This is a genomic window from Gemmatimonadota bacterium, from assembly GCA_016712265.1.
In the GTDB taxonomy this organism is placed as follows: Bacteria; Gemmatimonadota; Gemmatimonadetes; order Gemmatimonadales; family Gemmatimonadaceae; genus RBC101.
On record JADJRJ010000028.1, the window covers coordinates 461,373 to 517,005 of the forward strand.

General features: G+C 66.8%; 66 protein-coding genes and 2 pseudogenes (2 of these 68 only partly in view). 8 read left to right on the forward strand and 60 right to left on the reverse strand.

Translation table 11 applies throughout. The annotated features are described in order from the left end of the window. The 16 genes from IPK85_08845 to IPK85_08920 all read right to left on the reverse strand — a co-directional run. Positions 1 to 824 carry the 5' portion of a serine/threonine protein kinase gene (locus IPK85_08845; protein MBK8247487.1) on the reverse strand. 220 nt of this gene lie to the left of the window's left edge, so 824 of the gene's 1,044 nt are visible here — the first part of the coding sequence; the start codon lies at positions 822 to 824; its stop codon lies beyond the left edge, outside the window. After that, complete coding sequence (locus tag IPK85_08850) at positions 821 to 1,396, reverse strand: sigma-70 family RNA polymerase sigma factor (protein ID MBK8247488.1); 576 nt, start codon at positions 1,394 to 1,396, stop codon at positions 821 to 823. The genes IPK85_08845 and IPK85_08850 overlap by 4 nt, the downstream gene beginning before the upstream one ends. A 50-nt stretch (positions 1,397 to 1,446) precedes the next feature. Further along, positions 1,447 to 2,412, reverse strand: a complete 966-nt coding sequence (locus IPK85_08855; protein MBK8247489.1) for an SDR family NAD(P)-dependent oxidoreductase — start codon at positions 2,410 to 2,412, stop codon at positions 1,447 to 1,449. Positions 2,413 to 2,450: 38 nt separating this feature from the next. Next, positions 2,451 to 4,265: a response regulator gene (locus IPK85_08860; GenBank protein MBK8247490.1), complete on the reverse strand. Its 1,815-nt coding sequence runs from the start codon at positions 4,263 to 4,265 to the stop codon at positions 2,451 to 2,453. 160 nt (positions 4,266 to 4,425) lie between these two features. Then, a complete protein-coding gene (locus IPK85_08865; protein ID MBK8247491.1) occupies positions 4,426 to 5,568 on the reverse strand; it encodes a hypothetical protein in 1,143 nt (380 codons plus the stop codon). 77 nt (positions 5,569 to 5,645) lie between these two features. Next, positions 5,646 to 6,380, reverse strand: a complete 735-nt coding sequence (locus IPK85_08870; GenBank protein ID MBK8247492.1) for an NAD(P)H-binding protein — start codon at positions 6,378 to 6,380, stop codon at positions 5,646 to 5,648. Continuing rightward, positions 6,377 to 8,026 (reverse strand): ABC-F family ATP-binding cassette domain-containing protein, encoded by a 1,650-nt coding sequence (locus tag IPK85_08875; GenBank protein ID MBK8247493.1) that lies wholly within the window; start codon positions 8,024 to 8,026, stop codon positions 6,377 to 6,379. The genes IPK85_08870 and IPK85_08875 overlap by 4 nt, the downstream gene beginning before the upstream one ends. Positions 8,027 to 8,177: 151 nt before the next feature. Further along, positions 8,178 to 8,759: a DUF3365 domain-containing protein gene (locus tag IPK85_08880; GenBank protein MBK8247494.1), complete on the reverse strand. Its 582-nt coding sequence runs from the start codon at positions 8,757 to 8,759 to the stop codon at positions 8,178 to 8,180. Between the two features lie 49 nt (positions 8,760 to 8,808). Then, on the reverse strand, positions 8,809 to 8,955 hold the full coding sequence (locus IPK85_08885; protein ID MBK8247495.1) for a hypothetical protein: 147 nt from the start codon (positions 8,953 to 8,955) through the stop codon (positions 8,809 to 8,811). A gap of 5 nt (positions 8,956 to 8,960) precedes the next feature. Beyond that, entirely contained in the window at positions 8,961 to 10,412 is a 1,452-nt protein-coding gene (locus IPK85_08890) for an NAD(P)/FAD-dependent oxidoreductase (protein MBK8247496.1), read from the reverse strand. A 147-nt stretch (positions 10,413 to 10,559) separates the two neighbouring features. Next, the gene (locus tag IPK85_08895; protein MBK8247497.1) at positions 10,560 to 10,970 is read right to left on the reverse strand and encodes a DUF1801 domain-containing protein; all 411 of its coding nucleotides are present in this window, start codon (positions 10,968 to 10,970) and stop codon (positions 10,560 to 10,562) included. An 84-nt stretch (positions 10,971 to 11,054) separates the two neighbouring features. Continuing rightward, the gene (locus IPK85_08900; protein ID MBK8247498.1) at positions 11,055 to 11,636 is read right to left on the reverse strand and encodes an SCO family protein; all 582 of its coding nucleotides are present in this window, start codon (positions 11,634 to 11,636) and stop codon (positions 11,055 to 11,057) included. Then, a complete protein-coding gene (locus IPK85_08905) occupies positions 11,633 to 12,094 on the reverse strand; it encodes a copper chaperone PCu(A)C (GenBank protein ID MBK8247499.1) in 462 nt (153 codons plus the stop codon). Before IPK85_08905 ends, IPK85_08900 begins: the two co-directional genes overlap by 4 nt. After that, positions 12,091 to 12,882, reverse strand: coding sequence for a copper chaperone PCu(A)C (locus IPK85_08910; protein ID MBK8247500.1), 792 nt, complete (start codon positions 12,880 to 12,882; stop codon positions 12,091 to 12,093). Before IPK85_08910 ends, IPK85_08905 begins: the two co-directional genes overlap by 4 nt. 149 nt (positions 12,883 to 13,031) lie before the next feature. Continuing rightward, positions 13,032 to 13,406 (reverse strand): hypothetical protein, encoded by a 375-nt coding sequence (locus tag IPK85_08915; GenBank protein MBK8247501.1) that lies wholly within the window; start codon positions 13,404 to 13,406, stop codon positions 13,032 to 13,034. 172 nt (positions 13,407 to 13,578) lie between these two features. Further along, a complete protein-coding gene (locus IPK85_08920; protein MBK8247502.1) occupies positions 13,579 to 14,325 on the reverse strand; it encodes a nucleotidyltransferase domain-containing protein in 747 nt (248 codons plus the stop codon). 335 nt (positions 14,326 to 14,660) lie between these two features. On the opposite strand from IPK85_08920, the gene IPK85_08925 reads away from it, so the two are divergent. Then, a complete protein-coding gene (locus tag IPK85_08925; protein MBK8247503.1) occupies positions 14,661 to 15,026 on the forward strand; it encodes an IS110 family transposase in 366 nt (121 codons plus the stop codon). 112 nt (positions 15,027 to 15,138) lie between these two features. Here IPK85_08925 and IPK85_08930 read toward each other — a convergent pair whose 3' ends face one another. Further along, complete coding sequence (locus tag IPK85_08930; protein MBK8247504.1) at positions 15,139 to 15,477, reverse strand: type II toxin-antitoxin system PemK/MazF family toxin; 339 nt, start codon at positions 15,475 to 15,477, stop codon at positions 15,139 to 15,141. Between the two features lie 2 nt (positions 15,478 to 15,479). After that, the gene (locus IPK85_08935; protein ID MBK8247505.1) at positions 15,480 to 15,716 is read right to left on the reverse strand and encodes a hypothetical protein; all 237 of its coding nucleotides are present in this window, start codon (positions 15,714 to 15,716) and stop codon (positions 15,480 to 15,482) included. Between the two features lie 268 nt (positions 15,717 to 15,984). On the opposite strand from IPK85_08935, the gene IPK85_08940 reads away from it, so the two are divergent. Together IPK85_08940 and IPK85_08945 are read left to right on the forward strand one after the other, a co-directional pair. Then, entirely contained in the window at positions 15,985 to 16,332 is a 348-nt protein-coding gene (locus IPK85_08940; protein MBK8247506.1) for a type II toxin-antitoxin system RelE/ParE family toxin, read from the forward strand. Positions 16,333 to 16,339: 7 nt separating this feature from the next. Next, positions 16,340 to 16,660, forward strand: coding sequence for a helix-turn-helix transcriptional regulator (locus IPK85_08945; protein MBK8247507.1), 321 nt, complete (start codon positions 16,340 to 16,342; stop codon positions 16,658 to 16,660). Positions 16,661 to 16,813: 153 nt separating this feature from the next. Here the strand turns inward: IPK85_08945 and IPK85_08950 are convergent, their stop codons facing one another. From IPK85_08950 to IPK85_08970, 5 genes are all read right to left on the reverse strand, one after another. Then, positions 16,814 to 17,893: a hypothetical protein gene (locus IPK85_08950; protein ID MBK8247508.1), complete on the reverse strand. Its 1,080-nt coding sequence runs from the start codon at positions 17,891 to 17,893 to the stop codon at positions 16,814 to 16,816. Between the two features lie 234 nt (positions 17,894 to 18,127). Then, the gene (locus tag IPK85_08955) at positions 18,128 to 18,811 is read right to left on the reverse strand and encodes an HAD family hydrolase (protein MBK8247509.1); all 684 of its coding nucleotides are present in this window, start codon (positions 18,809 to 18,811) and stop codon (positions 18,128 to 18,130) included. 190 nt (positions 18,812 to 19,001) lie between these two features. Continuing rightward, entirely contained in the window at positions 19,002 to 19,442 is a 441-nt protein-coding gene (locus IPK85_08960; protein ID MBK8247510.1) for a hypothetical protein, read from the reverse strand. Between the two features lie 278 nt (positions 19,443 to 19,720). Beyond that, entirely contained in the window at positions 19,721 to 20,368 is a 648-nt protein-coding gene (locus tag IPK85_08965; protein ID MBK8247511.1) for a type II toxin-antitoxin system RelE/ParE family toxin, read from the reverse strand. 276 nt (positions 20,369 to 20,644) lie between these two features. Then, positions 20,645 to 20,887, reverse strand: a complete 243-nt coding sequence (locus IPK85_08970; protein MBK8247512.1) for a hypothetical protein — start codon at positions 20,885 to 20,887, stop codon at positions 20,645 to 20,647. 310 nt (positions 20,888 to 21,197) lie between these two features. Here IPK85_08970 and IPK85_08975 point away from each other — a divergent pair, with 310 nt between their 5' ends. After that, positions 21,198 to 21,458, forward strand: coding sequence for a hypothetical protein (locus tag IPK85_08975; GenBank protein MBK8247513.1), 261 nt, complete (start codon positions 21,198 to 21,200; stop codon positions 21,456 to 21,458). Positions 21,459 to 21,805: 347 nt separating this feature from the next. Here the strand turns inward: IPK85_08975 and IPK85_08980 are convergent, their stop codons facing one another. The 26 genes and pseudogenes from IPK85_08980 to IPK85_09105 form a co-directional block, all read right to left on the reverse strand. Further along, positions 21,806 to 22,711 carry a flippase-like domain-containing protein gene (locus IPK85_08980; protein ID MBK8247514.1) on the reverse strand — a complete coding sequence of 302 codons (906 nt, stop codon included), beginning with the start codon at positions 22,709 to 22,711 and terminating at the stop codon, positions 21,806 to 21,808. A 279-nt stretch (positions 22,712 to 22,990) separates the two neighbouring features. Then, positions 22,991 to 23,704, reverse strand: coding sequence for a hypothetical protein (locus tag IPK85_08985; protein ID MBK8247515.1), 714 nt, complete (start codon positions 23,702 to 23,704; stop codon positions 22,991 to 22,993). A 206-nt stretch (positions 23,705 to 23,910) separates the two neighbouring features. Further along, entirely contained in the window at positions 23,911 to 24,492 is a 582-nt protein-coding gene (locus IPK85_08990) for a hypothetical protein (protein ID MBK8247516.1), read from the reverse strand. An 878-nt stretch (positions 24,493 to 25,370) separates the two neighbouring features. Next, positions 25,371 to 25,988: a hypothetical protein gene (locus IPK85_08995; protein MBK8247517.1), complete on the reverse strand. Its 618-nt coding sequence runs from the start codon at positions 25,986 to 25,988 to the stop codon at positions 25,371 to 25,373. A gap of 1,926 nt (positions 25,989 to 27,914) precedes the next feature. Next, a complete protein-coding gene (locus tag IPK85_09000) occupies positions 27,915 to 28,451 on the reverse strand; it encodes a thioredoxin domain-containing protein (GenBank protein ID MBK8247518.1) in 537 nt (178 codons plus the stop codon). Positions 28,452 to 28,913: 462 nt separating this feature from the next. After that, a complete protein-coding gene (locus IPK85_09005; protein MBK8247519.1) occupies positions 28,914 to 29,129 on the reverse strand; it encodes a hypothetical protein in 216 nt (71 codons plus the stop codon). Between the two features lie 1,353 nt (positions 29,130 to 30,482). Next, positions 30,483 to 30,872 (reverse strand): hypothetical protein, encoded by a 390-nt coding sequence (locus IPK85_09010; protein ID MBK8247520.1) that lies wholly within the window; start codon positions 30,870 to 30,872, stop codon positions 30,483 to 30,485. Between the two features lie 185 nt (positions 30,873 to 31,057). Then, a complete protein-coding gene (locus tag IPK85_09015) occupies positions 31,058 to 31,441 on the reverse strand; it encodes a helix-turn-helix domain-containing protein (GenBank protein ID MBK8247521.1) in 384 nt (127 codons plus the stop codon). Further along, positions 31,438 to 31,755, reverse strand: coding sequence for a hypothetical protein (locus IPK85_09020; GenBank protein MBK8247522.1), 318 nt, complete (start codon positions 31,753 to 31,755; stop codon positions 31,438 to 31,440). The genes IPK85_09015 and IPK85_09020 overlap by 4 nt, the downstream gene beginning before the upstream one ends. 290 nt (positions 31,756 to 32,045) lie before the next feature. Continuing rightward, positions 32,046 to 32,675 carry a dihydrofolate reductase family protein gene (locus IPK85_09025; protein MBK8247523.1) on the reverse strand — a complete coding sequence of 210 codons (630 nt, stop codon included), beginning with the start codon at positions 32,673 to 32,675 and terminating at the stop codon, positions 32,046 to 32,048. Positions 32,676 to 33,634: 959 nt separating this feature from the next. Then, positions 33,635 to 34,051 carry a putative toxin-antitoxin system toxin component, PIN family gene (locus IPK85_09030; GenBank protein MBK8247524.1) on the reverse strand — a complete coding sequence of 139 codons (417 nt, stop codon included), beginning with the start codon at positions 34,049 to 34,051 and terminating at the stop codon, positions 33,635 to 33,637. A 19-nt stretch (positions 34,052 to 34,070) separates the two neighbouring features. After that, a complete protein-coding gene (locus IPK85_09035) occupies positions 34,071 to 34,310 on the reverse strand; it encodes an AbrB/MazE/SpoVT family DNA-binding domain-containing protein (protein MBK8247525.1) in 240 nt (79 codons plus the stop codon). A gap of 204 nt (positions 34,311 to 34,514) precedes the next feature. Further along, positions 34,515 to 34,946 carry a DUF2442 domain-containing protein gene (locus IPK85_09040; GenBank protein MBK8247526.1) on the reverse strand — a complete coding sequence of 144 codons (432 nt, stop codon included), beginning with the start codon at positions 34,944 to 34,946 and terminating at the stop codon, positions 34,515 to 34,517. After that, a complete protein-coding gene (locus IPK85_09045) occupies positions 34,939 to 35,187 on the reverse strand; it encodes a DUF4160 domain-containing protein (protein ID MBK8247527.1) in 249 nt (82 codons plus the stop codon). The genes IPK85_09040 and IPK85_09045 overlap by 8 nt, the downstream gene beginning before the upstream one ends. Before the next feature lie 250 nt (positions 35,188 to 35,437). Further along, entirely contained in the window at positions 35,438 to 35,995 is a 558-nt protein-coding gene (locus tag IPK85_09050; protein ID MBK8247528.1) for a hypothetical protein, read from the reverse strand. A 115-nt stretch (positions 35,996 to 36,110) separates the two neighbouring features. Then, the gene (locus tag IPK85_09055; protein ID MBK8247529.1) at positions 36,111 to 36,395 is read right to left on the reverse strand and encodes a helix-turn-helix domain-containing protein; all 285 of its coding nucleotides are present in this window, start codon (positions 36,393 to 36,395) and stop codon (positions 36,111 to 36,113) included. A gap of 22 nt (positions 36,396 to 36,417) precedes the next feature. Next, a pseudogene (locus IPK85_09060) lies at positions 36,418 to 36,734 on the reverse strand (hypothetical protein). Between the two features lie 232 nt (positions 36,735 to 36,966). Continuing rightward, positions 36,967 to 37,824, reverse strand: coding sequence for a hypothetical protein (locus IPK85_09065; protein MBK8247530.1), 858 nt, complete (start codon positions 37,822 to 37,824; stop codon positions 36,967 to 36,969). A gap of 157 nt (positions 37,825 to 37,981) precedes the next feature. Continuing rightward, positions 37,982 to 38,398 carry a putative toxin-antitoxin system toxin component, PIN family gene (locus IPK85_09070; GenBank protein MBK8247531.1) on the reverse strand — a complete coding sequence of 139 codons (417 nt, stop codon included), beginning with the start codon at positions 38,396 to 38,398 and terminating at the stop codon, positions 37,982 to 37,984. Beyond that, positions 38,395 to 38,658 carry an AbrB/MazE/SpoVT family DNA-binding domain-containing protein gene (locus tag IPK85_09075; GenBank protein ID MBK8247532.1) on the reverse strand — a complete coding sequence of 88 codons (264 nt, stop codon included), beginning with the start codon at positions 38,656 to 38,658 and terminating at the stop codon, positions 38,395 to 38,397. Before IPK85_09075 ends, IPK85_09070 begins: the two co-directional genes overlap by 4 nt. 637 nt (positions 38,659 to 39,295) lie before the next feature. Next, positions 39,296 to 39,580, reverse strand: coding sequence for a hypothetical protein (locus IPK85_09080; GenBank protein ID MBK8247533.1), 285 nt, complete (start codon positions 39,578 to 39,580; stop codon positions 39,296 to 39,298). 147 nt (positions 39,581 to 39,727) lie between these two features. Then, positions 39,728 to 40,027 carry an XRE family transcriptional regulator gene (locus IPK85_09085; protein MBK8247534.1) on the reverse strand — a complete coding sequence of 100 codons (300 nt, stop codon included), beginning with the start codon at positions 40,025 to 40,027 and terminating at the stop codon, positions 39,728 to 39,730. Between the two features lie 2 nt (positions 40,028 to 40,029). Beyond that, positions 40,030 to 40,373 (reverse strand): annotated as a pseudogene (locus IPK85_09090) (type II toxin-antitoxin system RelE/ParE family toxin). A 424-nt stretch (positions 40,374 to 40,797) separates the two neighbouring features. Next, positions 40,798 to 41,031 (reverse strand): hypothetical protein, encoded by a 234-nt coding sequence (locus tag IPK85_09095; GenBank protein MBK8247535.1) that lies wholly within the window; start codon positions 41,029 to 41,031, stop codon positions 40,798 to 40,800. Positions 41,032 to 41,759: 728 nt separating this feature from the next. Beyond that, a complete protein-coding gene (locus IPK85_09100) occupies positions 41,760 to 42,074 on the reverse strand; it encodes a hypothetical protein (GenBank protein MBK8247536.1) in 315 nt (104 codons plus the stop codon). Positions 42,075 to 42,230: 156 nt separating this feature from the next. Continuing rightward, positions 42,231 to 42,956 carry a hypothetical protein gene (locus IPK85_09105; protein MBK8247537.1) on the reverse strand — a complete coding sequence of 242 codons (726 nt, stop codon included), beginning with the start codon at positions 42,954 to 42,956 and terminating at the stop codon, positions 42,231 to 42,233. A gap of 413 nt (positions 42,957 to 43,369) precedes the next feature. Here IPK85_09105 and IPK85_09110 point away from each other — a divergent pair, with 413 nt between their 5' ends. Next, entirely contained in the window at positions 43,370 to 43,714 is a 345-nt protein-coding gene (locus tag IPK85_09110) for a hypothetical protein (protein ID MBK8247538.1), read from the forward strand. Continuing rightward, positions 43,711 to 43,872, forward strand: a complete 162-nt coding sequence (locus tag IPK85_09115; GenBank protein MBK8247539.1) for a hypothetical protein — start codon at positions 43,711 to 43,713, stop codon at positions 43,870 to 43,872. The genes IPK85_09110 and IPK85_09115 overlap by 4 nt, the downstream gene beginning before the upstream one ends. 97 nt (positions 43,873 to 43,969) lie before the next feature. On the opposite strand, the gene IPK85_09120 is transcribed toward IPK85_09115, so the two are convergent. The 9 genes from IPK85_09120 to IPK85_09160 form a co-directional block, all read right to left on the reverse strand. Then, entirely contained in the window at positions 43,970 to 44,659 is a 690-nt protein-coding gene (locus tag IPK85_09120; GenBank protein MBK8247540.1) for a hypothetical protein, read from the reverse strand. A gap of 236 nt (positions 44,660 to 44,895) precedes the next feature. Continuing rightward, a complete protein-coding gene (locus IPK85_09125; protein ID MBK8247541.1) occupies positions 44,896 to 45,054 on the reverse strand; it encodes a DUF5615 family PIN-like protein in 159 nt (52 codons plus the stop codon). A 121-nt stretch (positions 45,055 to 45,175) separates the two neighbouring features. Next, positions 45,176 to 45,403 carry a DUF433 domain-containing protein gene (locus IPK85_09130; protein MBK8247542.1) on the reverse strand — a complete coding sequence of 76 codons (228 nt, stop codon included), beginning with the start codon at positions 45,401 to 45,403 and terminating at the stop codon, positions 45,176 to 45,178. Between the two features lie 310 nt (positions 45,404 to 45,713). Next, positions 45,714 to 46,175 carry a hypothetical protein gene (locus IPK85_09135; protein MBK8247543.1) on the reverse strand — a complete coding sequence of 154 codons (462 nt, stop codon included), beginning with the start codon at positions 46,173 to 46,175 and terminating at the stop codon, positions 45,714 to 45,716. Positions 46,176 to 46,208: 33 nt separating this feature from the next. Then, positions 46,209 to 46,484, reverse strand: coding sequence for a hypothetical protein (locus tag IPK85_09140; protein MBK8247544.1), 276 nt, complete (start codon positions 46,482 to 46,484; stop codon positions 46,209 to 46,211). Between the two features lie 903 nt (positions 46,485 to 47,387). Then, entirely contained in the window at positions 47,388 to 47,861 is a 474-nt protein-coding gene (locus tag IPK85_09145) for a hypothetical protein (GenBank protein MBK8247545.1), read from the reverse strand. A gap of 502 nt (positions 47,862 to 48,363) precedes the next feature. Continuing rightward, a complete protein-coding gene (locus IPK85_09150) occupies positions 48,364 to 48,579 on the reverse strand; it encodes a hypothetical protein (protein MBK8247546.1) in 216 nt (71 codons plus the stop codon). Between the two features lie 999 nt (positions 48,580 to 49,578). Then, positions 49,579 to 50,589: an integron integrase gene (locus tag IPK85_09155; GenBank protein MBK8247547.1), complete on the reverse strand. Its 1,011-nt coding sequence runs from the start codon at positions 50,587 to 50,589 to the stop codon at positions 49,579 to 49,581. A 215-nt stretch (positions 50,590 to 50,804) separates the two neighbouring features. Further along, positions 50,805 to 51,515 carry a hypothetical protein gene (locus IPK85_09160; protein ID MBK8247548.1) on the reverse strand — a complete coding sequence of 237 codons (711 nt, stop codon included), beginning with the start codon at positions 51,513 to 51,515 and terminating at the stop codon, positions 50,805 to 50,807. Positions 51,516 to 51,975: 460 nt separating this feature from the next. Here IPK85_09160 and IPK85_09165 point away from each other — a divergent pair, with 460 nt between their 5' ends. Together IPK85_09165 and IPK85_09170 are read left to right on the forward strand one after the other, a co-directional pair. Next, a complete protein-coding gene (locus IPK85_09165) occupies positions 51,976 to 52,362 on the forward strand; it encodes a hypothetical protein (GenBank protein MBK8247549.1) in 387 nt (128 codons plus the stop codon). Positions 52,363 to 52,713: 351 nt separating this feature from the next. Further along, a complete protein-coding gene (locus tag IPK85_09170; protein MBK8247550.1) occupies positions 52,714 to 53,436 on the forward strand; it encodes a response regulator transcription factor in 723 nt (240 codons plus the stop codon). Here IPK85_09170 and IPK85_09175 read toward each other — a convergent pair. Together IPK85_09175 and IPK85_09180 are read right to left on the reverse strand one after the other, a co-directional pair. After that, positions 53,405 to 54,532, reverse strand: coding sequence for a PepSY domain-containing protein (locus IPK85_09175; GenBank protein MBK8247551.1), 1,128 nt, complete (start codon positions 54,530 to 54,532; stop codon positions 53,405 to 53,407). The genes IPK85_09170 and IPK85_09175 overlap by 32 nt on opposite strands. 95 nt (positions 54,533 to 54,627) lie before the next feature. Then, positions 54,628 to 55,633 carry the end of a serine/threonine protein kinase gene (locus tag IPK85_09180; GenBank protein ID MBK8247552.1) on the reverse strand. 1,670 nt of this gene lie beyond the right edge of the window, so 1,006 of the gene's 2,676 nt are visible here — the last part of the coding sequence; the start codon falls outside the window, past its right edge; it ends in the stop codon at positions 54,628 to 54,630.

A 55,633-nucleotide genomic window follows, 5' to 3' on the forward strand; every position in this document is an offset into this window, starting at 1 on the left:
ACGTCCGCGGCCGCCGTCAGGGGGCGGCCCGCGAGGTGCTCGGGGCTCGCGAAACTCAGGGACATGGGACGAAAGCCGGCGCGCGTGAGTGTGCCCGGGGCGTCGTCGTCGAGTGTACGTGCGATTCCGAAGTCCACGAGGACCGTCTGCCCGGTCGCGGTCACGAGGATGTTGGACGGCTTGATGTCCCGGTGCAGCACCTGGCGCTCGTGGGCGTGCTGCACCGCGTGGCAGGTGTCGCGCACCAGTCGCGCGCATCCCGCGGGCGGCACCCCCTGCGTGGTGCACCACTGGTCGAGAGGAACGCCATCCACATACGCCATCGCAAACCACGGGCGCTTCCCGCTTGTCCAGCCGGAGTCGACAAAGCGTGCTATGCCGGGATGATCCAGCTGCTGCAGGAGCCGTTGTTCAGACACAAAGCGCCGAGCGAAGACGGTCTCGGCGCGGGTTGGCGGCAAGACCTTGATGGCCACGCGGGCGATCCCCGTGTCCTCGACGCGCACGCCTTCGTACACGATCCCCATGCCACCGCGGCCCACCTCCCGCACGACTTCGAACGCTCCCACCCGCGTACCCGTCGCGGGCAGCAATCCCTCGGGCAGTTCGCGCTTGAGGCTGGGCAGGAGTCCGGCCGCCCCCTGGTCGAGCCGTAGGTGGTCGCGCGTGGCGTGCTGCAGCATGCGGCCGATGGCCTCCCGCGCCTCGGCGTCGCCGGCCGTGCGCGCGAGGAGGGCGGCCCCCCGTTCGGCATCTGGCAGTTGGGTGAGGTCGTGAAAGATCGCCTTGACGTCCGCCCACCGCTCGGGCGACCAGCGCGTCACGCGACGTCGCGCTGCAGCTCGGCTTCGAGCCAGGCGCGGGCCGTGGCCCACTCCCGCTTGATCGTCGCGCTGGACAGCTGCATCACCTCCGCGACTTCTTCGACGGTGAGCCCTGCGTAAAAGCGCAGCTCAACAACCCGGGCCGCCCGCGGGTCCATCTCGCCCAGGGCGGTCAGGGCCTCGTCGATGCCCAGGAGCGTCTCAGGTTCATCCGTGGGAACGTCCATCCCTTCATCCAGGGAGACCAGGCGGCCGCTGCCTCGCTTCGCCGTCGCCACGCGCCGCGCGTAGTCCACCAGGATGCGTCGCATCAGCTGCGCGGCCACCGCAAAGAAATGGGCGCGATTCTGCCAGTTTACGTGCCGCTGGTCGACGAGGCGCAGAAACGCCTCGTGCACGAGCGCGGTGGCCTGGAGCGTGTGGTCCATCCGCTCGCCACGCAGGTGTTTCGCCGCGACCTGCCGCAGGTCGTTGTAGACCAGCGGCAGGAGCTGGTCGAGCGCCCCCTCCTCGCCGTGTCGCACGGCCTGGAGGAGCAAAGTGACGTCGGGCGGAGGAGAGGCTTCAGGCACTGGGACAGGGTATACGACGGGGGGATGCTACCCCTCGTGCCGCCGGCGCGCTACCGGGGCGCCAGCAGCTGTTCGCTCACTTCACGGAGCTTCTGTCGTGCCGCAGCGTCATATGCCTGCGCGTTCGCCTTCCACGGCTTGAGCTGGTTGAAGAAGGTCCCGGTCGGTTCGGTGGTCGTCATGGCATTCACCACCGATTCCACCCCCTCGGCGATGGTACTCCGCGGGGTGACGTTCAGCGCGCGGGCCATGGTCGTCGCCATCGTCGTCGCCGGATGCAGCGAGTAGGTCAGCACCCCCTGACGCTCGAGGTCGGGCGCCATGTCGATCGTCATCAACACCTGGGCCAGCTTGCTCTGCGCGTACCCTCGCGCGCCCGTGTAGCCCTTGCTCATCATCACGTCATCGAAGTCGATGGGGGTCTGCGATCCCGACGACACGTTGATGATGCGCGCTGGTGCGCTGGCGACGATGCGCGGCAACAGACGCTGTGTGAGCAGGTAATGCGCGAGGTAGTTCACGGCGAAATGCATCTCGTACCCCTCGGCGCTGAACAGGCGCGTGGAGTCAAAGACGAAGCCGACGCCGGCATTGTTGATCAGTACGTCGAGTCGCTGGTGGTCCCGGAGCACCGCGTCGGCGAGTCGGTGAACGTCCGCGAGCGACGCGAGGTCGGCGCGATAGAACCGCGCGCGCCCCCGGCCCGTGCGCCGGATCTCGTCCACCAGGGAGTCACCGCGTGCCGCGCTGCGTCCCGTGATGAGCACCGTTGCCCCTGCCGCTGCCACGCGTCGCGCCACGTCCCGACCGAGTCCATCGGTGGATCCGGTGATCAGCACTACCTTGCCGGTGAGGTCCGGGAGCGGAGGCGCCTTGGCGAAGGTGGTCGAAGGCTGCGCGGCCAGGGGAAGCGCGCACGCCACGAGGGTGGCTGCGGCGAAGAGGTGTGTCAGCACGGTGGTGTCCCGAGGGCGAAAGGTGTTCGTGATGGAAGCATACCCGCCGTCCCGGCGCATGGCGATGCGTGCCGGGCGTGTGCCCCACCGGCTACGTACTACGAAGCGGTCTCGACGCCCAGGTGGCGCATGAGGGTGTCGGCCAGGGCGGCACCCGTCATTGGCTTGGCGAGGTAGTCGTTCATGCCGGCGTCAGCGCACCGCTGCCGGTCTTCGGCGAGGGCGCTCGCGGTGAGCGCGATGATCGGAATGCGCGCGACGGGTGCGCCGCAAGCACGGATCCGTCGGGTGGCTTCGTACCCATCCATCACGGGCATCTGGCAATCCATGAGGACCGCGTCAAACGACTCGGACTGCACCATCGACACGGCTTCAGCCCCATCCTTGGCCATTGCCACCGTCATCCCAAGCCGTTCCAACATCGCGCGGACCACCGCCTGATTGACGCGGTTATCCTCGGCCACGAGCACGCGCGCCTTCCTCGGCAGGGGAGCGGGGGGGCTGGGTGCCGCGACGTCGACGACCGGGGCCGGAGCAAGCGCCGCTAACAGTGGAATGTCGAACCAGAACGTGCTCCCCTGGCTGGGCGTGCTCTCCACATGAATGGAGCCGCCCATCAGTTCAACGAGGTGCTTGCAGATGACGAGGCCAAGTCCCGACCCCCCGAACCGCCTCGTGGTGGAGGCATCAGCCTGGCTGAAGCGTTGGAACAGCTGCGCGACCTGGTCCGGCGACATCCCGATGCCGGTGTCCTGCACCTTCACCTGGATCCAGGAACGGTCGTCACCGTGGGGGGCCTCCACCGGCCTCGCGCTCAGCGTCACGGTGCCTGCCTCGGTGAACTTCAGCGCGTTGCCCAGCAGGTTGCTCACAACCTGGCGGATGCGTGTGGGGTCGCCGCTCACCAGGGGCAAGATGGCGAGGTCGATGTCGGTGACCACGACCGTGCTACGCGGTGCGCCGAGTGCGAGGTACATCTCGGACGTCGCGCGCAGGAGCTGGCCCGGATCGAAATCGACACGCTCAAGCGACACCTTGCCCTCCTCGATCTTGGACAGGTCGAGGATGTCACCGAGCAGTTCGTGCAGCGCGCGCGCCGCCGTGGAGATGCCCTCGGCGTACCGCGCCTGATCCGCGTCGAGCCGGGTGTGCTGCAGCAACTCCGCCATGCCGAGGATGCCGTTCATCGGCGTCCTGATCTCGTGGCTCATGTTGGCCAGGAACCGGCTCTTGGCCAGGTTGGCTTCGACGGCGACACGTCGTGCCTGCTCGCGCTCAGCGGCAACCGAGTCGCTTTCGAGCCGCAAACGCGTCATCACCGTCCAGTCCTTGTTCGCGCGCCAGCTCTCCTGGGTCAATACCACGCCGTAAATGAGGGTGCTGCTCAACACGACGAGGGTATCATCATGGGCATCCCAGAGGGCGCGGCCCATCACCGGGAGCAGCATCGAGATGAAGTTCAGTACGGCGGTCCGGAAGCTGCTGTTGAGGACGAAGACGCCGACGGCCATGATGCACAGGACGCTGGCAAAGAGCAGTGCGCCCAACCACGTATTCTGGGTCGCGGGGACGAAAACGACCGAGATCACGCTCCAGCACAGGTTGTCCACGACGATGAGGCCCTCGAATCGGGCCTGCCAGGTGTCGATGTGGAGCGCGCGTTGCGGGTCGCGTTCGAACCGGCGCGTTTCCCAGGTGCGCACGGCGCTGATGGTCAGGCGCGACACGAGCCATCCCACGACCCACGCCGGGGATACACGTCCCCACATGGCGAAGGCGACGACGATGGAGAAGGCGACCGCACCGACCTGTGGCATGGGCGCCAGTCGGTAGATCGTGCTGATCCGCTCGAACTCGATCTGCGCCTGAATATCCCGACGGGAGTCCTGCGTCGAGGCGGATGTGAGCGACATCAGGCGGAGAAAAGCGGAGGCCAGGGCCGGGACGGTGATCCTGAGCCGCAATGTAGCTCGCGGCACGTGGAGTCCCAGTGAGTATCGGCTGGCATCACCCGATCCGTCCAGCGGTCCGCGCGCGTGAGGGACCGCCGCGTCGGCCGGGCTGCGGATGGTCCTAAGGTTCGAATCGCACCAGCCGAACGCCACCGGTCTCCCGATCTTCCACGGCCGCCACGATGTGGCGCACGGTGAGCGTGGGGGTCGGGGCATCAAGGATCACCGCCGGCAAGATGATTGTGCGCTCGAGCCGGCCGTTCGCGTCAAAAACGTCGAACACCGTGGTCCCGCGCTGCGCCGCTCCGGCCCATCGTCGGACCCAGGTGGTGCCATCGGTGGCGGCGAACAGCGACTGGATCGCCGGGTAGTGGGTGGGGAGCCGGCGTGCCTTCACGTCGTCGGACATTCCCTCGACCTTGCTGAGCGGAACGGGGATCGAGTCGATCCGGCGGTTCATCGCCGCCAGGCTCTCGGCCCGTTCGGCCGCCACGATCGGCACGACGGTGGAGGTGTGGGTGATCGTGCGCAAGGTGCGTCCCCTCGCGTCGCTTTCGCGAATCTCGTAGCGATCACCGCCGGTGCTGATGATCGTGCCACGTGGCGTGACGTCCCACGATGGGATCGCGGTGAATGGCGGCACGTCGAGTCCGCGCAGCATGCGTCCGCCATTGGCGCTGACCTGGAAGCGCGCGTATCCCTGGGTCTCGTTCGGCCAGCGGGGGACCATCAGGGAATCCGTCACCTGTCCGCGGGCGCCGTACCGGAGCACGCGCTTCTGCGCCCCGACGGCAGAACTTGGTGCTGTGTGCAGGTAGTCGCCGTTGTCGTGGATACGTGATGCGCGTGCGTTGTACCAGTCCGAGTAGAGGGGCTGCTGGTACGCGGTGTCGTACCTGGCGATCAGTCCCGTGCGCGCGTCGCGGGTGAAACGCGTGATGCGTTCGGTATCGCGCACCCAGAGGCGCTGTTGTCCATCGATGACGATGCCGGTCGGGGCCTGGAATTCGCCAGGACCGCGTCCCTTGCGTCCGACCTGCCCGCGAAACCGACCGTCCGGGCCAAACACGACGATGAAGCCGTTGTCGATGTCGGCGGCGTAGATGTTCCCTGTGTTGTCGACGGCGAGGCCAAACACCTTGCCGAGTTCAGCCGCCCGCGGGTCCGTTTCGTCGGTGATGGCAAGCGTGGTGCGCCAGCGGACCGTTGGCTGGGCCTGCGCGGCGAACTGACTCGCGAGAAGCAGGACAAGGAACCGGTGCACGGGAGTGAGGGCTGGGGTTCACGGCCTTGGACACACGGCGCCGTTCAAGCGTTCACTGCGGGCGGTGCCTCGTCCGTTCAGGCGGGAGACCCTCGAGTCAGTTCCACCATCTCCGGATAATGGTACACCGCGCTCCCGGCGGGATGGCGGGTCGCCGTGGCCACCATCGCTTGCGCGATCTGTGTTGCCCGGATCGACGTGAACCTGGCCGGCGTCACGAAGGCGAGCAGCGGGAGGAACGTCTCGAGCAGCCACGGGGTGTGCTTGGACCCGATGATCATCGCGGGGCGAAACACGCTCACGATCGCGGGTCCGCTCGCCCGTACGGCGTCCTCGGCCTCACCCTTCACACGGTTGTACCGTGACATGCCCGCGCCACCACCGCCACCGGCTTTCGCCGTGGGGTCGGCGCCCACAGCGCTCATGAAGGCGAGGTGCCGGACCTTGCCGGAATCCCGGAGGCCGCGGGCAAACGCTTCGTTGAGCGCGACGTCCACCGCGCGATGTTGTTCGATGGTGAGCTTCGCCGTGCCGGCCCCGATACCGAGCACGCTGAATCCCTCCACCTCACCGTCGAAGTCACGCACCGCTTCCATCGTCGTGGCCGCGAGGGCTGCCGGCGTCATCTCCGGAACGAGCGCCTCGACGAGCCGGCGACCCGCCGCCTGTGCCATCGCCACGGCCTCCGGGAGCGATCGACGCGAGAGGGTCACGACAGGATCGAACGCCCCGTCGCGGAACAGCTCGGCGAGGAGCGCGCTCCCTACCGATCCGGAGCCGCCCAGGACGATCGCTGGGCGCGAGAGGGTCATGGGCGTGATCCGCGTGTGGCGTCCGCGGTGCCTTTGGCCGAGCGCCGGGCGCGATCCTCCTCCCACTCGACAAACGGGCCATCGAAATCCACGAGTCGTGTGCCGTCAAAAGCCCAGACGCGGGTCGCCACCTCGCGCAGGAAGGCGCGGTCGTGGCTCACCAGCAGCACGGAGCCTTCGTAGTCCTCGAGGGCATCCTCGAGGGCTTCGATGTTTTCGACGTCCAGGTGGTTCGTCGGTTCGTCGAGGATCAGGAGGTTGGCGTGCGAGAGCGTCATCAGCGCCAGGGCCATGCGCGCGCGCTCGCCGCCGCTCAACGTGCCGATCTCCCGAAAGACCTCGTCGCCACTGAACCCGAAGGAACCGAGGCAATTCTGGATCTGGCCGCGGTTCCAGAGGGGGCGCTGGTCCTGGATCGCATCGGCCAACGACTTGTTGAGCGGGAGGTCCCCGAGGTCCTGCCGAAACCACGCGGGAACGATCGAACCGCCGATCCGCGCCTCGCCACCTGCTGCGGCGAGTTGGCCAATAATGGTCGCAATGAACGACGACTTGCCGGCGCCGTTCGGCCCCACCAGGGCCACAAAGTCATTCCGCCGAAGCACCGCCGTGAACTCCTCCACGAGCACGCGCCCCGGGACCTCCACGCGCAGGTCCTTCACGGAGATCACCTGGTCGCCTCCGCGTTCGGTGACGTCGAACTGTAGGGACATCGCGGCCGGGTCGCCTGGCGGCGGGGCCAGGCGTGGCAGGCGCTCGAGTCGCTTGCGTTTGCCCTTGGCCTGGAAGGAGTTCACCCCGGCGAGGTTTCGCCGGATGTACTCCTCTTCCTTCTTCACGTAGGCCCGCTGCCGCTCCAGCTCCCGTTCGCGCGTGAGGCGACGCTCTGCACGCTGCGGGACAAACTGGCTGTAGTTCCCCTTGTACCACTCGCTGGTGCGCCCTTCCACGTGCAGGATGTGCGTGCAGACGGCGTCCATGAACGCGCGGTCGTGCGACACCACGATGACCGTCTCGTTCGCGTCGCGGAGCCACTCCTGGAGCCAGGTGGTGGTGTCCAGGTCCAGGTGGTTGGTGGGTTCGTCGAGGAGGAGGAGATCCGCCGGGGCAATGAGCTGCGCCGCCAGCCCCACACGACCTCGTTCCCCGCCTGACAGCGTGGAGACCGGACGCGTCTTCGACTCCTCGGCGTCGAACCCCAATCCCTGCAGCACCGCGTCGACGCGCGCGTGGTAGATGTAGCCGCCCAGGTCGCCGAAGCGCTCCTGATCGTTCCCGAACCGCTCGAGAAACTCGTCGGTCACCCGATCGCCCAACTCCCCCAGCTCGATGGCGAGGTCGGCGAGGCGTTTCTCCAGTGCGATGACCTCACTCCAGGCGGCCGCTCCGGCTTCCCAAACCGTCGTGGCGCCCTCGAAGGCGCGATGCTGGTCCAGCAGGGCATGACGCAACCCGGGCTTGCGGGCCACGCTGCCCACCGTCGGCTTCAGTTCCCCGGTGATGAGCTTGAAGATCGAGGACTTGCCGGCGCCATTACGCCCGATGATTCCCCACCGCTCGCCATCGGCGACGGTGCAGGAGACGTTCTTGAAGAGTTCAGTCGCGCCAAAAGAGACGCCGACGTTGGCGAGCGAAAGCAGGGTCACGCGGAGTGGGGAAGGTCAGACGGTATCGGCGCGACGCTCGCCGAGCGGCGAGGTGCGCCGGGGGAAAGGTAAGCGGCACGACCACCGCACCAACGGCGGGCCACACACCTTCCGGTCGGATGGACCGACCGCCCTCGCTCTCCGGGAGGCGCTACAGCGGGCGCTTGATCGAGATGATCCCGCGCACCATCCCCACTCGGTATCCGATCGCCTTGTCCTGTGGATAGTCGGCAGCAAGGCGCGCCTTGACGCTTGCGGGAATGTCATCGGCGTTGCCGTGGCAGAGCAGGCACATGGGCTGTGTCGGGAGCGCCTTCGCATAGCGGAACTGCTTCCCCCCTGCGGCGCTCACCACCTCCCACGTATCCAGCGATTCCGGCTTTTCGCCAGCAGCGAGGCGCTCTTCCAGTTGTGACTGCGCCTGGGCCTCCCACGCGTCGGGCACGCCGGCCGGGTTGCGGTTCTTCGGGCTCACCCGCGTGATCTCCATCCCATGCTGCCGCGAGAGCGCGGCGGCCGACTCCGGCGCCCGCACCTTGCACACGCCGATCGCCCCGTCCGGACCCTGCTCGGCGATCGCGGCCTTCAACTCGGCGCCAAGTCCTGTGGCAAGACGGGCAGCCGCTTCGCGCGCGCTGGCGACCAAGGCCGCCTGTTCGGTAGCGTCAGGGCCTCGGGCGCACCCTGCGAGCCCAAGCATGAACGAGACGGCAAGACACGCGGTGGTTTTCATGAGAATGCCGGTGGCAGGGACGCAGGATGCGCAGCCAGTCGTGTGTCGGCTATTTGTGGCTCGAGAAGATGATCCCGATCATCCGCAGGTTGATCACGACAAACCGCCACAGCTGCCACGGGATGAACGTGCGCAGGAACAGCGTACGCTTCGTGGCCGTCGCCACGTGCGGTGGAGGGGCTGAGGCTGGCGGCATCGTCATCACTCCGGGATCAGGGCCCACCCTGGTCGCAGCTGGGCCTTGTAAAGGAAGAGGTGGTGCAGGATGAGCTTGATCCAGTGGCCGGCGAGCCCGACCTCCCCAAAGGTGCGCTTCAGGTCGCGGCCGTAGTCGGGATACCGGTCGAAATCCGGGATGATGGGGAAGACCGTCATTGCGGCTGCCGACCCGCGAAGCATGGACGCGCCCGTCGACGCCACACACGCCGCCCCCATCTCCGCCATCGAGGCCGTGTGCGTCGGACCATCCGCCCCACGAATCATGTCCACGATGCTGTGGGCGACCGCCTTGCCGATCATGGCCGACGGCATCCCGGTCCGCGGAGGCGCAGGGGCCACGGGCGCGCCGCTCGGCGTGGTGTACGGCTTCGAGATGGCGTGTGGCGGCGCGAAGGCGATTCCTGCGGCGAACACGTTCCGGTACGCCGGGGACTGGTAGGTCCTCGGCCAGTCCTTCGCGCGCCACGCGTCATAAGTCTTTGCCGTGTAGTCGGCGTCCACCGTCATGAAGCCGTTGGGCTGGAACAGCCGCGCGGTGATGTCGGCGCCGCTGCGATCCATGGCCTTCAGGCCAACGCCGGAGAACGGCGGGAGCAACATCGCGAAGTCGAAGGGAAGGGTGTCCGCGTGCCCCTCCACCGTGTCGTACTGGACGCGATCCCGCTCCACCTGCAGGGGATGGGCGCGCGTGATCCATCGAATGCCGCGTTCGGCAAACAGCGACGCATTGAACGCACTCGACGGCTGTACGTATCCCCCGGTGCGGAAGTGCATGCCTCCCATTCCGAAGTCACCGAGCTCGTATTCGTTGGTGAGCCAGGTGATCTCGGCCTTGTCGCGGACGCCGCGTGCGCGCAGCTCGAACTCGAGGTTGACGATGTACTCGAATGCCGCGCCCTCGCAGGTGCAGGCCCCGTGGCCGACCCCAACGACGAACTGCTGCCGCTCCCCGCGCCGCATCCGTTCCACCGATTCATCGAGGGCGCGTGACGCCTCGACGGCATGCCCATCGGTGCACACGGAGTGTGAGTGCCCTCCATCCGGCCCTAATCCCGGTGTGCGGTCGAAGCGCAACTGGGGACCCGTCGCATTGACCAGGTAGTCGTAGTGCACCTTGTCACGGGTGCCCGGCCGCGCGCTGGGCTCGACGAGCACGTACGGTCGTCCGTCGGCCGCGTCGCCCTCGGGGTAGAGTTCGCGGGCCGACGCCTGGAGGAAGTCGATGCCGGCCCGCTCGTAGATGGGACGGAGGGGAACCCGGACCTGCTCCGGCCGCATCTGGCCCACGCCCACCCAGATGTTGGATGGAATCCAGTTGTAGGTGTCCTTGGGCGACACCACCGTCACCGCGTGCTCCTTTCCGAGCCATCGGCGCAGGAAGGCCGCAGCGGTGTGGCCGGAGATCCCGGCACCGAGCACCACGACGTGACTCATGGCATCACTCCCAGTGAACAAGGACCGATGATCATGTCGGCCGCGCCTGCGAACAGTCAGGAAATGCCCGACCGCCGGGAGGGAGCTCTTCTGGAACACACGCGATGTGAACGGTCGGCGGTACCTGCCGCCGCACGCCGGACCGGTTCAGGGTGCGGGCTGCTCCAGCTGCACCCGTTGCTTCATGTCGACGTACGCGGCGCGAATCAGAGCCAGCAGCGCGTCGCAGCCGCGGTCGTCATCGGGCCGCACCTTCACGTGACGCATGCGCTTGCCGGTGCCAACCAGCACGCGGTGCGGATCGGGCAGCTCGGCACCCTGGAAGAAGCCGACATTCACATGGGCCCGAAAGACGTCGACGTAGGCGAAGGCCGCGTCCTCCACGCACGCCGTGGGGTGACCGTCGTGGAGGAGCTCCCGCACGTCGGGCCCGCACGCACGCAGGGCACCAAACCAGCGGGCGGCGATCGCACCGAGGTCATCCGGTCTGGCTTCAAGCCAGCGATCGATCTCCGGGTCGCGGTTGACCGCGGTCGGGAAACGGAAGAGGGCACTCATCTTCCCCGCAATCTGGCGGCGGCGCCGAGGGCGTCCACCCCTGGCTCCGCGGGCAGTCCATGTGCGGGACTGCCCGGCGGGTCCTCAGGAGTTGGGTGTGGCTCCGGTCAATACGGCTTGCACCCCGGCGGTGACCTCGTCCACCGTGGCCTCATACGGAAAGGTCTGTCGCAGCCGTCCCTCCTGGTCCAGCAGGTAGAGCGTGGTCGAATGCGAGACGGAGTACTTCGCCGCGGATTGGGGCGTCGGGACAATCTCGTACGTCGCCCCGAACTGCTTCGCCACCGCATCCACCTCGGCCCGCGTCCCGGTCAGCCCCACGGCGTCGAGCGTGAAGAGCGAGAGGTCGGCCTTGAGCACCTCGGGAGTGTCGCGCTCGGGATCGACCGTGATGTAGAGCGTGCGCACGCCGCCGGCCTTGTCGCCCAGCCGCCGCGTCACCGTGGCAAGCTTCGACAGGGTCGTCGGGCAAACGTCGGGACACATCGTGTACCCAAAGAAGACCAGCAGAGCCTTACCGCGCTGCGATTGCAACGTGAAGGGCGCCCCGTTGTGGTCCGTGAGGGCGAAGTCCATGCCTGGGGACTCCGTGCGCGCACATCCCGCGGCCCCGGTGACCAGGACTGCGAGCGTCGCCGCCCGCAGGATCGCAGGTCGCGACCTCACGGCATCCTCATGGCGCGCACCGGGGCGACGAGTCGCACTTCGCTTCCGTCATCGAGGGTCAACGTGGCGCGGACCGTATCGCCGACGGCGAGCGGCTTCTTGAGGCCGAACAGCATGAGGTGAAAGCCGCCGGGCCGCAGGTCGACTTCACCGTTGGCCGGTACGACGATCGCTGGCACCGGGGACATGCGCATCATCCCGTTGTCGCGCTTCATCTCGTGCAGCTCAAGGGTATCCCCCACATCGGCCTTGCCGCTCAATACCCGGCGTTCGGTGGGACCCGCATTCTTGAGGAGGACGAACATACCCGTGGTGGCGCGGCCCGCGGGGACTTCGCGCACCCAGGGGTCGCTGGCAGTGACGGTGGTCGTCTGGGCCGCGAGCGGGGCGGCGGCGAGGGCCATAATGAAAGCTGCAGCGATGCCGGGCAGCGCACGGCGTGAGCGGAGGGAGGTCATGGACGTGGTGGGGTGGGTGCGGTGTGGAGTGAGGTGACGAAACGCGCGAGCGAGCGACGCTCGCGATCCAGCAGGTGACCGTACAGCGGCATCGCGCCGCCATTGGGGATCCCCGTCGCCAGCGTCTGCGCGATGGCCTCCTCGGTGATCCCGTTCTTGAAGGACGCCGCGTCGCGGAAGTCGCGCGGCGGCGGGTTGAGCGTCCGGGCGAGCGGGCCGTCGCCATGGCCGGCGGGGCCGTGGCATCCCGCGCAGCCATCCGACGCGAACAGGGCGCGCCCCTCGTCGAGCGATGGCTCCGTGACGGCGCCCGCCGTGCTCTCGGGCCGCGGGGCCAGCAGTGTGTCCAGGTCGGCGAATGGTACGACGCGCGCCATCGTCGTGGCCGGGCCGGCACCGGCGAACCGCAGCGTTATCCGGAGGGAGTCGCCCGGAACCAGGGAACGCGCCACGCCGTCCAACACGATGGAGTATCCGCCAGGGGCGAACCGCAGCGAGGCGCGGGCGGCGATCGGGATGGCGTCAACCGGCGAAAGCAGGGCGGTGTCCCCGAGCGCGGCGTCGGTCCGTCCGAGGCGATGTGCCGTGGCGGTGCGGATGCCGGCGGTGGCCGCACCCTCGACCGACGCACCAGTGATCGAGACGGCGCGGGCCCCCTGATTGCGGACGGTGAGGTATACCATGGGCTGGACCCCCGGTACCGCCGCAATCGCCGCTCGCTCCAGCTGGATGGCCGTCGTGCTCCCACCGCAGGCGACGGCGAGCCACATCGCGCTCAGCGATGCCACAACGCGCCGCCTGCGCCCCATAGCGCACGCGGACGCACGAAACGCCCCGGATCCTCCTGAGATCGACATCCTCGCTGCCCCTGGTTGGTGCCGGGCATGTAAGAGATGCCGGCACGCCGTGCGTCAGTCCGTGGTTGGACTGCGCGGGGTCAGGCGGGGGGACCTTGGGCGAAGGGCAGGAGGTGCGGCCGGGTGACGGCGTGGGCCACGACCGCCCGTTGGGTCATCACCGGCACTCGCGCGGGCGACGGTTGCTGGGGCGGCACGGGCGCGACGAGCGCGTCGGTGGTCGGCGCATTGCCGCACCAGTTCGCGCAGTCGCAGGGATCGAGTGGTGCCCCGCTATCCGCCGGGACTCCGTGCCCTGCGTGCTCCTGGTGCTGACCGACAGGCGCCGTGCGGTCTGCTTTCGCCGCATGTCCCATCGGGCAAGTGGTCGCACTCGGCGCGACAGCGGCGACCAGGGTCAGCCAGAGGCTGCTGATCGTCGCGAACCACCGGAAGTGCCGCGAGCGCCGGAGCATGGCTCAAGCTAATTCGCGGGCCGTGGCGCGGGTGTCGGGCGTCCGCCCCCCCTCCCCCCCGCCGCGTGGATCGCGGCCGGAGACCACGACGGCGGTGTGGGCGGCGCAGGAGGATCCCCCTGCGGGGAGGTGGCTCATCGCGTGTGCAGCCTCTGTCGGGGCCGCCGGTCCGCTAGCCGGCAGAATCCGTCGGGAGTCTCCACTCCGGCGGAGCGGGCAGGCGGTATCCCTCCATCAGCCATCCGCCATCCTCGGCCAGGACGTACTCCGCAAGAGTGATGACTTGAGCGGGCTCTCCACGCTCGAGCAACGCGTTGAAGGACGCCGAGAATGTTTCCGAGAACACGGCATCAATCTTTCGAAGTTGGCGCGGGATGGTCTTGCCCTTGGCGGACCACGCGCCACGCCTTCTCAGGAAGTGATTCGACAACGCCGCGTGCAGCGCTGCGGCCGTTGCGACTTGCTCAGCCCGTGAACGTGGTTCGCGCAAATCGTCAACCAGCCCAGTGATCGCATACCGTGAACTGTCGATGTCCGCGCGTGTCCATGCCGGCGGACCTTCAGCTATAAGGGCAGTCGCGGCCGCCTTGAGCGCGCGCGACAACGCGCTGGATCGCGGAATCTCGATGCCCTCGCTCACCATCGCGGGAAGTGATGGGATGCCCGATGGTCTATCGACCTTGTGGAAGAAGTACGCCAGCGTTTGCGGGTCATGGACGAATGCCTCGACCGGCCAGCCACCGAAGCGGTACGACTCCCGATACGCCTGTGGCAAGGTCCTGAAGACAACGACGAGGTCAAGGTCGGATGTGGACGTTCCTTCGCCGCGAACCAGCGACCCGGCAAGGAAAACGACTTCCGCATCCGCGTACCGCTCGCTGTGGACGGCCTTTGCCGCGGCGATCAGGTCGTCACGCACCCTAACCTTCGGTTAGCCCCGTTTTCGACGGACAGCCCGCGCCTCTCGGGGCGCAGACGACTCGGTCGCTTCGTGGAAGCCATCGTGCGTCTCGGCTGGTGTGCGGATAAGTATCGCCATCTGTCGGTACACTGAGCAATGGGGAGCTGAGACGGCCTTGTATCTGGTACTTCAGGGAGTTTGGTCTGAACTGGGATCTGCGCTAGCTCGGTGCGGTCTGGGTGCTCGACACCGTACGTTAGCAGGGGCAGCGCAGAGTCCCGTCGCCCACGAGCTCGCACAGTTGCCCGAGGTGACACCTCGGATCCGCAAGATGGAGCCAGGACGGCCGCAGCGTGCCCGGCGTCGGACGGGTCGTGGCCACGACGCTCCTGGCCGAACTCCCGGAGCTCGGGCGCCTCTCGCGCAAGGAGATCGCGAAGCTCGTGGGGCTCGCCCCCATGGCCCGCGACTCCGGCACGTTCCGCGGGCGACGCTTTATCCGCGGCGGGCGCCCCGGCGTCCGCGCCGCGCTCTACATGGGCACCCTCGTCGCCACCCGATGCAATCCGACGATCCGCGCCTTCTATCACCAGTTGGTCCACCGGGGGAAGCCCAAGAAGCTCGCGCTCATCGCCTGCATGCGGAAGCTGCTGGTCACCCTGAACGCGATGGTCGCACGCCAGGTCCCTTGGGCGGAGCACTCGCTCATCGCCGCTTGACTTTTCAGACAGTTGCTAACGTGTCAGGTTCAGCAGCAGCCGCGTATCGCACCAAGCGAGCGCAGCGAGCCGTCAATGTAGCGGCTGCCTGCTGCAACCTGCTGTTCGGCGGCTACCTTCCAAGGACCACATCGATACTCGCAAGAACCTGCTCCAGTCGTTTCGGCGACAACTTGCCGATACGGCTCATGAGGAAGGCCCGATCCACGGTGACGAGCTGCGCGGCATTGGCGACGGAGTCCGTCGGGAGGCCGGTCACTTTGGCGGACAGGAGCGTGTTTCCGGGAGCCGCCTCCCACTTCAGATTGCTCGTGAGCGGGACGCACACGGCCGTAGCAAGGCGACTGCGATTGAGGGGATTCCCCTGGACAATGACGACGGGTCGGCGGAAGCCAGGGGCGGACCCCGATGGGGCCGGCAACTCGGCCCACCAGATCTCCCCCTGCCCGATCTCTACCATTCCACCCGCTCCAGCACGGCGTGCGCGGCCGCACGGGTGAACGGATCCCGCTCCTCACCCAGCGCGTCGACCACGCAATTCATGGCCTCGGTGACCTCGTCCGGGGCATGCCGGCTGAGGTATTCCGCGAGCGCCTCGGCATAGAGCTGACTGCGGGTCTTCTGCGCCCGCCTCGCCTGGCGCTCCGCGGCCAGAAAGACGGCGTCAGGGAGAGAGATGGCGGTCTTCATACCGATAGTATAACCACCCGTCCGATTCGGGCAAGCCCCGCATGGTCAACCAAGTCACGATGTCGTTGGATTACTCATCGTCGAGGAGAGACGGGCTAACGTCCATGGCTCACATGCGGGCGCTCATATCAAGCCGTCCCGCCCGCCGCGAACCCCCGCCTTACGGTATCAGGCGGCGGGCGGGACGGCCAGCCCTCTGCGCCCGTCTTGTGCAGCCATCTGTTAGCCCGCCCCTTGCCAGTATGTCAGCTCTGACATATGTTCCGCCATGGCCACCGCCGACAAACCCGTCGTCTGGCTCCACGGGGAGGTGAAGTCGCCGCCCTTCTCGCCCGCCGCCCGCGTTGAGGCGGGAACCCTGTTGCGCCGTCTGCAGCGGGGCGAGCGGCTCGGCATGCCGGCCTCCCGGCCCATGAGTCGGATCGGTGCCCGCGTTCACGAGCTCCGCGTGGTGGATATCGACCGAACCTGGCGGCTGATCTACCGGGCCGATCCGGATGCCATCATCATCGCCGAGGTCCTTCCCAAGACGACCGCGCAGACGCCCGACGCGGTCATTCGGACATGTCAACGCCGGTTCAAGGCGTACGATGCGGCAGCTGCCGCCGAGGAGTGACACTCATATGGATGCGAAGAAGCGGAAGCGTCTCGAGGCCGCCGGCTGGACGGTCGGTACGGCGGCCACGTTCCTCAACCTCTCCGACGCCGAGGCCACGCTCGTCGATATGCGGCTCGCCCTCAGCGCTTCGCTCCGCGCCCGGCGCACGAAGCACCGCATGACGCAAGCGACTTTGGCGAAGCGGCTCCGGTCCAGTCAGTCGCGCATCGCGAAGATGGAGGCGGGCGATCCGACCGTCTCGCTCGAGCTCTTGATTCGCGCGCTGCTCACGGTCGGGGCGTCGCGACGAGACGTCGCCTCTGCACTCGCCAAGCGCGTGGCTTAACCCAGCCAAGCTTCTCCTTCGCGACGGGCTAACGACCCGCGTTGAGTTGCGCTGCGTCCCATAACAGTGCCGCCATGGCGAAGCACATGGCGGCACTCCTTCACAGCAGCGGCAGCTCCAACGCGCTGTTAGGCGACAGCTTCGTCCGCAGTATCATCTTCGGTGCCCGTAGCGTGCTCGGGGAGGTCTGTGCAAGGCGCTTGGTTCAGCCGCCTGGTTCCCTTCCGTCTCGTCTCTCGCCCAAGGCACCATGGCTCGCTCGTAACTCAGTTCGAAGAGATCGGTTTGGTGCACGAAGCTCTGACCCGCGAGTGTGCACGTAACCCGGAAACGTAGCACGCCCGCATCAAGGTATTGCTTGAGCGGACCCGCAATTGTCGTGGACCACTCCCTCTCGTTGGAGGCGGCGGGCGCTCTTGCGACTTCGTGCCACGTCGACCCGGCAGGGACCAAAATTTCTAGTGCCTCGCTGCACGGACGGTTGGCTCGACTGCGCACTCGCACGACTGCGTTGCGCGACTGAGGGGTAATGTTCGAGAACTCCGGGCTCCACACTACGGAAGGGGGAGTCACGGCCCCGGTCCGTAACCTGTAGTAGTTGCCGTCGTCGGCTCGCAGGCTTGCGAGGTTCCCTCCGAGCGGCGTACCTGTAGCAATGGTCACGTTGGATGGATACTCGATCACGTTTTGATATGGCACCGGAGTACGGAAGCTCGTCGATGGCATCTCGACTCCGGGTCTCCAGATCGACTCTTGGGGGCTAGAAGCAGTGCAGGTGATGACGCCGTACTGGGCCTCAAAGGTGAAGGGCACGATGACACGTCGCACGTTCCACTTGTAGAACTTGCCAAGTGTTAGTCCCGATGCGATCACTTCAAGGAACACGGCCCCTGAGCCATTGCTGGTCGATTTCAGCGTGCTCGCGCGGTGCGTTGGACGCCACTGGAAGCGTCCAGGATGCTCCACAAGCTCGACCTCCAGCGCGTACTCCCACTTGCAGTCCTCAATGGCTGGAGAGTTGTACTGGATCAAGGCTCCAATCTTCACGACATCGGACGTCGCCGTGCCGAAGAAGCCGATCTCCGAATCATCGAGATTGCGTTGCTTCAGTCCTGTCGGTGGTTCGACGCTTCGTCTCGCACTATCTGCCGCACCCTGCGCGGCCGCCGTCGCGACTCCCATCCAGCAGAAGATCACGCCGATGCCGATACGGGCTGTCAGGTACGTCCTCACGTATGCCTCTCCATCTGACGGTCTATTGTTGATCTCGCAACTAGTGTTCGCCCGGTACCGCGGCGCAGCATGATCGATGCGGCCAGCACAATGTCGCCTAACGTCCCGCGCTCACATGCGGGCCATCTGAACCAATGCCGGCCCGCCCGGGCCGCCACCTCATGAGCCTACCGCGGCCCGGGCGGGACGGCTACCCCCTGGCCCGGCATGTGCTGCGCCATGTTAGGCCACGCCTCACACCGACAGCCGCCCCGCGATCTCGTCGAGGCCTCGGAGTCGCTCCGGATGGGTAACATGCCGCTCCCGCCGATCCAAGAGAAGCGGGACCATTCCAGCGCCTCGTGCTCCAATCACGTCGTCGTGCATGCTGTCGCCAATGTACCAGATGCCCTCGGCATCCAGGCCGAGGCGCTCAGCGGCGACTTGGAAGATCTCAGGTCGCGGCTTTGCGAATCCGGTTTCCCCTGAGGACACGACGACGTCGAAGAACTGGCGCAAGGCCGCCCGCTCCAGCGTCGCCTCGAGGGTCGGTGGCCAGTTCGATACAATCCCCAGGGGCAGGTCGATCCGTCGGAGTAGCGACAGCGCCGGCAACACATCTGCATAGACGCGCCAGCCAGTCGTGAGAAAGCGGGCTTCGAGTCGCTCTGCGGCGCCACTTGCATCACCCTCGAATCCCAGGTGAACCAGGGCGCGGCGGTAGTGCTCACTCCACGTCGCGGCGAGATCCTGCTCCGCAGCCCGACCGCCCGCTGCCCACCACTCCGCCACAACGGTCTCGACGGCGCCAGCGAAACGCACCGGGTCCACCGCTGCGGTCTCCTCACTGCCACGCAAGGCTACGAGCTGCGGGTTCTCGGCCTCAAGCAGAGTGCCGCCAACGTCGAAGATGATCGCTGAGGGCCGTCTACTCATCATGACTAGCGCTAGTCTCCCCGCAAGTGGCCTAACGTCCCGCGCTCACAAGCGGGCCCTCTAAACCAATGCCGGCCCGCCCGGGCCGCCTTCCCAAGATTCTACCGCGGCCCGGGCGGGACGGCCACCGCCCTGGCCCGCCTTGTGCAGCGCCATGTTAGGCCGGCCGCGGCGTCACAGGCTCGACGGTCGCCTACGGCGCGCTCCCGGCCGGGCGAAACGTCACCGCAAGCCGCTTGCCCGTCGGCACAACCTCGGCCATACGCCCCGGCGCACCCCCGGGCACTTGCGCCCCTGATGATCGCCGCGACGCGAGGAGACCGCTCGGCAGCTCCAGCGTCCCGACATAGTCCATGCCGGTCCACTTGAGGCGCAACTTCAGCAACGGGCCGCCCCGCGTGCTATTGGTCTCGGTCAGGGTGAGCGAATCACCTTGGCGGCGCCCGACGAGTTCGCGGCGCCACCGCCCATCGTCCGGTTCGTGCGCGTTGGAGAGTCGGGCAGCGACCGTGTCGCCGTCCGCCACGAGCTCAAGGCGGAGGTCGGTCGCGCGCGCATCGGCAGCGCGCCGATAGTCGCTCGCGTCGGCTCCCGGAGGCCGATCGGCTGTGGCGCCGCGGGCGTCGCCTGCCATCGGACCGCCCGCGCCACCCAGGCCCCGGATGCCGGTGCCTGCGCACCCGCCACGCCCCCGATCACCGCCAGCGCGGCGAACGCCCCTCGAGTCATCGCTCCCAGTCCTCGCCTCATGCGTCACCTCCGACGGAAGAGTTCCTATCCAGCTCGGCCTAACGTTTGCGTTCATTTGCGGGCGATCTCAACCAAGCCGACCCGCCCGGGCCGCCCCTTCACCAGTCTACTGCGGCCCGGGCGGGTTGGCCAGCCGCTCAGCCCGCCAAATGCAACGCTCTGTTAGGCAACCCGCTTCCGCTTCTTCGTTTGTACGGTGACTGCGACCCCGAGCCGGGCCAGCAACTCGACCAACGCATCAATACTGAACTGCTCGATCTTGCCTCGCCGGAGCGCACTGACCCGCGGTTGAGACACCCCCAGCACCTTGGCGGCCCGGACCTGGGTCAGGCCGCGATCTTCGAGCGCCTGATTGAGCGTGATCATCAGATCGCTGCGAATGAGGAGGTGCGCCGCCTCCTCGGGCGGGAACCCCAGGTCGACAAACACGTTCCCCGAGCCACGACGCATGCGCACGGCCATGCCTACTTGCCTCCCCTTCGAGCGTTCGCGCAGCACCGCCTGATACCGCGCCCGGCCGAGCTCGAGATCGAGCCGGGGAGTCTGTTGCGACTTCTTCTGGAACACGTGCAGGACGTAGACGGCCTCCGCGAACTTGGCCACGAAGAAGAGTCGGAAGGCTCCGGCGACCCGGACCCGAATCTCCCACACCCCGGCACCCACGGTGGCCATTGGCTTTCCATCGCGCGGCTCCCGCCCCCGCTGCACTTGGCGGAGGTCGTATCCGAGCTCGCGCCGGACTTCGGCCGGAAGGGCCCGAAGGTCCGCGTGAGAGCTGCCCACCCAGGTGACAGGTTTCTCGTGCACCACGGACTATACCAGAACCGATATACGCGCGCAAGGCGCGGGCACTCTCGGCACGCGCTTCGTTTCCGTGTGGCGCGGCCCCGGCAACGGTCTCCTCCCTCATGCCGCTATCAGCCTCAGGGTTGCCTAACGTTTCGGCTCACTTGCAGCCGAAAGCAATATAGCCGGCCCGCCCCGGGCCAGCCTTTGCCATTCTACCGTGCCCGGGGCGGGCCGGCCACCCCTGATCGGCTGCCAAGTGCAGCCGGATGTTAGACAGCCCTAGGCACTGAAGCTTCCCTAGCGCGGCTTCGAGAGTCGCGCTGTCGCCAGCCGACGCGCGGCTTCGAACGCTTCACCTTCCGGCACTCGCACATCGGGTTGGACGCCCACACCTTCCCAATCCGTGCCAGTCACGGGGTTCACCATCCGCGCGTAGGCGACATTGACCGCGAAGTGATCTGTGACTCGCCGAAGCCGCGATGGCCGTGCGCCGCCGCCAGTGACTTCGCCGACAATAGTCGCGCGCTTCAGAGCCTGCAGCTGATACGCGAAGCTTTACGAGGCCGATGTTGCCATCCAGTCGCTCGACGCGCACGAACGCGCAGTTCGCACGACGGAGTTGCTGGCGCCGCCGGGCTTCCATTTCGGGCGTCGGGGCCACATCGAAGTCCGCGGGAAATGCAGGTACGCTGAAGTCCACCCGTAAGTGACGGTCTCCGCTCACGTCTCGCAGCTGACGAGTAAGTAGGTCAGCCAGCAAGCGGGCGGAAGAGATGCTGCTGTACGCTCCCCGGGCGGCACGGGCACTCACGCTGTCGGCGAGTGCACCGCCGAGCGATGGTAGCACGTGATGCCGCCGGAGCGCATCCGCAACACCGACCACGACTCGCTCGTTCTCCTCAGGCGATACGAGAAGCTCACGATAGTCCCGGCCGACAGGTATCGCCGTGAGGAAGAAGCTGCTCACGCGGAGAGGGTCATCTGGCTCCACCGCGACTACACCAAGCTGCTGATTCGGCGAAACGGTATCTCTGAGGAGAAACTCTACATGCAGGTCGCTACTGCGGATCACCCGGTCGAGGATGAAACGCCGAGAGGCCCCCAGCGCTGAAGAGGGGACTGGCAGTTCGACACCGGGCGCTTGCCGTTTCAACACTGCCAGAGCGATGGTGTCCGCGCCGTTGTAGGCCGATAGCCACTCCGCAAGGAACCGCCCGGCCCCTGTCCCTGGAGGCGCTGTCTGGCTCTGCACTTCTCCGGCGAAGAGGCTGCTGGTGACTACCAGTAGAGAGAGTGCACGCGTGGGCGAGAGCATTCGCAAGGGGTGAGTGCGATCGTAGTGAGTTGAATGGCCTGTCTAACGATAAGGTTCAGTTGCAGCCGAATCAAATAAAGCGCGCGCAGCGCGCAATCAACAGATCGGCTGTCAACTGCAACCGGGGTTAGACAGCACGGGCGTCATGCGTGGTCGTGGGCGGCGGCGCGCGATGTCCCGCGACGTCGCCACGCGAGTACCAGTAGCGCGGGGATGAGATCGAGCAGCGTCACGCCCACGCGTGCGAGCACCACGACGACCAGAATATCGCTCGCGGGCAGCACGGCGCGGGCCAGGACCGCCTGCATCACCCCTTCGCGCGCACCCAGCCCGGCGGGCGCAATGACGAGAAGGAGCCCGGCCAGGAAGGAGCCGGTCCAAGCGGTCACGCTCGTGACCAGCGACAGGCCGGCCAGCGGCAGGACCGCGCGACCGAGTGCGTACAGCGCGACGCCCCACAGGAGCCAGCTGGCCGTCGCCGTCCAGAGCAGCGTCCACATCGTGCGCGCCGTGACGGTGGTGATTCCGGGGACGCGTCGCTCGATCCCAGCCGCCAGCTGTGGGAGTGCGCGAACGGACGCGGGTCCCAGCAGCAGCGCCACCACGCCCGCCAGCGAAAACGCCAACAAGACCGGCGACACGCCCAGCGCGGAGCCACCCGCGGCGACGAGGACAAGAACGCCGACGCCCATGCCCACTACGCCCTGCCCGAGTGAGCTCGCGGCCACGCGGGCCGGCGGCAATCCGGAGTCGGTCGCCATCGCAGCGATGATCGCCATCTGCCACGCTTTGCCGCCCGGGAGATAGCGTCCGAGGTTGCTCACGAGGAACAAACGCGCCAGCGCCACGAAGGACGCGCGCACACCGAGATCACGCAGCAATCGCTGCCAACCAAGGACGTACCACGCATGACCGGAAAACGCGCAGGCCAGGGCCACCGCGATCCACCGCCACTGGACGGACGCCGCGCGCCATGCTTCGAGCGCGGCAGGCCCATCACGCCGTAGCGCCCGCGCGATGAATGCGACGGCGGCGACGCTGACGACCACCGTTGCCCATCGTCGCCAGGGTGAGCGGGGACGCACAGGCGCATTAGTGCGCGGTGGAAGGGTGACTCCGTCCTCGGGGATCGTCAACTAGGCTCGGTCGAGCGCACGAATGCGGGTGGTCACCAATTCAGTGTAGTGCTGTCTAACGACCCACGCTCTCAGGCGGGGCCTCTCATAAAGCCGCCGCACCCGGCGGCCGTCCTTGCCCTTACACTATAGGCCGCCGGGTGCGGTGGCTAGCCCACGGCCCCGACCTGAGCTGCGTGCTGTTAGGCCGACCTACGCGGGGCGGTCCAGGAAGCGTATCAGATAGCACGTCGCGCCGGGCGCGTGACGCTCACAGCTCAGGTCGACATAGGATTCCGTGATCGTCGCATCGCTCCAACGGATGCGAAACTGGTACAGGCCAGGTGGCAGTCGCACGAAGCGCTTTTCCACCACGCGCCGCGGTTGCCGGGGAAGCGGCTGATCGGCGATCGTGAATTCGACCGTATCTGCGCCAAAGGAGAGTAGGACTTCAAGACTGTCGCGCACCGGTGGCGCCCGCTGGCCGATCTGGACGGCTCCTTGATCGAGCAGACGGCGCCCAAACGGCGGCGCTCGCCAGACCGCCGGCCCGACCTCCGATAGGCGCTGCTGTACCCATGACGACACCGCCCACGCGTCCGCGCAGCGGGGGAGCCGCAAGGTGCCCGGCGTAGCCACGGCTCCGACCACGTAGCTCTGGCCGGGGAGGAAGTAGGCACACGGAGCATCGTCCCCTGCGACGACCGTGAGCGTATCCGGGAGCGGTCCCCGCCACGAAGAGTCAGTCACAAATCGGACCCGGCGTTCGCGTGCCAGGGAGTCAATCGCCAGTACCCTCCCCACGAACAGGATCGGGGCAGCGGTCGGCCGCAACGGCGCGCCCGCGCCAAGGCCGCACCAGCAGGCGGCGTCGGCGCGGCTAGCGGTCGCGATACTCAGCAGGAAGATGCCAAACGCAATGCGCATGACTCAGTTCGGCCTAACGTCCCGCGCTCACATGCGGGCCTTCAAAAAGAGCCGACCCGCCCGGGCCGCCTCCCCCCCACTATACCGCGGCCCGGGCGGGTCGGCCACCCCACAGGCCCGTCTTGTGCTGCGCGCTGTTAGCGCGCGTCTTCCGGGCGAAAGCGGCGCTTGCCTGGTGGCCTCATGCACTACAGCACCGCGCGCCTCTACCCTTCGGCATTGGTACCTTGCAGCTTAGGCTCTTGCGCCGCGTCTTGGACCGGAAGCGAGGCACCTCGAAGTGCGTTTCGCAACATCGGATCGACCGGAAAGGTCAGATACTCACCGGTGGACAACGTGATGGTCAGTCTCATGACTCTCGGCCATCGCCATGCTCCCGCCGAGAGTGCCCGCTGCAAGTCCGAGGACTTCAACACATATGTCGCCCAGTCGAAAAGAAAGGTCGCGCGCTCACTTGGCGCGAGCTTCCACGGGAGCTTTCCAGCGAGCGGATGGGACGAGAGCGTCTGAAAGAAGTGCCTTCTTCGGACTACCCCGATGCGCCATCCGATTGCCTCGACGACAGCATCACGGTGCCCGATGTTTACCACTCCGACCTTCAATACTTCCTGTCCATCTAGGGAGCCTTGGCTCAGCAGGGTTCCCAGTGTAGCGGTCGCTCGCACCCTCGCACGACCCTGTTGGCGCGCCAGATGGAGCGCGACTACAACCGCCGCCAGCGTGCCAACGGCGGACAGAATCTGCGCGACCACCTCTGCTTTTGACCAAGCTTCGTTCATCTGAATCATCCGTCGCGCTAACGTTTCACCTTCACTTGCGGGCCCTCCAACCAAGCCGACCCGCCCGGGCCGCCTCCCGTCGAGTCTACCGCCGGCCCGGGCGGGTTGGCCAGGCCGCAGCGGCCTGACAAGTGCAAGGTGCTGTTAGGCAGCACTTCTTTTGCACCGCCTGAGCTCTCTCCAGAGACGCTTGGGACACGATGCGTCGCTTCCGGTCCGACGGCGTCCAGGGCTGACTAGAAGTGCCGCACATGCTTGCAAGCACGCGCGCAACAAATGCCCGCCCGGGCGTCGAAGGGTGCCGCGCTTGAGGGGAGCTTACCCTGACGGCGGAGGACTGGAGATAGGACCTAGAGGCGCCGCGCGGCCTGCGAGCGACCACACTTCAGCGCGTCAGCGTCTTGACGGGCTTCCCGTTCACAAACCGAAAACGTGGTGACGTAGTGCCGCCGACGTGCCGCTTCCCCTCGTGGCTGAGGTCCACGCCGGGTCGATGTCAATTCCGAGCGATTTGGTGGATCGCAATCGACTCAACATCGAGTGAGTCTCGCTGGACGATGGCCACGCGATCTCCGCGCACTGCCTCCAACCGGGCCCCTTCGGGCAACGCTATCAACGCCAAGGGCCGAAGCTCGTTGTCGAGAATCGTCCAACGCGATCCGGGTCTTTGCCAGCGGCTCCCCAGCCGAAGAGGCTCGAACCGTTCGATCCAGAGACGGTCATCGGAATCCACCAACACGCGGCCCATCGCCGGGCGAAACTCCGGAAGAATCTCGCGGGCAAAAGGCTGCGCGAGACGCTTCCTTACTTCTGCCGCCGGAAGATTGACCTCCAATACGGCACTCGTCTCCGAGATAAGCGACGCGAGTTCGGCAGCAGTAAGGCGCTCACGGGCCTCCGGCCACTCGAGCAAACCCGCCTGAGAGAAAGTGCTGTCCAGCCAGGGAGAGTGCAAAATCCTCGCCAGATCCGAAGTAGGCTCGGCGGACACCGAGAGCGGCAAACGGTGTGTTGGCAAATGGCAAGCGCATATCGCCTTCTTCGGTCAGACCCGTGTAGGTTCCCTGGAAAGTTGGCCCCGCGCGCACAAGCTCTCCGGCGCGATTGATCAGTCGCAACTGAGCCTGCATCCGCCATGGTCTGACGCCCGGCCCCCGCGGTGCGGAGTCTCTAGGCGTAAGCATCATTTGCAGAACAACCAGTGCGCTATCACCCCACGCCCAGCCGTTTTCCGGCCAGCCGGTCTCGGTGTCATCTCCCACCAGCGCTACCGCTCCAAGGTAGCCCGCAGTCGGGTGCCAGTAGGTCAGTCGGCGCCGCCGTCCGTCGAACACCGCAAAGGTGTCAGCCTTCACTGCGGAAATGGCAGCAAGTCCGCGGAATTCCTGGGGTCCGTCGCCGATCCTTCCCATGGCCCCGCGGTAGGTGCCCGTCGAATCAAACACTAGCAACCGACTCGCCCCGAGGTCGGCAACGACGAAGGTGCCACTAGGCAACCAGCGCATAGCTCCAACCGGAGAAAGCGCGGCTGAATCGCCGCTTTCGGCGCCCGTAATCACGTGAAGCGGAGTAGGCACGAGTCTCCAGACTGGCAGCTCATGCGCGGCGCCGCGGATTGTCGCCACCGATAATCCCGCCGAGTCTCTGACTGCCATTCTGATCTCCCGCTGGCGACTCACGTCGCAGGAGACGCTCGCGCCGACGAGACATCCAAGGGCTCCTGCCACGATCAACCGCCTGTTACCGATACGATGTAGCATTCCGTCCTCGGACCCCTTAGTGCCGGTTAGGCGACGAACAGAACTCCTTCGTCGCGTGATCGCTGATAGGCCAGTGATACCTTCTGCGTCCGTTGTTGTGACCGCCGCCGAACCAGAGCTCAGCTTGCCGGCGTGCCAGTCTATTGTTCCACGGCGATGAGGGCAAGTCGTGTGATGACCTCTTGCCCCTTGCTAGATCTGGAGAGGCCTATGACGCTGCTTCTCTCCGCAGCGAGTGGCCTGAAGCCCGCCGGAAGGTCAACGTCTCCGATCCACCCTCCGGCAACGTGGTAGATATGCCATCGTGAGGGAGCCATGGGTAGCGGATTGAGCAGCGCCATTGCATCCTCGGGCATGGCGGGCCCGACCCAAAGTAGGCTGTCGGGCGTCCCAATCAACCGCCCAAACGCCGCTGTACTATCCGCGAAGACCGTAGTCCGCCGTGCCGACTGGCGCGCAGCCGCACCCTGGGCAGGGGTTGGCGCTATCAACCGCTGCGAAGAAGCGCAGCGTGTCAGGGATCGCGATGCGCCGACGTTCAAGCGCAGTCCGAAGGATACGAACGCGCTCTTCACCGCTCTCAGAAACGCACCTGATCTCATACGCCCGAGAGAAGCCAAAGCAGAGAAGGTCACCTACGGTGGCGCTGACTAGCGCGGGGCCGAAAGTAAGAGGGACGAGTTTGCCTTCCTGCGAAGTCACCCATTCCCTCCATGGCATGCTTCCGATACTTCGCTCCCCGCCGCTCCGGCCCACCACAACCATGAGCACGCTGTCGCCGATGCCTGGGTCGGAGTCCACGGCCGCCGAACCGGACCACTCCAGCGGTCGCACCACCCGGGAAGGTACGCGGCATGAGCAGGTCTCGGCCGCCAAAGGATCGCCGGGTCACAATTCCGAGATACCGCCCGTCCCACCTAAAGGCCTGTCCGACGTCTCTGCCGTTGAAGCCGATGATGCTGTCGCCGTTGATATGGGCGCGCCAGAGCGCCCGGAACCGGCCTTCACCGGCTCCGAATCCGCCAATAGTCCTCTGGTAGCGCCCATTTGGCCCATATACTCTGAGCTCCCCGAGATTCAGGAGCCCGACCGCGATGGCCCCAGAGCGATGGAGCCCGGCGTACGATACGCCCTCTAGTCTGTAGACCCCGGTGGCAGTGTCGCCTCCAATCACGAGACGTGTCGTCGTGCTCACCATCCACCTTGCCTTCGGCCGCGAATCCGAAGCCACCCCAATCTTCTTGACGCCACTGGCAGCAGCCGTTCCCCGCTTCGGCTCCTGCGTCGAGGCCCCAACGCCACCGAGTCCCACGAGCACTGCCACTACCAGAAGATGTTTCGCCGGCCCCAGCGTTCGCTCACATATGCGTGCGTCAACACACCGCGGTTTACGACCGCCGTGCTCGCGTGTAGTCATGATGCTCGCCTCTGGGACTTCCTCAAGGTAAGATCGAGAGTGGCTGATGGAGCCCGACCCTTGTCGCTTCCCGTCGAGAGACCATCGCCGGTCACGATCATCGCTTGCGACGCAGTTCTCTACGTAGCAGATACTCGAGCCCTTGCGGCGTAGGGACTCCCACGCGTAGTCGACCTCCCAACACAAAGGCCGGAGTCTCATCGATCATCAGACTGTCGGCGGCCCTAACGTCGTCTGCAACACTCCTCCATGCTTCATCGCTTGAAAGGCAACGGGGAGAATGCGACGGAGTCCGAGAGCCCCGCCTCCTTTCCATAGGACCACCAATTACGCGCACCGAGCGCGTTCGCATCGCGGAACAGGGCGTCATGTACTTCTTCGAAGCGACCGGCTCGGCGCCCGCACTCTGCAACAACAGCAGCTCCGTGAGCCCTGTCGTTCAGCGGTATGTGCCGGTACACGACCGCGAGCTCGGTGGGGTGGCGCAACCTCGCGTCTCGGAATCGGGCGGCGGCAATTCCGCACGCGGGACACGTGAAGTCCGAAAACAGTACGATGGCGACCCGCGCACGAGCGTCGCCCATGCGGGCTCCGGCGGTTCCGTAGAGCTCAGAATCCTTGATTAACCGAGCTGTTGTGTCGTCGTTCAGCCGAACCGTCAGCATTGGCACGTCGAGCACCCTCAGCACCAGGGTCGCTGCGGCAAGAGCGGTGGAAAACGCACAGGCTATGGAAGCTAGCCCACGCCCCGCCCTCGGTCGTCGGTTCGTCATTCTGTCGTTCGCTGGCATGCTTTCCTCCGTGCGGAGCCACGAACGGGACTGACTCCCGGATCCGTGGCTCCTTTCGACTCTGTCAGGCGTTCACGGCGCCCAGGAAACGCCGCCTACTTCTGGCAGGAGTACTCATGCTCGATTGATTCGGGATTCGGCTTGCAATACCAGCACTCGGCGGTGCAAGGCGCCCCGGTTGTACAGTGCCCTCCGCACGGCGTGGGCTGCGCATCGAGGAGGGGTGGGCGTGACAGGTACGCGCCCGCTGCGATCGCAAGCATGCCGAGGCTCCAGAGCGTGCGTCTCATTGGTTCTCCTGCGTGAAGGTTGGGGCCGCTGGGGGGGCCCAAGGCGCCCCTTGCGCCCGGTCTCCCCGATTCGGCGCACCACAAATGCTACTCGCGGAAGAGCGACGCAACTGGCAGTATGCGACAGCTGTTATCGGTACGCGACACTTGGGCTCTGTAAGCGTCCATGCCGCTACCCGGCGGCCTTGCGCGGCCCCGCGCTGGCGCGCCGTCTGCGCATCGCGAGCGCACTCGGCGCCAGAGAGAGAATCGACGCAACGTCCTTCCACGGAAGGCGGGTGGCGTCGCGCAGTGCGGCGGCGCGGGCGAGTAGCGCCTTCGTGAGCATGGCCCGCGGTGTGTGCCGCGTGCTGTCGGCGACGGCCCGCTCGATTGTGCGCTGGGACACGCGGAAGTGAGCCGCGATTTCGGATACACGTCTTACGCGGTGCGCGTTTCGCTCGATCCAAGACGCTGCCTGCAAGCCCAGTGTCTCGTTCGCAGCCGCCTCGACCTGCACCAGTCCGGCCATCTGAATCACTGCGGCGGTCCCACAAACAGCAGAGAGCGCTCGCTCTAGGTCAGCTGGCCCATCGCTGAGGAACACGTCGTCTACTCCGATAGCAGCGGGGCGGTAAGGCGCGTGTGCGACCCTACGCAGTGACTGCCGACCATGAACACCGGTACTCCATCATTACCTCCGCGTGCCTGTCGCATGGCGGCTCGCGACTGCGCTACGCTTCCCTTTTCGACGATCAGCCGCGGCGCCAGAGACTGCGAATCGCTCAGCTCGCTAAGGTCAATCAACCGGGTCGCTCTATTTAGCGCCTCACGTAGTGATGGCCATGCCTCTTTGATGCGCCCATCGAGGACCACTAAGGGTCGCGCTCTAAGCGTCGGTATTACAGGTGGCTTGGGCATACGATCGTGTGCATCTAAGCATTATGGCCGGTAAGCTGCGCTTATTGCGCCGTTCCAGGTGGTGCACCATCTCTTGTTCGGCATGACTTCTAGTGTGCGGGAACCGTCCGCCGTTCGGCACTTCCAGTTTTCTGCCATCTCTTGGCAGCTTCCTTTCTTCACCTGCCCGGAGAGGGGGCGGCCATTTGATCACTGCCACCCACGCCGACGGGGAGCGTACTCTCGTGCGCCGAAACACCGTCGCCACTCACCTTCGGGCATGGTCGCGTCCCGACAGCCTGCTGCGACGACGGCCAAGCAGAGTACGACTACACTTGACCTGGCTCGCATGAGGTCGCTCACGCGGAGAGCGAAACAGGACGCATCAACCGGCGCGCATGGTCGGGTTGAGGTGTCGACTGCTGCTTAACATGTGGAGGCGCGTGTGTCGCGTCAAGCCACGCTATGCCGAGCTCAACCATGCGCTGGCCACCATCAGCAGCAAGCCACGCTCAGTCCGCCTAACGTCCCGCGCTCATTTGCGGGCCATCTGAACAAATGCCGGCCCGCCCGGGCCGCCACTACCATGATCCTACCGCGGCCCGGGCGGGACGGCTACCCCCACGGCCCGGCACATGCTGCGCGTTGTTATGCCGCACCCGACGTGCTGCTTGACCGCCTTCAGCCAGGGCGCTCTCCGACGATGCGCCGCAGCTCAAGCTCACAGTGAGCGCTCAGTTCGGGATCGGTCAACGGTACAGACGCGGCTGCCGAGGCGGTGGCCGCAAGGGTCCAGTGGCATTGGTGGGTCGGCTACTGCACTGCATTGACCAACATCGCGCCTGGTGGAGCCGGTGCGGCCTCAGCGTTGGGGAGGCAAGTCGATGATCTTAGTCACCACGCGACCTGTCAACGTCAGCGTCAGGTACCAGGACAGATCTTTAGGTCGGATGGATACTTTCCAGTCGCCTTCGTGGCGCTTCACCTTCGCAAGGTATTCAGCATTCACCAGATCCTCGACGTACAGCGCTCCCGGATACACTTCCAACCACTTGGACCCGTCGATGCCCTCTTCGGTCTGCACCAGTTCGTCGTAGATGCGCACTCGCCCAACGGCACCGATGTACTCGTCAAACACCGTGTTAGAGGAGCTCTCTGAGTTGTGTCCCACACTTGCCGGCGGCCCGTACGCAAGCTCGGCATCCTTTAGCAAAGTGGCGCGGTCGAAGGGCACATAAATATCGCGACTCACCACAGCCGTACGAGGCGTTCCGACAGGTACCTCCAGGCTTTCCCATGGAGCGCCGCCGCCGCATCCTGCGCCCGCAATAGCTCCTAAGATTGCAGCCCTTCGCGATAGGCCTCGTCGCACATATCGAGTGATCTGCGCCAACATTCGCGGCATCTCCAGAAGTTGTGGCGGCATAACGTCTGGGTTCAGACGCGAGGGCTTATCATAAGACGCGGCGAAGCCGCGCACCATAGCGCCCTCGGCGACTGCAACCCTCTGTTATGCTGCGCCGCGGCGCGTGCCTTGATGCAAGGCGGCTGCCACTGCCAGGGATTTCGGGCCGCCACCCGGAGCAAGGCCAATGCCGGTCCATCTGGCGTGCGTCGGCCCTGCTCCCAGTTGCGAAGCGTGGCCACGCTGACGCCGATCATCAGCGCGAATTCCGTTTGCGACGTGCCCAGCTTGTCCCGCACCGCCTTCACGTCCGCTGGCCGGAAGACCGTGACCCGGCTGGGCTTCTGCTTCCCGCGTCGGATCCGACCCGCCTGCCGCACACTCGTCAGTAGTTCCTGAAACGCGGCGTCTTTCATCGGAACTCCTCCTCGACGATCCGTCGAAGCAGTTTCAGTTGCGCGGGCGTCAGATCGCCCTGCTCATTCTTGGCGTACAAGTACAGCATGTAAAACGTCTCACTCGGGGCGTCCCAGTAGTAGATCACCCGGACGCCACCGCGCTTCCCCCGATCGCCGGTGCCCCACCGCAGCTTCCGCAGCCCGCCCGAGCCGACCAACACCGGGCCCTGCTCGGGGCGGAGGAGCAAGGCCAGCTGCAGCGCCCGGTACGTCGCGTCATCCAGCGTCCGGCGCAGACTCGCCGTGAAGACGGGCGTCTCGATGAAGCGCATGTGGAATGGTACGCCATTGGCGCACTGCCGTCAACGCCCGCCGCTGGGAGGAACCCACCCTGGGCACATCCTGATTGCTGGCGACCCCCAACCGGCAGCATAACGTTTGCGCTCACATGCGGGCCATCCAAACCATTGCCGGCCCGCCCGGGCCGCCTGCCCAAGATCCTACCGCGGCCCGGGCGGGACGGCCACCCCACGGCCCGACAGGTGCTGCGCTCTGTTATGCCGCCCCTCATCCTCCGGTATTACCGCAAGCCTGCTGGGCCAACGCCCCGCATGGCAGAGGCTCAGGCCCGCACGTAGCGCACGTGGGTCGCGGCCGGGCCTGCCAGCACGCGGTCGATGCGAAACCGCGGCCCCGGATCGCGCACATGCTCGAAGAGCCGCCGGCCGCCCCCGAAGAGGACGGGGGCCAAGGCAATCTCCAGTTCGTCGATCAGGTCCAGATTCAGATACTGCTGGATGACGTCCGCGCCACCAGCAATACGCACATCGCGGCGCCCCGCGGAAGCCCGCGCCAGGTCGAGGGCCTGCAGTGGGCCTTCGCCAATGAAATGGAAAGTGGTGCCGCCCGGTCGGACCCACGGCTCGCGCGACTGGTGTGTGAGCACGTAGACCGGCGTGCGAAACGGTGCGTCCTCGGGCCACGCGACCTCTCCCTGGTCGAACATCCGCCGGCCCATGATGTTGGCTCCGATGCGCTCCGTCGTGGCGCGGACCAGGTCATTGACCTCTCCCGTCTCGCCGCCCTCTCCGAATTGCAAGGCCTCGCGAAAGTGCTGCGTATTCACGATCCAGGCCATCAGCGCCCCCCACTTCACGCCCCAGTTCATGTGTCGCGGGTCACTCATCGTCATCCCCTCCGGCGCCACGTAGCCGTCGAGGCTCAGGCCGATGCTGACGAACACCTTGCTCATCTCATCTCACTCGGATCCGGGAATGTCGGCATAACGTTCGGGTTCTGCTGCGCCGCATCAAATGAGAGCGGAGTGGGCCGGCGCCGTGCCCCTCCTATACAATGAAGGGCGCCGGCCCACTCCGCCAGCCGCGCGGCGGCGGCGGCAGCAACCCACTGTTATGCCGCAGGCCATGGCAGGCCCCCCGCATGGACACGGATCACAACGCCGAGGCTAGGACGCCACTGACATAGCGGACCGGTGCGTTGCGCCACACGGGGCATACCGCGCCCGCACTTCCGCGAGAAGGCGCGGGAACGCGGGCGTCGGACGCCAACCAATCCCGAGATGCGACCGCGACGGTGTGCCGCAGCGGCCTGATCCTCGAAGCCCCAGCCGTCGATCCGCGCGGCTCCCGCCAACACGTACCAGTGGCCTCGATCCATCACGGCGCGGCTGAGAACAACGCTGCCGCCGAGCATAACCAAGTGCCGGTATCCCCCCGGGCCGCCAATACCACCGCCGCTAGTGGAGACCGCGTCGTTCTCCACGTTGGGCGAATAGGACCAACCCACTTCAGGCCGTATGGCGACAGAGCCCGCCACGCCGAGCCGGACTCCAAGCTCCAGGGTGATCCCAGTCCCAAACGTTCCTCCCACCGTCTGTCCGTGGAGCCCCCCACCCAGCTCAAGTCGCGGCACTTGCGCCGCAACACGGCAAGCGTTTAGCGGCACACTGAAGGCCAGAAGCCCGCGCAGGACTAGGTGGTGGCTACTCATGCGGATGCGGACACGCCTCCAAAGTGCTCACCACGACTAAGGCGGGCGTGAGTGTTCATTCTGACGGCATAACGTTTGCGCTCACATGCGGGCCATCTAAACCAATGCCGGCCCGCCCGGACCGCCACTCCATGATCCTACCGCGGCCCGGGCGGGACGGCTACCCCATCAGGCCCGTCTTGTGCTGCGCTCTGTTAGCTGTCAGCCCGGGGCGAGATGCCGGGTCACAAAGGCCCGGGGACTCAGCACCTCCACGCCGTCCCAGCCATCCACCGCCAACAGATGGCGGTCGCCAGACACGACCACGGTGCCGCTCAACGCACGGGCGGTCGCGAGGAACTTGTCATCGTCCGGATCGGCGCTGACGGCATAGGGGAGCGGGGGCGCCGCGACGATCGTCGCGTTCAGGGCGAGGAGGGTCAAGATGGGAGCCAACGCCTCCCCGCGCTCCGGATAGCGCTTACTCAACTCCTCCCCGACGGTGCGGTATTCGGCCAGGATCTCGGGGGACAGGATCAGCTCGATGCGGCCCGACGTCCACGCCTCCAACACGCGGCCGGGGACGCCACCGAAGAAGATCCCCGACATCAGGACGTTGGTGTCGAGCACGCACCTCACGGCTTCGCGCGGGCGCGCTTCACGGCCTGGGCGACGTCCTTGGGGTCAGGCGTGACTGCTTGGCGACCTGTCGGGCCCGCGCGATGAGCGGCGCGAACTCGCGCAGCGACGGCGGCTCCAGCCGCTTGAAGATCACCACGTCCCGGTCCGCGATGACAACGAACTGGGTCCCGGGTTCGAGCCCCAGCTGGAGGCGGATATCCTCAGGGATGACGACCTGTCCCTTGGACGAGAGGGTCGTCGTCGCGGCGGTGCTCATGGAGGGATCTCCCGGTGAACCTTACCGGTAAGATCGGCACGACCGCGACCGGGGTCAAGGCCACTGTCCGTGCTGGACAGCTAACGTCAGTGCTCAGTTGCGGGCGCTCTCAACAAAGCCGAGCCGCCCCGCGCGGGCCCTGGATAGTCTACGGAGCGCGGGGCGGATCGGCCACCCCACCCGCCCGACAACTGCAGCACACTGTTAGACCGCCAGCTTCCGGGGACGGCCCCCCCGGCGCCCGTTCGCGCGGGCCGCGGCGGCCTTCGCGGCGGAGGTGGCCCGCCCGGCGAGCGACGCCAGATGCCGCGCGCGCTCGCTCGGATCCACCGCGGACAGGAGCAGCCCCGCGACGCTCAGATCGACGTCGAGGCTCTCCCAGGTGAGGGTGCTGCCCGACGCGGAGACCGACACTTCGGCCAGCCGGAGCGGGGTCGCGCGCCGCAGCGCGGGGATCCGCGTCACCGGAAAGGCGAAGAGGATGCCGCTCGACAGTTCGACCACCACCCGTCCGCTCGCACGGTCGAACCGGGCCGCCTTCGCGCGGTGGCCCCGGCGGCGGGCGGTCTGCTCGCGCACGCGGGCCGCCGGAATCTGGGCCAGGATCTCGGCGTCACTCAATCGGACATTAGCCATGATACGCTCTCCAAGCAGCCTCAAGCTGCGTGACGTGGGCCTCCACGAGCCGGACGGCGGTTACGACGTCCGCCGCCCGCATGCGGTGCACGGTGCGAATCGCGACGACGCCCGCCGCGCCGGGCAGGAGGATGACGACCTCCCCGTCACCCTTCGTCACGTGGACATGGGGCGGCGGGTGCTCGCGCGGCGGGAGGAGGATTCGGACCCGGAAGCCCTGGACCTGGAGCACGGTCGGCACCAGCGTACGCTAAACCCATCCGGTGGGTTTCGCCAGCCTTCCGCGACGCTCGCCTGCTCCCTAGGCGGTCTAACGTTTCACGTTCTGCTGCAAACGCTATCAACAGAATGTGGCGGCGCAGCCGCCACTACCGCACTCCTCCGCGTTTGACTGCAGCAACGTGTTGTTGGGCAGCAGCGCGCGGACGACCGTGGTTGCGCCTCCATCAGTTGCCTCGTGGTGGGGTATTGTAGACCCACCGCGTAGCGCTTCAAGGAACGAACATCGGTAGGGTAGCCGCACTTTGGCGAAGGAGTCTTCCGAGAGACTCTTCCACTGGGTCAACATCCCGATAATCTCCAGGCAATTGCTGAAGGATACGGCGAAGCCCAGTCACGTTCTGCACCAAGCGGGCATCCTTCGACGCTTGGGTAATGAGCGGTTCGATCGCGACATCCGCGAAAGCCGCGAACGCAGGCCGGAATGCCCCGTTCCCGTCTAGCGCGTTCTTGGCGCGGAATGCGGAGCCCAATGAGAGTGGGTTCTCTCCCAATTGCAGGTGCAGGTAGGCCAGTCTGTGATTGACCTCTTGTTGTGCCTCCGAGGGCGGCTTCTTGTGTGGTAGCACCGGAGCAAAGCTCGCCAGAAAAAGGACTGCCGAAAGGAAGCCCATCCACTTCGGAACAACGCCAGCGGCAATCTCGACCCCTCCGATCTTGACCGCGCCGAGCCACGGAGAGATGGCCAGCACTGCAAGAAGCGCTGCGAGTGCCCTTACCAAGGCATCGGGAGCGCCCGCGTTCTTCACGTACTGCAGCGGAGTGATCATTCGTGTGCTCTCAAGAGTCAACTGGCTGCCCAACGTCTGGGTTCAGACGCGAGGGCCTATCATACGACGCGGCGAAGCCGCGCACCATAGCGCCCTCGCCGGCTGCAACCCTTTGTTATGCTGCGCCGCGGCGCGTGCCTTGATGCAAGGCGGCTGCCACTGCCTGGGGATTTCGGGCCGCCACCCGGAGCAAGGCCAATGCCGGTCCATCTGGCGTGCGTCGGCCCTGCTCCCAGTTGCGAAGCGTGGCCACGCTGACGCCGATCATCAGCGCGAATTCCGTTTGCGACGTGCCCAGCTTGTCCCGCACCGCCTTCACGTCCGCTGGCCGGAAGACCGTGACCCGGCTGGGCTTCTGCTTCCCGCGTCGGATCCGACCCGCCTGCCGCACACTCGTCAGTAGCCCTGAAACGCGGCGTCTTTCATCGGAACTCCTCCTCGACGATCCGTCGAAGCAGTTTCAGTTGCGCGGGCGTCAGATCGCCCTGCTCATTCTTGGCGTACAAGTACAGCATGTAAAACGTCTCACTCGGGGCGTCCCAGTAGTAGATCACCCGGACGCCACCGCGCTTCCCCGATCGCCGGTGCCCCACCGCAGCTTCCGCAGCCCGCCTGAGCCGACCAACACCGGGCCCTGCTCGGGGCGGAGGAGCAAGGCCAGCTGCAGCGCCCGGTACGTCGCGTCATCCAGCGTCCGGCGTAAACTCGCCGTGAAGACGGGCGTCTCGATGAAGCGCATGTGGAATGGTACGCCATTGACGCACTGCCGTCAACGCCCGCCGCTGGGAGGACCCCCCCTGGGCACATCCTGATTGCTGGCGACCCCCAACCGGCAGCATAACGTCCGGGTTCTGCTGCACCGCCCCCAACAAAGCGGAGTGGGCCGGCGCCACCCCTTGCGCCTACGCTGACAGGCGCCGGCCCACTTCGCCGCCCGCATGCGGTGACGGCAGCAACCCACTGTTAGGCAGCTACCCGCCGCGCCGGAATGTCAGGAAGTCTAGCACCAGGGAGCCGAGCCCTGCTAGGCCTAGGGCGACGCCGGCAATGGTCAGCACTCCGGCGTACCTCTCGAATGTGCAAAGGATATGAAACGCCACGTCGCTGACGGACGTCCGCCACCGCTCCCCGTCATAGTATGTGAAATAGAATCGCACACTGTGAATCCCCGGAGGTGCCTGCCGTCGCAGGCGGAATGTCCACTTGAACGGTGGATTGCCGTGAGGCCGTCTCTCGGTCAGGATCACGGGACAGTGCGTCCCAGGCTCCTCGAGCACGGGCGTGCGTGCGTCCACGAATAGAGTAGGAGGGCACTGCCAGTGATCGGCTCTCATGCCTGCCAATCCAAAAGCCCCGCCGTCGCTCGTCTCGTCGGTGCGGCCCCCAAATGAGAACTCACCGGTGAGCTCGCCTCGGCGAAGGGAGTGAGCGACACGCGAGGCCGACTCATCGATGATGCCAGGAGACGCGCTGAACATGAGCTTCGAGGACATTATGCGGCCGTATCCGGTTATCAGAACTTCGACCTCAAGGTCGTGCCCCGGCTCAACGATCGGGCGGCTCGCACGCGTCACCACCTCGTAGCTACCGGGCTTGTCCGCAAACAGTGCACTCTGGGGGGAGGCCGGTACCGGCACCGTACGAAAGAACCGGAGGAGATCCCCCTTGAGCGCGTGCGAACACCGTGGGCACCTGACGTCTCCCGCAGCAAGATCCTCTGGCGCCGTGATCCACGGGAGTAGGCTCTCCGCACGTCTCAGCGGAGCTACCGCATCGCACTCTGCGCACTTTGCGCACCAGTAGTATGCGCCGGGTTGGATAGGCTCCATCAGCTCCACTCACAGGGTTGCTGCCTAACGTTTGCGCTCACATGCGGGCCATCTGAACCAATGCCGGCCCGCCCGGGCCGCCACTCCATGATCCTACCGCGGCCCGGGCGGGGCGGCTACCCCACCAGGCCCGTCTTGTGCTGCGCTCTGTTAGCTGTCAGCCCGGGGCGAGATGCCGGGTCACAAAGGCCCGGGGACTCAGCACCTCCACGCCGTCCCAGCCATCCACCGCCAACAGATGGCGGTCGCCAGACACGACCACGGTGCCGCTCAACGCACGGGCGGTCGCGAGGAACTTGTCATCGTCCGGATCGGCGCTGACGGCGTAGGGGAGCGGGGGCGCCGCGACGATGGTCGCGTTCAGGGCGAGGAGGGTCAAGATGGGGGTCAACGCCGCGCCGCGCTCCGGATAGCGCCTACTCAACTCCTCCCCGACGGTGCGGTATTCGGCCAGGATCTCGGGCGACAGGATCAGCTCGATGCGGCCCGACGTCCACGCGTCCAACACGCGGCCGGGGACGCCGCCGAAGAAGATCCCCGACATCAGGACGTTGGTGTCGAGCACGCACCTCACGGCTTCGCGCGGGCGCGCTTCACGGCCTGGGCGACGTCCTTGGGGGTCAGGCGCGACTGCTTGGCGACCTGCCGGGCCCGCGCGATGAGCGGCGCGAACTCGCGCAGCGACGGCGGCTCCAGCCGCTTGAAGATCACCACGTCCCGGTCCGCGATCACGACGAACTGGGTCCCGGGTTCGAGCCCCAGCTGGAGGCGGATATCCTCAGGGATGACGACCTGTCCCTTGGACGAGAGGGTCGTCGTAGCGGCGGTGCTCATGGAGGGATCTCCCGGTGAACCTTACCGGTAAGATCGGCACGACCGCGACCGGGGTCAAGGCCACTGTCCGTGGCGAACAGCTAACGTCCCGCGCTCACATGCGGGCCATCTGAACAATTGCCGTCCCGCCCGGGCCGGCACCCCATGATCCTACCGCGGCCCGGGCGGGACGGCTACCCCACACCGGCCCGACTTGTGCTGCGCGTTGTTATGCGGCCACGGCGCCTTATTCACGCCTTTGGAGCAGGGCCGTCACTGTCACTGCTTGCACGACGTTGGAGTGTGATGCGCGCCTCGTCGTCACGGCGCCAGTCCCGATAGCCGCTCTGGCTCACGAGCAACGACACCGGGCCGTCACGCGCCATGGCTAATATTGCGTTGGGCTGGTTGTCGCGTAGCACGACCGTGTCCAGTTGACCTCCTGCCACCACGATGACGCGCGCACCGGTCGCAACGGCTTGCCTCGAAGCGGAGTCGAGCACCGTGATCTTGTGCGAGGGGCGACCGATTGACACGCAGTCCCCCTGTTACTGACACGCGCCAAGGGGGCCAGGCCCAGCCAAGGGCTCCGACAGAGCCGGGCGTGCGGCGCGCCATCGACGCCATCCCTACTCGCATCCACGCTCCGGCTCGCCGCTCAGTGTGGTGTGCGAAAAGAGAGCGTGCTCCGGACCTCCGGCACTGGCGTTCGGCGTGGGCCTGGCAACGGCCGCACGTCGCCGATCTCTACCAGGCGCCCGACCACATGGTCCGTCGCCTCCTCAAGGCGCAGTACGCGCTCCCGCAGCTCCTCGAGCTCGCGGGTCCGCTCCCGCCGTCGGATCAGTGTCACCGCCACCCACGTCGTGCAGAAGAGGGCGGTTGATCCGAGCGTCGCGCCCAGTACCCAATGAAGGATGGTCTCTATGATCCTCTCGTCCACAGGCACCTCCATAGCGAGACCGCATAACGTTTGCGTTCATTTGCGGGCGATCTCAACCAAGCCGACCCGCCCGGGCCGCCCCTCAGCAAGTCTACCGCGGCCCGGGCGGGTTGGCCAGCCGCTCAGCCCGCCAAATGCAACGCTCTGTTAGGCAACCCGCTTCCGCTTCTTCGTTTGTACGGTGACTGCGACCCCGAGCCGGGCCAGCAACTCGACCAACGCATCAATACTGAACTGTTCGATCTTGCCTCGCCGGAGCGCACTGACCCGCGGTTGAGACACCCCCAGCACCTTGGCGGCCCGGACCTGGGTCAGGCCGCGATCTTCGAGCGCCTGATTGAGCGTGATCATCAGATCGCTGCGAATGAGGAGGTGCGCCGCCTCCTCGGGCGGGAACCCCAGGTCGACAAACACGTTCCCCGAGCCACGACGCATGCGCACGGCCATGCCTACTTGCCTCCCTTCGAGCGTTCGCGCAGCACCGCCTGATACCGCGCCCGGCCGAGCTCGAGATCGAGCCGGGGAGTCTGTTGCGACTTCTTCTGGAACACGTGCAGGACGTAGACGGCCTCCGCGAACTTGGCCACGAAGAAGAGTCGGAAGGCTCCGGCGACCCGGACCCGAATCTCCACACCCCGGCACCCACGGTGGCCATTGGCTTTCCATCGCGCGGCTCCCGCCCCCGCTGCACTTGGCGGAGGTCGTATCCGAGCTCGCGCCGGACTTCGGCCGGAAGGGCCCGAAGGTCCGCGTGAGAGCTGCCCACCCAAGGGACAGGTTTCTCGTGCACCACGGACTATACCAGAACCGATATACGCGCGCAAGGCGCGGGCACTCTCGGCACGCGCTTCGTTTCCGTGTGGCGCGGCCCCGGCAACGGTCTCCTCCCTCATGCCGCTATCAGCCTCAGGGTTGCCTAACGTTTCCCGTTCACTTGCGGACCGGGTAAACCAAGGTCGACCCGCTCGGGCCGCCTCCCTGATTAGTCTACCATGGACGGGGCGGGTCGGCAAGACCGCAGGCAGGTCCGCCAAGTGCAACGGGTTGTTAGGCAGCAGCCAACAGGCCTGTCCTTGCCCTCCGGTGACTCATCGTCGGGGGCTGACGGCCCTCACCGGGTGGGCCATGGCGGGTGCCGCCGGGACTACGCGCGTCCCATCGGCGGGTGCTTTCGCCGGGTCCGTCAGGAGGTAACCCTACCGCGTCACATCTCTCTCTTACCTCGCCAGAGCGTCCAGCGCTTGGCGCACCCGGTCGAGGCGACGCTCTCGCTCTTGCTCGACGCCCACCACGCGCCCGCGCACCACACCGGCAGAGTCCAGCACCAGGAAACTCGGCAGAGCGACCTCTTGCCACGGCCACCGACGCCCGACGGCGAATTTCCCGGCCAGTGCCTCTCCAGCGAGCGCGACCGGAATCGCGACACCAGCACTATCTAGTACCCGCTGCACGTCAGCCCGTTGTGTGTCCCCGGCTAGGATTACCACCCGCGCGTGCGTCGCCTGGAGGCTCGCTTGCAGCGCCGAGAGCCTCGAGCGACAGTCTGGACGCGCCGCACGTGGTCGACCAAAGCGCCAGCACGGTGACCGAGCCCGCAAGGTCTCGACTGCTAAAGCGACCACCCTCCAGGAGGATAGTCGAACGTCGGCGTGCTGGAGCCCACGGCGGGGAGACGGGCCTCCATGTCGGCCAAGCTGTTCCTACACGCGAGTGCTCCCAGGATCGGTACCACCAACCACCGCATGTTCAGAGGGTCCTTGCCTTGAAGAGAACGACCGCCTGCTGCCTAACGTCCATGGCTCACAAGCGGGCGCTCCGATCAAGCCGTCCCGCCCGCCGCAAGACCTCGCCCTACCATATCATGCGGCGGGCGGGACGGCCAGCCCAAAGCGACCGCCTTGTGCAGCCATCTGTTAGCCTGCACGCGCGAAGGCACCCGCTCCGCCGAGCTCTTGGGGCGTCCGCGCACTTCCGCCTGCGAAGCACTCTGGAATGAGCAGGTCGACGCTCTCCACTTCGTACGTTGCGCAGTCCTGCGTTCGACATCGTCCTCGGAGGGGCTCCCACGCTGAGATGTGCTCCGGGGCCACTCGATGCCGCGTCAGTGAGATGCGCGTGGCTGAATTGGTCGCTCCGCCCGACCTCGCCCTTGCACTAGATCAACTCGCGCGCACCCGCATCACGAGGGGCTCACCAACGCCCACAAATCAAGGAGCGTCAACACGCCGCCGATGAGCATCGGTAGTCCGAGGAACTTCGAGGAATGGTCGGCACGCTCGAAGACCGGGCCGCCCCCGGTCTCCCCGATTCGGATTGCCCACGCGCCGGCCAGGGCTAGGAAGATATGAAGTGGCAGGCGCTGGACCGACTCGGGCCAGAGCACCTCGAGCACGACGTAGACGCAGACCACCGCGAACGTGCGCCAAGCGGCTGCCCAGCGTGCCTCACTCTCCAGGCGTGGTCGAATGTCGTCCTTCGGTTCGATAGGTGGCACGGAAGGTACCAGATCAGGCCACAGTGCAGGCTAACGTCCCGCGCTCATATGCGGGCCATCTGTACAAATGCCGGCCCGCCCGGGCCGCCACCCCATGATCCTATCGCGGCCCGGGCGGGACGGCCACCCCCACGGCCCGGCTTATGCTGCGCGTTGTTATGCCGCACCCGGCGCGTCAGTGCCTCGCGGCGGCGCACCGCGCTCCGCGGCGAGGCGCCACATCTCCCGCTCACTCGGCATGAGCAGCTCGGGATCGGTCACCGCCTCGAGCTCGGCACAGGCCTCTCCATACCGTCTCGCCCGGAAGGCATCACGGGCCCGGGCGCGACGCTCAAGATCACCAGCCCACGCGCTCCGCTCCGACCGATGGGCCGTCGCGCGACTCTCCGCTGCCGCGGTGCCCGCCGCGCGCAAGACGGGGGCGTCCGTGCGCAGGAACTCGGCGGCGTAGCGCTGTAAGTCCGCAAGCACGGCCGCATAGGCCGCGAGGGGATCTGCGTCGAAGCCCGGATAGCGGACCTCCGTGGGATCTGCCCCAAGCGCCCGCATGTACCCCCCGTGCTCCAGCCAGACAGCGGCGTCGCGGTAGAGCACGATCCCGAGGCCGAAGCGCTGATGCAGCTCCAGTGCGCGAGTGCCTCGGACGAACGTCGTCCAGGCGAACGGGCCGCCCGAGCCCCGGCCCTCAGTAGGAGCCTGCAGTCGGAAACCGTGGGATTCCAACAAGGGAGCGAGGACGGCAGTCCCCCGGCGCAACGCAGCGACGGCCGCGCCCGTCGGAGTCAGGACCGCCGAGGCGCGGGGCGAGGGACTCTCCCACCGCCAGTGCAGCTCAAGGCGTCGGAGCGCGGCGAGGGCGTTGGCAAGGAGTCGGCCGAGCATGAGCCGATGCGATACGAGAAGGAATCACTCAACCAGGGCGTACGCGACAGCTCACTCGACTGCGGCATAACGTTAGGGTTCTGCCGCACCGCCTCTAAACAATGCGGAGTGGGCCGGCGCCGTGCCCTGCCCGTACAATGAAGGGCGTCGGCCCACTCCGCCAGCCCCGCGCGGGGTCGGCAGCAACCCACTGTTATACAGCCGACGGCTTGCTGGAAGCTGTATGCCGCCCTATCCTTCGCCGCACCCTCACCCCTATCCAATGTCGTCGACCCGCCCCGTGCTCAAGCGCAAGAACATGCTCATGGATCAGCGCAAGCTCGACGCCGCCCGCCGCGCCTTGGGGACAGACACGGAGACCGCCGCCGTCGATGCCGCCCTCGATCTCGTCGTGTTCCGGACGGAGGTCTTCGATGGACTCGATTCCCTCGTGGCGGCGGGGGGCCGGCGTCGGTCGAGACCGGGCGGCGCGCGGGGTGATCTACACGCTCGACACGAACGTCGTGGTCGACGCATTGCGGCAACCCGACGAGATGGAGGAGCTGAAGGCCTTTCTCACGTGGGCCCTCCCGCTGACCGTCCTGTCCAGCGTGGTCGTTGCGGAACTCGCCGCCGGGGCGCGGACCGAGCGCGCCCGGCGCGCCCTCGACGAGGGGCTCGTGGGCACCTTCGAGCGCCGCGCGCGCTTCTCGCCCCCTCACGTCACGCATGGCATCGGGCCGGCGCAGCGCTGGGGCGCAGCGGCGCCAGCAGCGTGAGCGCGAGTCGACAGAATGATGTGTTGCTCGCGTTCCAGGCACGCGAGGTCGGCTGGACGCTCATCACCCGCGACCAGGATTTTGCGGCGCTCCGCTCGCTCGTGCGCGGGCTCAAGGTGGTGGCACCATTCCCCACGCGGCCTACGTCTCGGGACTGACTGTATAACGTTAAGCGTCAGCTGCAGCCGACGCTATGAAGCGAGCGCAGCGAGCAGACCCCACGGCTGACTGCTGCACGCGATGTTATCCGGCGCATCATCCGCAGCATGAGCGCTGTGATTTGCCCGACCCACAGCGGCAGCGGGCGTTCTTCCATGCTTTCGTGCGCATGGTTCGCTTGGGTGACACCGCCTTGCGCCTCCGTTCGGGAGAAGTAGTCGGCTCGGCATTGAGATTCTGGCGCCGCTGCGGAGTCGCATGTGGATGGAACGGGCCCGCGCTCCGTGGGAGGGCAGGCTCTACTGCAGCTGGGGGCCCCTGCACGAGTTGATTGATGATCGTCTGATTGATCTCAATCGTGGGATCGCCAAACTTGTCGATGATCCATAACACGAGCATCAGAAGTACGCCCAGCATCTGGTAGAAATCACCTGCGGTCTTCGGCTTGAGCAGCCGGCCAAACTCGGGGCGTATCGCGGCTGCCTGGGCGGCTACGACCTCCTGCTGTTGTTCCTTCTCCTGCGACTCCCGGAGGAGGCGTTCGAGGCGACGCAAGTCTTCGCGAGTAACCTCTGGTGTGCGAAGGACTTTGAACGCCGTTCGGAGGAACTTTACCCTGCCCTGCTCATCCACCGTCGTGTCGACGATCTGAGCCACCCCACCGCAGCGCGGGCATTGTGTCTTGTTGCCGATGAACGCCGAACTCCGCATGCCGGGCGGAACGGCGATCGGACTCTGGAAGGTGTAGCCGCAGCTATCACAACGCGCAGGAATGCGGACGCTCATTTCGTACTCCCCCGAGGCCCTCTCGAAACGCGTGGTGGTGAATAGCGCCGGGGCGCATGCCCCCTCCCCGCCGCCGGATAACGACCTGTGCTGAGCGGCAGACGCAGTATCACCAAGCGGCGAAGCCGCGTCCTTGATGCGGCTGACCGCTCCTGCACGCTGTTAGGCATCGCCCGGCAGTCGTCCGAGGGGGAGAAACGCTGCGTCCGGGTGTGCCACGAACTCGCGAATCTGCGTCATACTGCCCGCAGCAGGGCCGCGACGGCTCCCGTCGACGCATTCCCCTGCCGGATCCAAATCACTTTGGGCGGAAACCCGCGCCAGACGCTGAACCGCTGAAAATCTTCGTCCTTGGTGATGATGACGAACCCGTGAGCGCCGGCGTACGTCCAGATGGCCTCGTCCGACGGCCGGGCACAAGCACGGACACGACGTCACGCGAGTCGGGAACTCCGGCGCGAGGTCGCGGACCAGACGTGCCGACAGATTCTCGTCGAAGAGGAGCCGAACGGCCACTTAGGCCGCGGGAACGGGCATGACCCGGCGCTCGCGCCCCGCTGCAAAGGCCAAGCACGCCAGGATGTCGTCGTGCGTGCGCTGAGGAAAGTCCCATGGGACGGCCGCCTCGCTCATCCCGCCGGCGAGATACCCGAGGACGTCCCCCACCGAAATGCGTGTGCCCCGGACGCACGGCTTCCCGAATCGGATCGCCGGGTCGATCGAGATGCGGCTCAGAAGTTCCATGCCTGCACGCTAGAGCCGCCCAGTCGGGCCGTCAAGCCAGCGCCGGCGGTAAGCGGCCCCGGAGAACGCGCCCGGGCCCTTTGCCCGCCTCGCTCGGGTCATGCCCGTGCCGCTGAACGCAGCCAGAAGGCGACGAGTCGGGGCATCCCTCGAAGCGATGCCTAACGTTACTGTTCAACTGCAGGCGCTCCTATAGAGCGAGCGTAGCGAGCATGCACCACGGCGACTGACTGTTGCAACAGTCTGTTAGCAGGCATCGCGAGCCTCTCGGAGCGCGGCCGACGGCGAGGGACGCTGGCGTCGGAGATGATCACGGTCCGCCACGCGCGTTCATGTCGCTCCGGGGCGCAGCATCGTCCAGCAAACGCCGACCCGCGGCGACCAAAGCGTCAAGCGCCGTCAGTGCCTCAGCTCCAGCCTCGAGGTCCCCACGGCGTTCTGTGAGTGTCCGCAGGAGGTTGTAGGCAATCGCGTCCTCACCCTGGCGGATTGCCGCCATTGCGCGTCCCTCCAGGTCCGATGCTTCGTGCACCCCGCGCGCTTGTCGCTCGCGCTTCGCCTCGGCCTCCAAGGTGAAGCGCTGGATGATCTGAGCGAAACGTTCCCGGGCACCCGGGTCTGACCGGACGGTCTCCAGCAGCGATGGGTCCCACCCGTCCGTCGTGCCTTCCGTCGCCACCACCGCGAGCTCGGCGTCGAGCACGGTCAGTATCCGCACAAACTCCGCCTGTAGGCGAGCGATCTCGGCTTGCCTCTCATCTGGGTGGGTCATAGAATGGGCAGGGGGCCGACCTGTCGCTCGGCACTAGCGCGCGATCAGGGCCAGGGCCACTGCAATCAGCACGCTCGCGGCGATGAGCAAGCCCCCGCGTGCGCGAGATGACGACACGAACTCGCACAGCGATTGTGCGCACAGCGCTCCGGTGAGGAAGACGAAGCCGGTCGAATGCTCGGGAGTGTCACCCCACTGCATGCGCGCCACGAGGGCCCACACGAAGAGGCCAGAGTTCAGCGCCAGCAGGAGTCGACTGCCGATCCGCTTCCAGCGCGACGGTGGCGACACCATCTTCGCTTCGCCCAAAGGGATCCTCCGAAGGGTGTTCAGTCCTGCTAACGTGTCACATTCACCTGCGGGCGCGCCATCCACCGGAGGGCGCCCCTAGGATATAGAAGGCGGTTGGCGCCCCTGTCCTTCCGCCGGAAGCTGGCCTTCCGCCCGCGGAGGCGCCAGCCGCCCGACCGAGGGGCGCGGGGGCGAGCACCGATTGGCCGGGCGCGCCCGCGGGTGCAATGTGTGGTTATACCGCCACGGGGCCGACGCCGCGCGTCGGTGGGGCGCCGTCGGTCCCGGCCCCGTGCACCCTCGACCGCGGTGGTGGCCCCCGTCGCTGGCCGGAGTCGCCGTAGTCCGCCACGCGCCGGGGACGCGGTGCAACCCGCCGCCCGGTGGGGGCGACGGTGGCCCCGGACACGGTTCCTATCAAACAGGTCGCGTTGGTCCACGCGCACCGTGCGTCCGGGAGGGCCGAGACGCCATCGTGGATAACGCGGCCGCCAAGACCACCATGAAGTCCCTCAGACAAGAGAGATGCAGCTGGTGAAGAACCGTGGAGTCTCTCAGTCGGTATAACGTCCCGCGCTCACATGCGGGCCATGTGAACAATTGCCGTCCCGCCCGGGCCGACACCTCATGATCCTACCGCGGCCCGGGCGGGACGGCTACCCCACCATGGCCCGCCTTGTGCAGCGCGTTGTTATGCGGCCATTGCGCCGCATTCAAGTCCTTGGAGCAGGGCCGTCACTGTCAGGGCTTGCACGACGCTGCAGTGTGATGTGCGCTTGGCCATCCCGTTGTCACGGCGCCACTCCCGATAGCCGGGCTGACTTACGCGCAACGACACGGGTCCGTCGCGCTCCATAGCGACCACCGCGTTGGGCTGATCCCGGGAAACACGACCGCGCTTCCGTCGGCTGCAACAGTTCGTTAAGCGGCACGCCGGGGCTGCAGCGCGACGAACTGAATCAGATCCGCCACTGTGTCGACGCGGTCGTACATCGGGTTCGCGTGGACATCTTCCCAGGTGAATGACCGGAATGTTCGCGTTGTCACCGTTGGCAGGACATCGAACTCAAGGTCCTCGCCGTCGATCCCGAGGTCCGCCCTCCATGGTCCCCCCGGCCGCAGCGGCATCTCCCAACCCGCCCGCTCGTAACCTCCCCGCAGGGCGTCCCAAACTGCGCGCACCACCCACGGGTCGAACGCTGGGTCCCGGCGGTCCAGCGCGCGAGCGAACGTCCCGATGTCCTCGCCGACGCGGAGCGTCCGCATTGCCTCGCGGCTCCGCCGCTCAGCAACCGCCGCGACCGCCAGGCCGACGACGAGTATGCCGGCCGCCCCGCGCGCCACGGGCGAGGCGAGGACAGCGGCCACGATGCCCGCGATGATCAGCGCGAGCACAACCCATCCGAGCGGCGTGGCACCTCGCTCCTGCCGCGGCGCTTGGGGCATCCACCTTGAGAATCTCGCCATGCTGCTCACCCTCCGGGTATTGACCGCATAACGTCTGTGTTCAGCAGCGAGGCAGTATCATAAGACAGCGGCGTAGCCGCCCACCACAGCGCCTCGCCTGTTGCAACACATTGTTATGCCGCGTCGAAGCGCGCAAGTACGTAGGGCACGCTGTCAGCCAGGGAAGAAGAGAGAGTCGCTGTTGTGCACGACGCGGTCAGGGCATCCCGCGCGAGCCTGCCGCCCTCCTGCCGGTTCCCGAGCCCGAGGTAGTAACGGCAAGTGCACCCAAGGACGGGCGGCGATTCGCGGGCCACGCGAGCGCAAGACGGTCATTTGGGGTCGCTTCGAGACGAGCCAGCGCTACTTCATAGGGCCCGCGTCGGGGGGAGTATGTTGCGCTGTCCGTCGCTTGGAGAAGCGCCCCGCCGTGCTCCCGCGAGCCTATCCGTTAGGGTGCGAAGAGTTCAAGCGCGCCACACGCGGTGCAGCGACGAGCACTGACCGGCCGTCCGATCCCACGCGACTGAGCCTGCCCAGCCGCCTTCGGCGTCGGCTCGCCGCCAAACCACTGCGACTGCACCGAGCCACCGCCGATATGGTCCAGGAGGAAGCCGGGCTCCAGGGAACCACCACAGCGAATGCAAGCGGCGATGGGATGCGTCACGATACGAAGGGCTGAAGGGTCGATTCTGCGGAGCGGCATAACGTCCGGGTTCTGCTGCGCCGCATCATACAAGAGCGGAGTGGGCCGGCGCCGTACCCGCCCCTACAATGAAAGGCGCCGGCCCACTCCGCCAGCCCACCGCGGCGACAGCAGCAATCCACTGTTATGCGGCGAGCATGCTCTGAGCCGGTCGCTCAGGCCCCCAGCGATGCGGCCTAAGGCAGCGTGACCCGGGTGCCGCTGAGCGGCTTCGGCGTCGCCGGCGCAAGGCCCAGGCACTCGGTCGCGTCGAAGACCTTGACGGTTTCTGGTCGCGGTCAGGGAATCCCCACCACCCTGATCGCCATCGTGAGCTCCAAGCGTCCCGCGTACTGACGCGTCGCCCGGTCGGCCGAGAGCTCCACCCACTTGCTCAACGTGGTCGCTGCGGACCGCCCAGATTCCTTGCCGTCGCGTCGCTCGTGCGGGGATTGCCGGCATCCGGATTCGCTTGATGGCCGGTGCCGTCGGCATTGAACACATACAGGTGGTGCGGAAACGGTGCATCCGGATCGTGCACCAGCCGCACTGACGAGCGGATGGACCGCGACCGCGTCCACTCGGGCGCGATCGCACCCGAAGGCGCTCAAGGCGAAGGCGGACAGAATGGGGAGTACGAAGAGCGTGCCCGGTGTGCGCATGGAGCGGCGATTGTCTGGTGCGAAATCAGCGGACGATCGGGGAACTGTATCCGTGCGTGCCACAGGACGACGGAGCTGCGGACCGCGGCGCTGCGACTAAGGTACGGTGAGTAACTGTCGGCGAGGCCGCATAACGTGAATTGGGTCACGACCGCGTATCCGCTTGCCGCGGCTCACCACCGCCTTCACACGCTGCGACATAACGCCGCAGGCTTTAGGGGGAAAGTGCGCGAAAGTCCCCTACCCATCAAGGTTTAGGCGTGTGGCACGAACGCCACAGCCAGCGCGCCGGGCCGTCGGGCGACGACGTAATGCGACGCTACGGCTCGGATGTTGGCTTGCAGGGGTCGCCAGAAGGGGGCCCTGGCAGCCGCAAACCGTCCAACGGACTCCGTACCCCAAGGCCCCGATCCAGTACGTGCAGGTACACCATCGTCGTGGACACATCCACGTGACCCAACAACTCCTGAACGGTTCGGATGTCGTACCCGGATCGCAACAGGTGCGTCGCAAACGAATGCCGAAAGGTGTGCGCCGTGACTCGCTTGTTCAGGCCGGCTCGCACACCGGCCGCCGTGATCGCGCGCTGGACGACACTGGGATGCAACGGATATCGCAACGGCCGGGCGTGCGCCGGGTCCCAGGTGTCGCGCGTCGCAGGAAAGACCCAGCTCCAGCGCCAGTCAAGCTGCGCGCCCGGCAACTTCCGCGAGAGCGCACCGGGCAACGGATGGTAGCCTCCACCCGCCTTCACGCGCTTCGCATGGCGCACTCGTTCGCGCTCGACATGGTCCGCGAGCAGCGGCACTACCTGCGCCGGCAGCATGCTGCGACGGTCCTTGTTACCCTTGCCAGCACGAACGACCACCGTGTGACGGGTCAGGTCCAGGTCCTTTACCCGCAGGTGCATCGCCTCGTTGAGGCGCAACCCCGCTCCGTACAACAACATCACGACGAGCCTCGGGGTCCCGGTCATCGCTGCGATCACCCGCTCGACCTCACTCGGCTCCAGCACGTTCGGCAGTCGATGGGGCAGCTTGGGACGCACCACCGCCGGCAGCGAGCCGAGGGGCTGGCCCAGCACGTCACGGTACAGAAAGAGCAAGGCCGCAATGGCCTGGTTCTGGGTTGTCGCTGCCACCTGCCGGCCCGCCGCGAGGTGTTCGATGAAGGCCTTCACCTCCGCCTCCCCACATTTCCGGGGATGCCGAAGGTCGCAGAACCGGACGAACCGCACGATCCAGCTCCGGTAGGTCTTTTCCGTCCGGCGACTGTAGTGCCGGGTCCGGATCGCGAGGTGCAGTTCATCGAGGAGTCTTGCCATCCCCATCGCTAACCGGATCGCAGACCGGTCGGCGTACCATCCCGTCCCCAAGCGCATCACCTGCACTGCAAACTGACGCCGTCAGTCGCTGGAGCGCCGTCGCGCCCAGGTGAGCGAGGTCGGTCCACGCGCTCGGTGGCCGACCGGACGATGGCGGCCAAGACGAACGGGCAGCGGGGATCCTCTCCCGCTGCCCGTTCGACCCGCTGGTCACCGCGACACTACGCCGCCCGCAACTCCTCCGCCGGCCCTGACGGCGCCGGGGTCACCGACTCCTGCTCGGCGACCTCTCCACCGCCGGTCCGCCCTCCAATCCGCACCAGCGACCGCCATTCCGCCGACATCGCCGGGTCCGACTCCAGGGACGGATCCACCAGTGCATCAATCAACCGCAACAGGCGGTGTCCGGCCGTCGCCGTCGCGAGGGCACCCTGCGACTTCGCCACACGCTGACCCTGGTCGGCCGAGCGCGTGTGGACGGCGGCCAGGAGCTCTGTCGATGCGGCGCGCAACTTCGCCGCTGCATCCGACGACAAGCCCGCTGAGACAAACTGCGCCTGGTGACGGTCCACCAGGTCCGCAAACGCGTTACCGGTGCTGGCCAACTGCTCGAAGTTCCCGGTCCTCGGCATCGTCAGCACGCGCAGCGCCTCCAGCTCGGCTCCCGTCATCCGTCGCCCGGCACGGACCACAGGTCGAATGAAGACGCGGCGGAGGCGCCGAGCGAGTTGCCTCGCCGCGAGCGTACCAGAACGCGATGCCTGCATCAGCATCCGGGTCTGGTCACCGAAGGACGCCAACTGCGTGATCAAGGCATCGAGTTCCTTGCGTTGCACCTCCAGGTCACCGACGAGGCTGGTCACCTGCGTGCGGGCGAGGAAGTCACGGGTGCGCGTCAACACCCGCAGGGTGTGTGCATGGTTCTTTCTCATACAATGGATCTCCAGTGAAGGCGCGCTTCCGATGGAAGCGCAAGGTGAATGCAGTGAAGGGGAAGGGGATACCGCGCGCGGTGACCGGGGAAACGCCACGCCGGTCGATGGCACCACCGATCGGAGGCGCGCGCGCACGATGCGTCCGCGCGCGACGAGCGGACGAGGGCCGCGCGTCACGCGGCGCCCGGTGGGATTGTCGCGCGAGGGTCGCGCCAACACCGGACGTGCGCGGCACACGACGCGACGGACCGGGCGCGAGACGCGTCGGCCCGCGGTGCACAGGCAACTGACGCGCAAGCAAGGCGAACGGCGCGGCGACGACGCCAGACATGGTCACGACCGCGCGGTGCACGCCCCGAGCAAGTGCGCGCAGCCGCCAGGCCATCCCGCGACGCGTACCGTGCAGAAGGCGCGAGGCTCGCTGGAGAAGGTGTGCTGGTCCGGAAGGAGCGACGCGGTGACGCGTGCGACCGTCGCGCCCCCCGTCGAGGACCATCGATCCATCGGCAACGTCGCGGCGCCGTCGCGCGCGTGCATTGGAGTCCTGCGCGCGGCGGTCGCGTCGGCGGCCGCCTCCGCTCCAGCTCGGGGCAACACGGCGAAGCTCGCCGAACGCAGTGTCCTCGTCGTGCGCGCACCCGGATCGGTGGCAGAAGCGTCCGATGGCGACTGCGACAACCCTGTGCCCCTCGCGCGTCACTCGGGTTGCGTCACCGGCGCACAGGCATGCGACCCGGGACAAACCGCCGGAGCCCTCAGCGACTCCGCCGGCCCGGCGTGCGACCCCGCTCGAGTGACGCGTCAGATGGTAGGGCTCGTCGACGCGTCCGTCATCGCGACGTGAGGGTCCATTGAGGTCGCCGGCGACCGCGCTCGATCGCCGGAAATCTCCGCCCTGGTCGCCGACCAGTCTGCCGTGCTCCCGCGCAAGGATGTCGGACTCCGCGTCGCGCATGTTGTTCTCCCTGTTGAGTGCCCCTATAGAGAGAACGTTTTAAGAAACAGGAGGGAAATTTCTGCGCGACGTAACACGCTGTGCCGCAAGAGCTTGGCTCGTTTGTGGCGCGCACAGGCGGATCGCATTCCTCGCGTCGGCGACGGTCCTCGGCGGACGACCACAACGCCAGAAACCGGGACGACACTCGTCGCGTACGGCGCCGGGCACCCATCCCTCCCCCCTGCGCCCAGGAGGCCCGTGACCACCGTCCTTGTTGCGTATCCCGACGCCGACGTGGTCCGTGCGGTTGCCCGCGCCACCGTGGCCTGGCGCTACCGCACGCTCTCGACCACCGATCCCTCGATGGTGCGAACAATGGCGGTGTCTGCCGCGCCCGACCTGGTGATCATGGGGTGTGAGCTGCCGGGGGAGACGGCGGCCACGATCTGCGAGCTCAAGGAGTACGTGCGCACGCGCGTGGTCGCGCTGGCTCCGGCTGCCTTCGACTACGAGAAGCTTGTCGCCGCGGGTGCTGACCGGGTCGTGTCACCCTGGGCGCGTCGGATGGAACTGCGCCGCGCGGTGCGTTGGGCCCTGCACATGGCCGTCCTGGAGCGCCGGTTTCACGCGACCCCCACGATCCGGCTCGGCCCAGTGACCTTCATGGGCATCTGTGGGGTGATGTTCATGGAGGGCCGCGGGGGCTGCTGCCTCACGCGGATCGAGGCGGCGCTCTTTCGGCTCCTGGCGGCGCGACCGGGTGAGGTCGTCCCGCACCACGAACTCATCAAGGCGGCGTGGCCGAAGGTGCCGTGCCGGCTCGTGCCCAGGACGCGCATGCAGGTCCACATCCACAACCTGCGTCGCAAGCTGGAGGCGTGGGGCCCGACGGCGCCACGTATTGAGCTGTCTTGCTGGAACGGCTACCGCCTCGTGCCGCACGGGGAGGTCACGGTGATTCGGCACCTGAAGGCGGCGTAGCCGGCGCGGCGCTTCCCGAGGGCGATCGGGGCGCCTTGCGACGCGGCTTCCACCAGATCAACGGCCCGGTCAGGCTGGTGAACGCCAGGAGCAGGCAGCTGACCACGCCAAGGATCAGCGACCACTGCGGCGCAAAGGCGGCGACGTGCCAATCCTCGGTGAGCATCTGGACCCGCGTCCCCATCGGCCGTCGGTTCTGGTCGATCACGCCACGCACCCGCGCGTCGTTGCCGTCGACAAACACGATGTTGCGCGCCCGATAGCCGTATTCGCCCGGCGCCTGCTTCTGCACCCGATAGGTGCCGTGCGGGTCGGCGGGGATGACGATCTCGCGCATCGGCCCCGGGACGGCAGCGTCGGCTGCGCGCGCGATGGCGTCGAGGCTCGCAGGTTCACCCGACCGCGGCGAGCCGGGCAACAACTGCGGATTCGGGGCGTCGCCGAAGGTGCGCCGATACAAGGGATCCAACACGTCGCCGGACGCCATCATGAGGGCGGTCCCGCCGAAGAGCAGGATCCCCACGAGTCCGAGGAGTCCCGTGACGTTGTGCAGGTCGTAGTTGATCCGTCGCCAGGACGTCCGCGCACGGAACCGCACGATCTTGCGGGGCCACCAGAGGATCACGCCACCCAACGCGAGCAGGATGCCGGCGCCGGTACACACCAGGGCGATGAAACGCCCCACCCGCTTGAGGAAGAAGGTCTGGTGGAAGTTCCGCAGCTGGTTGACCACCGACTCGCCCATCCCGCGTTCCCCCAGCACGGTGCCGCGGTAGGGATCGATGAAGACGTGGCGAAACCGATATTGCACGCGTGCCGCTTCGTCCGGCCGTTGCGGGAGCAGGAGCCAGCCCGCCTTCACGGGACGCGGCGCTGCGCGATCGGCGATGGCGACGAGCGAATCCAGGGGAAGCCGCGTGGTGCCGAGCCGGACGACGTGCAGTCGCGGGACGAGCAGCCGATCGACCGGGCGTTCATACACGAGGATCGCCCCGCTTGCTCCCATCGCGGCAAGGAAGAGCGCCGCGGGAATCCCCATCCAACGATGGGTGAAGAGGAGGAATTGGCGGATCGGGTGGCGATAGGAGCGGGCCATGCACGGACAAGGTACGAAGTTCGACAGCACGCGCGACCGTGCAAGGGAGGGCACCCAGCGCGATGATGAAATCGAGCGCCCTGCGTGCGACCGCGTCAGTTCGTGCCGCCGCTCAGCGATTCCTCAATGAACGCCGGCAGGCTGTCGACCCCTCCACGCGCATACGCCGCCCGCGCATCCGCGGCGACCTGGTTCGCCCGCGCCGGGTCACCCGCGCGGCGCCAGGCCCGGGACAGGTTCGCGAGGATCTGCGCGCGCTGGCGCTGGCTGGTGACCTGGTCCGACTCCGGCACGGCGGCAAGCGCGGCTTCCTGAAGACGCACCGCGTCCCGCGCACGTCCCTGGCCGAGGGCGAGCATCCCGCGCACTTGCATGAAGCGCGCGCGGACGGCAGGGGCGACGGCGGCGGTATCGGACGCGAGCGCGTCGAGGAGCCGCGCGGCGGCGTCCAGCTGTCGGGCCTGTACCAGGGCCTGCGCCTGCGCCACACGAAACCCCGTCAGTCGCGGGTTTCCACCTCCCCACTCACGGGTGAGCGCGGGGATGGCGCGATCATACACGGGCAACGCGGTGCGTCCCCGTTCCCACTGCACGTAGGTGTTGGCTAAGTTCAGCTGCAGGATCCATGCACTGACGCTGATGCTGTCGCCGTTGGCGCGGAGGATGCGCGCGGCCTCCTCGTATTCGGCCAATGCGGCGCCGTGTCGCAGCAGTTCCAGCTCGTAATTGCCGAGGCTGCCCCGGATGAAGGCGCGGGTATAGCCGTCGGCTCCCATGGAGATATGCGCGGCACTGTCCGCGGATCGCAGGACCCGTATGGCCTCGCGCGTCCGCCCCAGCCGCGCGAAAGCGCGTCCGAGCACCATCTGACCCTCGATGACGCGTGGATGTGACGCGAGCCCCCCGTAGTAGGCCTGCGTCACCTGCACCGCGCGCTCGGCGGCGGCCAGCGACGCCGCGTGGTCGCGGCCCACGCTTTCGAGTGTCACGGCAAGCATCTGGGCCGCGGCGACGCGATGTTCGTTGCTGTCCGGCAGGAACGCAGCGAGCGAGTCTGCCGCCTGCGCGGAGATCAGGGCGGCACCAGCCTGTCCCCGGTCA

What these genes read in the sequence shown, in the direction of transcription:
- IPK85_08855 (MBK8247489.1), bottom strand. Translation starts at nt 2,412, where the DNA reads ATGCGCCGGGACGGCGGGTATGCTTCCATCACGAACACCTTTCGCCCT.
- IPK85_08860 (MBK8247490.1), bottom strand. Translation starts at nt 4,265, where the DNA reads ATGTCGCTCACATCCGCCTCGACGCAGGACTCCCGTCGGGATATTCAG.
- IPK85_08870 (MBK8247492.1), bottom strand. Translation starts at nt 6,380, where the DNA reads ATGACCCTCTCGCGCCCAGCGATCGTCCTGGGCGGCTCCGGATCGGTA.
- IPK85_08880 (MBK8247494.1), bottom strand. Translation starts at nt 8,759, where the DNA reads ATGAAAACCACCGCGTGTCTTGCCGTCTCGTTCATGCTTGGGCTCGCA.
- IPK85_08885 (MBK8247495.1), bottom strand. Translation starts at nt 8,955, where the DNA reads ATGCCGCCAGCCTCAGCCCCTCCACCGCACGTGGCGACGGCCACGAAG.
- IPK85_08890 (MBK8247496.1), bottom strand. Translation starts at nt 10,412, where the DNA reads ATGAGTCACGTCGTGGTGCTCGGTGCCGGGATCTCCGGCCACACCGCT.
- IPK85_08895 (MBK8247497.1), bottom strand. Translation starts at nt 10,970, where the DNA reads ATGAGTGCCCTCTTCCGTTTCCCGACCGCGGTCAACCGCGACCCGGAG.
- IPK85_08905 (MBK8247499.1), bottom strand. Translation starts at nt 12,094, where the DNA reads ATGACCTCCCTCCGCTCACGCCGTGCGCTGCCCGGCATCGCTGCAGCT.
- IPK85_08915 (MBK8247501.1), bottom strand. Translation starts at nt 13,406, where the DNA reads ATGCTCCGGCGCTCGCGGCACTTCCGGTGGTTCGCGACGATCAGCAGC.
- IPK85_08935 (MBK8247505.1), bottom strand. Translation starts at nt 15,716, where the DNA reads ATGAAGACCGCCATCTCTCTCCCTGACGCCGTCTTTCTGGCCGCGGAG.
- IPK85_08940 (MBK8247506.1), top strand. Translation starts at nt 15,985, where the DNA reads ATGGCCACCGCCGACAAACCCGTCGTCTGGCTCCACGGGGAGGTGAAG.
- IPK85_08945 (MBK8247507.1), top strand. Translation starts at nt 16,340, where the DNA reads ATGGATGCGAAGAAGCGGAAGCGTCTCGAGGCCGCCGGCTGGACGGTC.
- IPK85_08955 (MBK8247509.1), bottom strand. Translation starts at nt 18,811, where the DNA reads ATGATGAGTAGACGGCCCTCAGCGATCATCTTCGACGTTGGCGGCACT.
- IPK85_08960 (MBK8247510.1), bottom strand. Translation starts at nt 19,442, where the DNA reads ATGGCAGGCGACGCCCGCGGCGCCACAGCCGATCGGCCTCCGGGAGCC.
- IPK85_08975 (MBK8247513.1), top strand. Translation starts at nt 21,198, where the DNA reads ATGCCGCCGGAGCGCATCCGCAACACCGACCACGACTCGCTCGTTCTC.
- IPK85_08985 (MBK8247515.1), bottom strand. Translation starts at nt 23,704, where the DNA reads ATGCGCATTGCGTTTGGCATCTTCCTGCTGAGTATCGCGACCGCTAGC.
- IPK85_08990 (MBK8247516.1), bottom strand. Translation starts at nt 24,492, where the DNA reads ATGATTCAGATGAACGAAGCTTGGTCAAAAGCAGAGGTGGTCGCGCAG.
- IPK85_08995 (MBK8247517.1), bottom strand. Translation starts at nt 25,988, where the DNA reads ATGCGCTGGTTGCCTAGTGGCACCTTCGTCGTTGCCGACCTCGGGGCG.
- IPK85_09000 (MBK8247518.1), bottom strand. Translation starts at nt 28,451, where the DNA reads ATGCCAGCGAACGACAGAATGACGAACCGACGACCGAGGGCGGGGCGT.
- IPK85_09015 (MBK8247521.1), bottom strand. Translation starts at nt 31,441, where the DNA reads ATGAAAGACGCCGCGTTTCAGGAACTACTGACGAGTGTGCGGCAGGCG.
- IPK85_09020 (MBK8247522.1), bottom strand. Translation starts at nt 31,755, where the DNA reads ATGCGCTTCATCGAGACGCCCGTCTTCACGGCGAGTCTGCGCCGGACG.
- IPK85_09025 (MBK8247523.1), bottom strand. Translation starts at nt 32,675, where the DNA reads ATGAGCAAGGTGTTCGTCAGCATCGGCCTGAGCCTCGACGGCTACGTG.
- IPK85_09035 (MBK8247525.1), bottom strand. Translation starts at nt 34,310, where the DNA reads ATGAGCACCGCCGCGACGACGACCCTCTCGTCCAAGGGACAGGTCGTC.
- IPK85_09040 (MBK8247526.1), bottom strand. Translation starts at nt 34,946, where the DNA reads ATGGCTAATGTCCGATTGAGTGACGCCGAGATCCTGGCCCAGATTCCG.
- IPK85_09050 (MBK8247528.1), bottom strand. Translation starts at nt 35,995, where the DNA reads ATGATCACTCCGCTGCAGTACGTGAAGAACGCGGGCGCTCCCGATGCC.
- IPK85_09065 (MBK8247530.1), bottom strand. Translation starts at nt 37,824, where the DNA reads ATGGAGCCTATCCAACCCGGCGCATACTACTGGTGCGCAAAGTGCGCA.
- IPK85_09075 (MBK8247532.1), bottom strand. Translation starts at nt 38,658, where the DNA reads ATGAGCACCGCCGCTACGACGACCCTCTCGTCCAAGGGACAGGTCGTC.
- IPK85_09085 (MBK8247534.1), bottom strand. Translation starts at nt 40,027, where the DNA reads ATGGCCGTGCGCATGCGTCGTGGCTCGGGGAACGTGTTTGTCGACCTG.
- IPK85_09105 (MBK8247537.1), bottom strand. Translation starts at nt 42,956, where the DNA reads ATGCTCGGCCGACTCCTTGCCAACGCCCTCGCCGCGCTCCGACGCCTT.
- IPK85_09110 (MBK8247538.1), top strand. Translation starts at nt 43,370, where the DNA reads ATGGACTCGATTCCCTCGTGGCGGCGGGGGGCCGGCGTCGGTCGAGAC.
- IPK85_09120 (MBK8247540.1), bottom strand. Translation starts at nt 44,659, where the DNA reads ATGAGCGTCCGCATTCCTGCGCGTTGTGATAGCTGCGGCTACACCTTC.
- IPK85_09130 (MBK8247542.1), bottom strand. Translation starts at nt 45,403, where the DNA reads ATGGAACTTCTGAGCCGCATCTCGATCGACCCGGCGATCCGATTCGGG.
- IPK85_09135 (MBK8247543.1), bottom strand. Translation starts at nt 46,175, where the DNA reads ATGACCCACCCAGATGAGAGGCAAGCCGAGATCGCTCGCCTACAGGCG.
- IPK85_09155 (MBK8247547.1), bottom strand. Translation starts at nt 50,589, where the DNA reads ATGGGGATGGCAAGACTCCTCGATGAACTGCACCTCGCGATCCGGACC.
- IPK85_09160 (MBK8247548.1), bottom strand. Translation starts at nt 51,515, where the DNA reads ATGAGAAAGAACCATGCACACACCCTGCGGGTGTTGACGCGCACCCGT.
- IPK85_09175 (MBK8247551.1), bottom strand. Translation starts at nt 54,532, where the DNA reads ATGGCCCGCTCCTATCGCCACCCGATCCGCCAATTCCTCCTCTTCACC.